The 54,041-nt window shown below is 69.3% G+C and carries 62 protein-coding genes (1 of these 62 cut by a window edge); 22 read left to right on the top strand and 40 right to left on the bottom strand.

The window, feature by feature from the left end; genetic code table 11:
* Positions 1-157 precede the first annotated feature (157 nt).
* The 12 genes from ABD708_RS04885 to ABD708_RS04830 form a co-directional block, all read right to left on the bottom strand.
* On the bottom strand, positions 158-358 hold the full coding sequence (locus ABD708_RS04885) for a hypothetical protein (protein ID WP_344752158.1): 201 nt from the start codon (positions 356-358) through the stop codon (positions 158-160).
* 254 nt (positions 359-612) lie between these two features.
* Entirely contained in the window at positions 613-810 is a 198-nt protein-coding gene (locus tag ABD708_RS04880) for a hypothetical protein (RefSeq protein WP_344752157.1), read from the bottom strand.
* A 481-nt stretch (positions 811-1,291) separates the two neighbouring features.
* Positions 1,292-2,317, bottom strand: coding sequence for a c-type cytochrome biogenesis protein CcsB (ccsB, locus tag ABD708_RS04875; protein ID WP_344752156.1), 1,026 nt, complete (start codon positions 2,315-2,317; stop codon positions 1,292-1,294).
* A gap of 9 nt (positions 2,318-2,326) precedes the next feature.
* The gene (resB, locus tag ABD708_RS04870) at positions 2,327-4,036 is read right to left on the bottom strand and encodes a cytochrome c biogenesis protein ResB (protein ID WP_344752155.1); all 1,710 of its coding nucleotides are present in this window, start codon (positions 4,034-4,036) and stop codon (positions 2,327-2,329) included.
* Between the two features lies 1 nt (position 4,037).
* Entirely contained in the window at positions 4,038-4,796 is a 759-nt protein-coding gene (locus ABD708_RS04865; protein WP_344752154.1) for a cytochrome c biogenesis CcdA family protein, read from the bottom strand.
* Positions 4,793-5,398, bottom strand: coding sequence for a TlpA family protein disulfide reductase (locus ABD708_RS04860; RefSeq protein WP_344752153.1), 606 nt, complete (start codon positions 5,396-5,398; stop codon positions 4,793-4,795). The genes ABD708_RS04865 and ABD708_RS04860 overlap by 4 nt, the downstream gene beginning before the upstream one ends.
* Positions 5,398-6,051: a histidine phosphatase family protein gene (locus ABD708_RS04855; protein ID WP_344752152.1), complete on the bottom strand. Its 654-nt coding sequence runs from the start codon at positions 6,049-6,051 to the stop codon at positions 5,398-5,400. Before ABD708_RS04855 ends, ABD708_RS04860 begins: the two co-directional genes overlap by 1 nt.
* A gap of 187 nt (positions 6,052-6,238) precedes the next feature.
* Entirely contained in the window at positions 6,239-6,772 is a 534-nt protein-coding gene (locus tag ABD708_RS04850; RefSeq protein WP_344752151.1) for a hypothetical protein, read from the bottom strand.
* Between the two features lie 4 nt (positions 6,773-6,776).
* Complete coding sequence (locus ABD708_RS04845; protein ID WP_344752150.1) at positions 6,777-7,475, bottom strand: hypothetical protein; 699 nt, start codon at positions 7,473-7,475, stop codon at positions 6,777-6,779.
* Entirely contained in the window at positions 7,472-8,071 is a 600-nt protein-coding gene (locus tag ABD708_RS04840) for a hypothetical protein (protein ID WP_344752149.1), read from the bottom strand. Before ABD708_RS04840 ends, ABD708_RS04845 begins: the two co-directional genes overlap by 4 nt.
* Entirely contained in the window at positions 8,071-9,510 is a 1,440-nt protein-coding gene (locus ABD708_RS04835) for a hypothetical protein (RefSeq protein ID WP_344752148.1), read from the bottom strand. The genes ABD708_RS04840 and ABD708_RS04835 overlap by 1 nt, the downstream gene beginning before the upstream one ends.
* The gene (locus ABD708_RS04830) at positions 9,510-9,806 is read right to left on the bottom strand and encodes a type VII secretion target (protein ID WP_344752147.1); all 297 of its coding nucleotides are present in this window, start codon (positions 9,804-9,806) and stop codon (positions 9,510-9,512) included. The genes ABD708_RS04835 and ABD708_RS04830 overlap by 1 nt, the downstream gene beginning before the upstream one ends.
* 91 nt (positions 9,807-9,897) lie before the next feature.
* Between ABD708_RS04830 and aspS the strand changes: the two genes are divergently transcribed.
* Positions 9,898-11,247 (top strand): aspartate--tRNA(Asn) ligase, encoded by a 1,350-nt coding sequence (gene aspS / locus ABD708_RS04825; protein ID WP_344752146.1) that lies wholly within the window; start codon positions 9,898-9,900, stop codon positions 11,245-11,247.
* Between the two features lie 329 nt (positions 11,248-11,576).
* Here aspS and ABD708_RS04820 read toward each other — a convergent pair whose 3' ends face one another.
* The 4 genes from ABD708_RS04820 to ABD708_RS04805 form a co-directional block, all read right to left on the bottom strand.
* A complete protein-coding gene (locus ABD708_RS04820; RefSeq protein ID WP_344752145.1) occupies positions 11,577-11,885 on the bottom strand; it encodes a Dabb family protein in 309 nt (102 codons plus the stop codon).
* Positions 11,882-12,145 carry a glutaredoxin family protein gene (locus tag ABD708_RS04815; protein WP_344752144.1) on the bottom strand — a complete coding sequence of 88 codons (264 nt, stop codon included), beginning with the start codon at positions 12,143-12,145 and terminating at the stop codon, positions 11,882-11,884. The genes ABD708_RS04820 and ABD708_RS04815 overlap by 4 nt, the downstream gene beginning before the upstream one ends.
* A gap of 76 nt (positions 12,146-12,221) precedes the next feature.
* Positions 12,222-12,320 (bottom strand): 30S ribosomal protein bS22, encoded by a 99-nt coding sequence (locus ABD708_RS04810; RefSeq protein WP_003792170.1) that lies wholly within the window; start codon positions 12,318-12,320, stop codon positions 12,222-12,224.
* An 89-nt stretch (positions 12,321-12,409) separates the two neighbouring features.
* The gene (locus tag ABD708_RS04805; protein ID WP_344752143.1) at positions 12,410-12,853 is read right to left on the bottom strand and encodes an ArsR/SmtB family transcription factor; all 444 of its coding nucleotides are present in this window, start codon (positions 12,851-12,853) and stop codon (positions 12,410-12,412) included.
* Between the two features lie 61 nt (positions 12,854-12,914).
* Here ABD708_RS04805 and ABD708_RS04800 point away from each other — a divergent pair, with 61 nt between their 5' ends.
* Positions 12,915-14,351 carry a TrkH family potassium uptake protein gene (locus ABD708_RS04800; RefSeq protein WP_425553238.1) on the top strand — a complete coding sequence of 479 codons (1,437 nt, stop codon included), beginning with the start codon at positions 12,915-12,917 and terminating at the stop codon, positions 14,349-14,351.
* Complete coding sequence (locus ABD708_RS04795; protein WP_344752141.1) at positions 14,344-15,015, top strand: potassium channel family protein; 672 nt, start codon at positions 14,344-14,346, stop codon at positions 15,013-15,015. The genes ABD708_RS04800 and ABD708_RS04795 overlap by 8 nt, the downstream gene beginning before the upstream one ends.
* Positions 15,016-15,150: 135 nt before the next feature.
* On the opposite strand, the gene proC is transcribed toward ABD708_RS04795, so the two are convergent.
* Positions 15,151-16,002, bottom strand: a complete 852-nt coding sequence (gene proC / locus ABD708_RS04790; RefSeq protein WP_344752140.1) for a pyrroline-5-carboxylate reductase — start codon at positions 16,000-16,002, stop codon at positions 15,151-15,153.
* A 97-nt stretch (positions 16,003-16,099) separates the two neighbouring features.
* Between proC and ABD708_RS04785 the strand changes: the two genes are divergently transcribed.
* Positions 16,100-17,080, top strand: a complete 981-nt coding sequence (locus tag ABD708_RS04785; protein ID WP_344752139.1) for a cation diffusion facilitator family transporter — start codon at positions 16,100-16,102, stop codon at positions 17,078-17,080.
* 1 nt (position 17,081) lies between these two features.
* Here the strand turns inward: ABD708_RS04785 and tadA are convergent, their stop codons facing one another.
* Positions 17,082-17,573, bottom strand: a complete 492-nt coding sequence (tadA, locus tag ABD708_RS04780) for a tRNA adenosine(34) deaminase TadA (protein ID WP_344752138.1) — start codon at positions 17,571-17,573, stop codon at positions 17,082-17,084.
* A 41-nt stretch (positions 17,574-17,614) separates the two neighbouring features.
* On the opposite strand from tadA, the gene upp reads away from it, so the two are divergent.
* The 3 genes from upp (at position 17,615) to ABD708_RS04765 (ending at position 20,061) form a co-directional block, all read left to right on the top strand.
* Positions 17,615-18,250, top strand: a complete 636-nt coding sequence (upp, locus tag ABD708_RS04775) for a uracil phosphoribosyltransferase (RefSeq protein ID WP_344752137.1) — start codon at positions 17,615-17,617, stop codon at positions 18,248-18,250.
* A 308-nt stretch (positions 18,251-18,558) separates the two neighbouring features.
* A complete protein-coding gene (locus tag ABD708_RS04770; RefSeq protein ID WP_344752136.1) occupies positions 18,559-19,236 on the top strand; it encodes a winged helix-turn-helix domain-containing protein in 678 nt (225 codons plus the stop codon).
* Between the two features lie 171 nt (positions 19,237-19,407).
* A complete protein-coding gene (locus ABD708_RS04765) occupies positions 19,408-20,061 on the top strand; it encodes an NAD(P)-dependent oxidoreductase (RefSeq protein WP_344752135.1) in 654 nt (217 codons plus the stop codon).
* 43 nt (positions 20,062-20,104) lie between these two features.
* Here the strand turns inward: ABD708_RS04765 and ABD708_RS04760 are convergent, their stop codons facing one another.
* The gene (locus ABD708_RS04760) at positions 20,105-21,544 is read right to left on the bottom strand and encodes an MFS transporter (protein ID WP_344752134.1); all 1,440 of its coding nucleotides are present in this window, start codon (positions 21,542-21,544) and stop codon (positions 20,105-20,107) included.
* A 52-nt stretch (positions 21,545-21,596) separates the two neighbouring features.
* On the opposite strand from ABD708_RS04760, the gene soxR reads away from it, so the two are divergent.
* Positions 21,597-22,061 carry a redox-sensitive transcriptional activator SoxR gene (gene soxR / locus ABD708_RS04755; RefSeq protein ID WP_344752133.1) on the top strand — a complete coding sequence of 155 codons (465 nt, stop codon included), beginning with the start codon at positions 21,597-21,599 and terminating at the stop codon, positions 22,059-22,061.
* Between the two features lie 44 nt (positions 22,062-22,105).
* Here soxR and ABD708_RS04750 read toward each other — a convergent pair whose 3' ends face one another.
* Entirely contained in the window at positions 22,106-22,753 is a 648-nt protein-coding gene (locus tag ABD708_RS04750) for a class I SAM-dependent methyltransferase (protein ID WP_344752132.1), read from the bottom strand.
* A 66-nt stretch (positions 22,754-22,819) separates the two neighbouring features.
* On the opposite strand from ABD708_RS04750, the gene ABD708_RS04745 reads away from it, so the two are divergent.
* A complete protein-coding gene (locus ABD708_RS04745; RefSeq protein WP_344752131.1) occupies positions 22,820-23,422 on the top strand; it encodes a helix-turn-helix domain-containing protein in 603 nt (200 codons plus the stop codon).
* A 189-nt stretch (positions 23,423-23,611) separates the two neighbouring features.
* Positions 23,612-24,055, top strand: a complete 444-nt coding sequence (locus tag ABD708_RS04740) for a MarR family winged helix-turn-helix transcriptional regulator (protein WP_344752130.1) — start codon at positions 23,612-23,614, stop codon at positions 24,053-24,055.
* Positions 24,056-24,250: 195 nt separating this feature from the next.
* Here ABD708_RS04740 and ABD708_RS04735 read toward each other — a convergent pair whose 3' ends face one another.
* Genes ABD708_RS04735 through ABD708_RS04725 form a run of 3 tightly spaced genes read right to left on the bottom strand, consistent with a single transcriptional unit; the run spans position 24,251 to position 27,157 of the window.
* Positions 24,251-25,243, bottom strand: coding sequence for a sensor histidine kinase (locus ABD708_RS04735; protein ID WP_344752129.1), 993 nt, complete (start codon positions 25,241-25,243; stop codon positions 24,251-24,253).
* On the bottom strand, positions 25,240-25,905 hold the full coding sequence (locus tag ABD708_RS04730) for a response regulator transcription factor (RefSeq protein ID WP_344752128.1): 666 nt from the start codon (positions 25,903-25,905) through the stop codon (positions 25,240-25,242). Before ABD708_RS04730 ends, ABD708_RS04735 begins: the two co-directional genes overlap by 4 nt.
* Before the next feature lie 49 nt (positions 25,906-25,954).
* Positions 25,955-27,157: a MarP family serine protease gene (locus ABD708_RS04725; RefSeq protein ID WP_344752127.1), complete on the bottom strand. Its 1,203-nt coding sequence runs from the start codon at positions 27,155-27,157 to the stop codon at positions 25,955-25,957.
* Positions 27,158-27,207: 50 nt separating this feature from the next.
* On the opposite strand from ABD708_RS04725, the gene ABD708_RS04720 reads away from it, so the two are divergent.
* The gene (locus ABD708_RS04720; RefSeq protein ID WP_344752126.1) at positions 27,208-28,068 is read left to right on the top strand and encodes an LLM class F420-dependent oxidoreductase; all 861 of its coding nucleotides are present in this window, start codon (positions 27,208-27,210) and stop codon (positions 28,066-28,068) included.
* 200 nt (positions 28,069-28,268) lie between these two features.
* Here ABD708_RS04720 and ABD708_RS04715 read toward each other — a convergent pair whose 3' ends face one another.
* Positions 28,269-29,366, bottom strand: a complete 1,098-nt coding sequence (locus ABD708_RS04715; RefSeq protein WP_344752125.1) for a VIT1/CCC1 transporter family protein — start codon at positions 29,364-29,366, stop codon at positions 28,269-28,271.
* Between the two features lie 142 nt (positions 29,367-29,508).
* Here ABD708_RS04715 and ABD708_RS04710 point away from each other — a divergent pair, with 142 nt between their 5' ends.
* From ABD708_RS04710 to ABD708_RS04680, 7 genes are all read left to right on the top strand, one after another.
* Positions 29,509-30,240, top strand: coding sequence for an NUDIX hydrolase (locus ABD708_RS04710; protein WP_344752180.1), 732 nt, complete (start codon positions 29,509-29,511; stop codon positions 30,238-30,240).
* 28 nt (positions 30,241-30,268) lie between these two features.
* Positions 30,269-31,582, top strand: a complete 1,314-nt coding sequence (nadA, locus tag ABD708_RS04705) for a quinolinate synthase NadA (RefSeq protein ID WP_344752124.1) — start codon at positions 30,269-30,271, stop codon at positions 31,580-31,582.
* A 107-nt stretch (positions 31,583-31,689) separates the two neighbouring features.
* The gene (locus tag ABD708_RS04700) at positions 31,690-33,318 is read left to right on the top strand and encodes an L-aspartate oxidase (RefSeq protein ID WP_344752123.1); all 1,629 of its coding nucleotides are present in this window, start codon (positions 31,690-31,692) and stop codon (positions 33,316-33,318) included.
* The gene (gene nadC / locus ABD708_RS04695) at positions 33,312-34,163 is read left to right on the top strand and encodes a carboxylating nicotinate-nucleotide diphosphorylase (protein WP_344752122.1); all 852 of its coding nucleotides are present in this window, start codon (positions 33,312-33,314) and stop codon (positions 34,161-34,163) included. Before ABD708_RS04700 ends, nadC begins: the two co-directional genes overlap by 7 nt.
* Positions 34,164-34,197: 34 nt before the next feature.
* Positions 34,198-35,424 (top strand): cysteine desulfurase family protein, encoded by a 1,227-nt coding sequence (locus ABD708_RS04690; protein WP_344752121.1) that lies wholly within the window; start codon positions 34,198-34,200, stop codon positions 35,422-35,424.
* A gap of 101 nt (positions 35,425-35,525) precedes the next feature.
* Positions 35,526-37,412 (top strand): glycosyltransferase family 2 protein, encoded by a 1,887-nt coding sequence (locus ABD708_RS04685; RefSeq protein WP_344752120.1) that lies wholly within the window; start codon positions 35,526-35,528, stop codon positions 37,410-37,412.
* Positions 37,413-37,499: 87 nt separating this feature from the next.
* Positions 37,500-38,564 carry a hypothetical protein gene (locus ABD708_RS04680; protein WP_344752119.1) on the top strand — a complete coding sequence of 355 codons (1,065 nt, stop codon included), beginning with the start codon at positions 37,500-37,502 and terminating at the stop codon, positions 38,562-38,564.
* Positions 38,565-38,845: 281 nt separating this feature from the next.
* On the opposite strand, the gene ABD708_RS04675 is transcribed toward ABD708_RS04680, so the two are convergent.
* From ABD708_RS04675 to ABD708_RS04655, 5 genes are all read right to left on the bottom strand, one after another.
* Complete coding sequence (locus ABD708_RS04675; protein ID WP_344752118.1) at positions 38,846-40,279, bottom strand: MFS transporter; 1,434 nt, start codon at positions 40,277-40,279, stop codon at positions 38,846-38,848.
* A complete protein-coding gene (locus tag ABD708_RS04670) occupies positions 40,276-41,238 on the bottom strand; it encodes an alpha/beta fold hydrolase (protein ID WP_344752117.1) in 963 nt (320 codons plus the stop codon). Before ABD708_RS04670 ends, ABD708_RS04675 begins: the two co-directional genes overlap by 4 nt.
* A 161-nt stretch (positions 41,239-41,399) precedes the next feature.
* Complete coding sequence (locus ABD708_RS04665) at positions 41,400-42,761, bottom strand: M20/M25/M40 family metallo-hydrolase (RefSeq protein WP_344752116.1); 1,362 nt, start codon at positions 42,759-42,761, stop codon at positions 41,400-41,402.
* An 11-nt stretch (positions 42,762-42,772) separates the two neighbouring features.
* Entirely contained in the window at positions 42,773-43,903 is a 1,131-nt protein-coding gene (locus ABD708_RS04660; protein ID WP_344752115.1) for a glutamate--cysteine ligase, read from the bottom strand.
* Between the two features lie 114 nt (positions 43,904-44,017).
* A complete protein-coding gene (locus ABD708_RS04655) occupies positions 44,018-44,377 on the bottom strand; it encodes an RbsD/FucU family protein (protein ID WP_344752114.1) in 360 nt (119 codons plus the stop codon).
* 919 nt (positions 44,378-45,296) lie between these two features.
* Here ABD708_RS04655 and ABD708_RS04650 point away from each other — a divergent pair.
* The 4 genes from ABD708_RS04650 to ABD708_RS04635 all read left to right on the top strand — a co-directional run bounded on the left by ABD708_RS04650 (position 45,297) and on the right by ABD708_RS04635 (position 47,285).
* A complete protein-coding gene (locus ABD708_RS04650; protein WP_344752113.1) occupies positions 45,297-45,656 on the top strand; it encodes a hypothetical protein in 360 nt (119 codons plus the stop codon).
* A 226-nt stretch (positions 45,657-45,882) separates the two neighbouring features.
* Positions 45,883-46,743: a tyrosine-type recombinase/integrase gene (locus tag ABD708_RS04645; RefSeq protein WP_344752112.1), complete on the top strand. Its 861-nt coding sequence runs from the start codon at positions 45,883-45,885 to the stop codon at positions 46,741-46,743.
* Positions 46,740-46,994, top strand: a complete 255-nt coding sequence (locus ABD708_RS04640; RefSeq protein ID WP_344752111.1) for a hypothetical protein — start codon at positions 46,740-46,742, stop codon at positions 46,992-46,994. Before ABD708_RS04645 ends, ABD708_RS04640 begins: the two co-directional genes overlap by 4 nt.
* Before the next feature lie 75 nt (positions 46,995-47,069).
* Entirely contained in the window at positions 47,070-47,285 is a 216-nt protein-coding gene (locus ABD708_RS04635; RefSeq protein WP_344752110.1) for a hypothetical protein, read from the top strand.
* Here ABD708_RS04635 and ABD708_RS04630 read toward each other — a convergent pair.
* From ABD708_RS04630 to ABD708_RS04580, 11 genes are all read right to left on the bottom strand, one after another.
* Positions 47,282-47,533: a hypothetical protein gene (locus tag ABD708_RS04630; RefSeq protein WP_344752109.1), complete on the bottom strand. Its 252-nt coding sequence runs from the start codon at positions 47,531-47,533 to the stop codon at positions 47,282-47,284. The genes ABD708_RS04635 and ABD708_RS04630 overlap by 4 nt on opposite strands.
* On the bottom strand, positions 47,530-47,841 hold the full coding sequence (locus ABD708_RS04625) for a hypothetical protein (RefSeq protein ID WP_344752108.1): 312 nt from the start codon (positions 47,839-47,841) through the stop codon (positions 47,530-47,532). The genes ABD708_RS04630 and ABD708_RS04625 overlap by 4 nt, the downstream gene beginning before the upstream one ends.
* A complete protein-coding gene (locus tag ABD708_RS04620; RefSeq protein WP_344752107.1) occupies positions 47,838-48,533 on the bottom strand; it encodes a M15 family metallopeptidase in 696 nt (231 codons plus the stop codon). Before ABD708_RS04620 ends, ABD708_RS04625 begins: the two co-directional genes overlap by 4 nt.
* Positions 48,530-50,263, bottom strand: a complete 1,734-nt coding sequence (locus tag ABD708_RS04615) for a hypothetical protein (RefSeq protein ID WP_344752106.1) — start codon at positions 50,261-50,263, stop codon at positions 48,530-48,532. The genes ABD708_RS04620 and ABD708_RS04615 overlap by 4 nt, the downstream gene beginning before the upstream one ends.
* Entirely contained in the window at positions 50,260-50,616 is a 357-nt protein-coding gene (locus ABD708_RS04610; protein ID WP_344752105.1) for a hypothetical protein, read from the bottom strand. The genes ABD708_RS04615 and ABD708_RS04610 overlap by 4 nt, the downstream gene beginning before the upstream one ends.
* Positions 50,613-51,833, bottom strand: a complete 1,221-nt coding sequence (locus tag ABD708_RS04605) for a hypothetical protein (protein WP_344752104.1) — start codon at positions 51,831-51,833, stop codon at positions 50,613-50,615. The genes ABD708_RS04610 and ABD708_RS04605 overlap by 4 nt, the downstream gene beginning before the upstream one ends.
* On the bottom strand, positions 51,826-52,296 hold the full coding sequence (locus ABD708_RS04600; RefSeq protein ID WP_344752103.1) for a hypothetical protein: 471 nt from the start codon (positions 52,294-52,296) through the stop codon (positions 51,826-51,828). Before ABD708_RS04600 ends, ABD708_RS04605 begins: the two co-directional genes overlap by 8 nt.
* Positions 52,297-52,361: 65 nt before the next feature.
* A complete protein-coding gene (locus tag ABD708_RS04595) occupies positions 52,362-52,802 on the bottom strand; it encodes a hypothetical protein (protein ID WP_344752102.1) in 441 nt (146 codons plus the stop codon).
* A gap of 9 nt (positions 52,803-52,811) precedes the next feature.
* The gene (locus ABD708_RS04590) at positions 52,812-53,192 is read right to left on the bottom strand and encodes a hypothetical protein (RefSeq protein WP_344752101.1); all 381 of its coding nucleotides are present in this window, start codon (positions 53,190-53,192) and stop codon (positions 52,812-52,814) included.
* The gene (locus tag ABD708_RS04585; RefSeq protein ID WP_344752100.1) at positions 53,192-53,845 is read right to left on the bottom strand and encodes a hypothetical protein; all 654 of its coding nucleotides are present in this window, start codon (positions 53,843-53,845) and stop codon (positions 53,192-53,194) included. The genes ABD708_RS04590 and ABD708_RS04585 overlap by 1 nt, the downstream gene beginning before the upstream one ends.
* A gap of 36 nt (positions 53,846-53,881) precedes the next feature.
* Positions 53,882-54,041 carry the 3' portion of a hypothetical protein gene (locus ABD708_RS04580; RefSeq protein ID WP_344752099.1) on the bottom strand. The gene runs 1,490 nt beyond the window's last position, so the window shows 160 of its 1,650 coding nt (coding positions 1,491-1,650); the start codon falls outside the window, past its right edge — the gene reads right to left on this strand; the stop codon is at positions 53,882-53,884.

The raw sequence follows: 54,041 nt of genomic DNA, 5'->3' as shown, positions 1-54,041 counted from the left end.
GTCAGATGGGCATTAGCGTGAGTCACGAAGACCTCCGTGAAGCGATGAGAGTGTGGTAACCCACATCGTTCCGGAGGTCTTCGCTACCTCAGCCCACGTTCACAACGTGCCGAGGAACTACACCTAGCCGGGCTCGCGTAGTTCAGACCACGAGGTCTCAGAGGCGTCCGTAGTCGCGCAGGGCCGTGATCGAATCGCCTTCGAGCAGGAGGCCGCGTCGTGCCGAGCGGAATGCGGCGACGATTTCTCGTGCATCTGCAGACGACATCCCCATCAGGGCACGTTCAGGCACTGAATCGTCGATCTGCTCGCCGGCCACAGCGGTCCTCCCGTCGGTCTCCGAATCGAACGAATTCATTTGAACACCGTCAATCCTCCACAGCGACCACGATGTCGTACAGACCGTAGTGACGCACCCCTTCTCTTCGGCGATTCGGTCGGGCTCTACCGGCGCAAGGCCGGGTGAGCGGTGGGGACGCTCCGGAGCCCGCAGCCACGGCTCCGGGCGCTCTCGGCAGAAGCCGATCGGGCGCGCACCAGTTCGGCGCGCTATCCTAAAGACGCAAGCCCGGAAGCCGTCCCTCTAGGACGTTTGGCCGGGCTTGCGTGTTTCTACACCGCGTGGTCGAGGACGATCATCGGTCGAACTCGAGCTTCCCATGCTGCGCCGCGCTGCAGGCACCACGCGATCGCATCGCTGGCCCAGAGCAGTGGCTCGTCGGCTGCATGCAAGTGGGTGACCTCCAAACCCCTCGACTCACTGGCCGCGACTGCCAGGTCGAGTTGTCGGTACGGCTCGTCGGTTTCCATGACAACTCGTTGAGCTCTTGTTCGCAATGCGATCTGCAAGAGGAATCCCAGACTTTCCGCGCGAGCCCGTCGAGGATCCCGAGACCTGGAATGGATCGCGACTGCGAGGACGTGATGTTCACGTAGTGCTGATACGACGTCAACGCGGCGCGCATTCGTGAGCTTCTTGAAGTGAAGGCGTCGCTCACCAGAGCGCACTCTGCCTCGCAATGACCTCCGAGTCGTCGCTAGGTTCGCCGCCTCAATCCAGACGCCGACCAGAGTGAAGCCGTTGGCTTTGGTCTCATCGATGAAGACGTGCGCACCAATCGGCAACTCCCTATGGCTGGCTACCTCCATTCGGCAAGGCAATCAGAATCCCGCGACGGGTGCCGGCGATAGTCCACAAGTATTGGGTGGCTTGGCACGCCGACCGATTCTGTTCTCGCACCGACGTGCCGCGAAGCCGACGTCAGCCTCGCCCCGCGACAGCCGAACGACGCTAGCTCGTCAGCCCCGAGTACGAGTGCAGGCCGTGGAAGAACACGTTCACGATGCCGAAGTTGAACATCACCGCAGCGAAACCGACGATCGACAGCCACGCCGAGCGCGAGCCGCGCCAGCCGCGCGTCGCCCGCGCGTGGATGTATCCGGCGTAGATCACCCAGATGATGAAGGTCCACACCTCTTTGGTGTCCCAGCCCCAGTAGCGGCCCCAGGCCTTCTCGGCCCAGATGGCGCCGGCGATGAGCGTGAACGTCCAGCAGATGAAGCCGATGATGTTGACGCGGTAGCTGAGGTTCTCGAGCGTGAGCGCGTTCGGCAGCGTCTTGAGGAACGGCGCCACCGGCGGCAGCGACAGCGCCTCACGGCGCTCGCGCCAGTTCTGCGCCAGCTGCGCAGCGGACAGGGCGAAGCCGAGTGCGAAGAACGCGGTGCCGAGGATCGCCACCATGATGTGGATGACCAGCCAGTACGACTGCAGCGCAGGCGGCAGCGGCACGACCGGCACGTAGTAGCGCACCTGGGCGATCATCAGCAGCACGCAGACGAGGCCCATGATGAAGGTGCCGATCCAGCGGATGTCCCAGCGCAGGTTCGCGAGCAGGAAGATGCCGACGATGACGAGCGTGCCCGTCAGCGAGAACTCCCACATGTTGGCCCACGGCACGCGCTGAGCAGCGATGCCGCGGGTCACATCAGAGAGCAGGTGGATGCCCCAGGCGACGGTCGTCACGGTCATCGCCGCCCGCAGCATCCGGGAGGTCTTCGGCGCCTCCGGCGCACCAGCCGACGCCGCGGTGGCGGTCCGCGTCAGCGTGGCTGTCCGCCCGCCGCCAGCGCCACCGGCGGCCGACGAGGCGGCGGCTTCGGCCCGGCGTTCCACCGCACTGCGCACCTCGGCGGGCGCGGCGCCCTGCGAGCTGCGCTTCGCCAGGTCGAGCACGAACAGCGCCGTCGCGACGACGTACATTCCCATGACCACGTAGATCGCGATCTCGGAGATGGTGGAGAGGGTCTCGGTCACGTCAGTACGCTACGCCTTCGAGTTGTTGAGTTCGCCGACAGATTCGGCCGGGACCAGCACGGCGGAGTGAGCGGATGCCAGCGCCGCGACCGCCTCGTCGAGACGCGGGTCCTCACCGCGGGCGAGGCCCGCGTACTCCAGCGTCACGGCACCTGAGGCATCCGTCTTCGCCTTCACCCACATGCGCCGCCGCGGCACGAACAGCGAGGTGAGCAGCCCGCCGAGGATCAGGATCGCGAACACGAGCACCCACCCCTGCGTCGGGTCGTGGTGGATGTCGAGCGACGCGAAGCGCTGCACCCCGTCGAAGGTGACAGAGCCCATGCCGCCCGGCAGCTTCACGGTCTGGCCGACGCCGAGATCGAGCGCCGCCGTCTTCGACGCGGGGCCGGCGATCTGGGTGAGCCCCTTCGGGTCGAGCGCGTAGACCGACTGGGGAACGCCCTTGTCGAGCCCGAGGTTGCCCTTGTAGATCGTGAGGCTAATGCGCGGGTTGTCGAGGTCGGGGAACGTCGAGGCGGGCATCTGCCCCTTCGGCGTCGAGGCCGGCGCGGTCGGGAGCAGCAGCGCCATGATGCCGAGCTGGTCCGACAGCCCGTCGGTGACCTTGATGACACCCTGCGAGGTCATGTTCGAATCGGTGAACGTCGGGAACGGCACGGTCTGCGTCGACACGACCTTGCCCGACGGGTCGCGGAAGGTCAGCGTCGGCGCGTAGCCGTTGCCGAGCAGGTAGACACTCGTGCCGTCGATGCGCAGCGGGTGGTTCACCTTGATGTGAGTCTTGAAGGTGCTGCCGTCCTTGCGGGTGGCGGTGACGCTCGCGTCATAGTCGAGCGGCAGGCCGCGCGAGTCGGCGGACTCGGCCTCGTCGTACTTCACCTCGAGCTTGTTGAGCTGCACCGAGTAGGGCGGCAGCTTGTCGCCGTCGACGAAGCGGCCCGGGTTGAACGAGTCGAGGTTGACGCTGGTGTCGACGAAGGTCTGGCCGACGGTGACGACGCGCTGCGCCGTCCAGCCGAAGCCGCCGCCGATGCCGACGACCACGAGCACGCCGAGCAGCGCGATGTGGAAGACGAGGTTGCCGGTCTCGCGCAGGTAGCCCCGCTCGGCCGACACCGAGGTCTCGCGCGGCCCGTCGAAGACGACGGTGCGGTAACCCTGCGACTTCAGCAGCTTCTGGGCGGAGGCGATGGCAGCCCCGGCATCCGTGCCCTCAGGCGCTGCCGCGCTGCGGAAGCCGGCCATACGCGTGAGCCGGAACGGCGTCTTGGGCGGCTTCGACATCATCGCCTCGGCGTGATGCTTCACGCGCGGGATGATGCAGCCGACGAGCGACACGAACAGCAGCAGGTAGATCGCCGAGAACCACACCGACGAATAGGTGTCAAACACCTGCAGCTTGTCGAGGATCGGGTAGAGCGTCGGGTGGTCGAGCTTGTACTGTGTGACGCCGTTCGGGTCGCTCAGGTGCTGCGGCACGAGCGAGCCGGGCACGGCGGCGAGCGCGAGCAGCAGCAGCAGGAACAGCGCGGTGCGCATGCTGGTGAGCTGGCGCCAGAACCAGCGCGCCCAGCCGATCGGCCCCAGTTTGACGGAGCCGACGGATGCCCCGCCGCCGCCCTCTTCGAGGGTGTCGATGTGGTCGCTCGGCAGCAGGTCGCCCTCGGCGGTGCGGTCGAATTGCGAGGTGCGCGTGGGCTGCGATTCGGATTCCACCTCAGACTGCGGTCTCAAAAGAGGGGATCACCCCCTGCAGCTGCAGCATCCAGTCGTTCCAGAGGCCGACGACCATGAGCACGCCGATGACGATCAGCAGCGCGCCGCCGATGATGTTGACGATGCGAATATGCCGCTTGAGGAATGTGACTGCCGAGGAGGCCCAGCCGAGGCCGAGCGCGATCAAGAGGAACGGGATTCCGAGGCCGAGGGCGTAGCAGAGCGCGAGGAACGCCCCCTGCCAGGGCGAGCCGCCGGAGAATCCGATGTTGTCGATCGCGGCGATGGTCGGGCCGGTGCAGGGGCTCCAGCCGATCGCGAAGGCGATGCCGAGCAGGGGCGCCCCGGTGAGGCCCGAGCGCGACCGCCACGCGGGCTTGACGATGTTCTGCAGGAACGAGAATTGGCCGATGAACACGAGCCCGAGCAGGATCACGATGACGCCGCCGATGCGGGTGATCAGCTCGCGATACGCGTTGAGCCACAGCCCGAGCGTTCCGAAGATGAAGCCGCCGACGACGAAGACCGCGGCGAAGCCGAGAATGAAGAGCAGCACGCCGAGGGCGAGTCGGCGCTGGCCGCGGCGATCGCCGGGCGCCGCAGTCGAGCGGCCGTCGGTGAAGCCGCCGATGTAGGCGAGGTAGCCGGGCACGAGGGGCAGGATGCACGGCGACGCGAACGAGACGAGCCCCGCCAGCAGCGCGATCGGCACCGCGACCGCCAGCTGCCCGCTGCTCACGAGCTCGCCGAACGGGTTCACGATGAAGCCTCGGCCAGAACGGAATCGATCAGCGTCTCCACCGTCGACGGCTGGGCGGTGACCGGCCCTTCGATGCGCGCCGCGACCCGGCCTTTCCGGTCGAGGATCACCGTGGTCGGCGTCGAGTTCGGCCGGTAGACGCCGCTGAACGCAAGCTGCGCCTTGCCCCTGTCCGCGTCGAGGATCGAGGGGTAGGTGACCCCGAAGGTCTTGTCGAACGACACGGCGCTCGGCTGGTCGTCGCGGGTGTTGATGCCGATGAAGTCGACGCCCTGCGGCTCGTACTTCGCGGCGATCTTCTGCAGCTCCTTCGCCTCGAGCCGGCAGGGCGGGCACTGCGCGTACCAGAAGTTCACGACGATCACGTCGCCGCGGTGGGCGGACGACGAGAAGGTGCTGCCCTCCGTCGTCTTCCCCGAGAACGTCACCGGATCCTTGCGGTCGGCCGGCTTGACCTCGGTCACGCCGGTCCCCGAGATGTAGCCCTTGTTGTCGCCGTTCTGATATTGCGACTGCAGGGCCGTCGCGGTGCAGCCCGACAGCACGGTCGCGGCGACGACCGCGGAGAGAACGGATGCCAGCACTCGGCGCCTCGCGGACATCACACCGCCCCGACGTCGACGGCGCTGCCCGACAGCTCGCCGGCAGGGTCGCTGTAGCCGACCTCGTGGATGACCCCGCCCGCGTTCTGCTCGAAGCTCGTGATGCTCGACAGGGCGCAGCGCCGCTGCCGCGGGTCGTGCCACAGCCGCTCACCGGCGAGCGACAGGTGCGTCACCCAGATCGGCAGCTGGTGGCTCACCATGATCACGTCGCCGGGCTCGCTCTCGGAGAGGGGAGGCAGCGCGAAGGCATCCGTCATCGCCGCGGTCATGCGCGCGACGATCGAGCGGTATGCCTCGCCCCACGACGGCCGCATGGGGTTCACGAGCCACGGCCAGTTGACGGGGTTCTTCACCGCCTTCTCCATCACGCTGCCCTCGAAGTGGTTGCGCGGCTCGATGATGCGCGGCTCGGTGCGGATGTCGAGCTCGAAGCGCGCAGAAATGGGAGCGGCGGATTCCTGTGCCCGGATGAGCGGTGAGGCGATCAGCGCCGCGACGGGCCGGCCGCGGGCGGCCAGGTCGTCGGCCGCGGTCTGCGCCATGCGGCGGCCGAGCTGCGACAGGTGGAACTCGGGAAGTCGGCCGTAGAGCACATGGTCGGGGTTGTACACCTCGCCATGGCGCACGAGATGCACCTGCCGATTAGCCACGGCGCAAGTCTACGGAGGCCGTTCCCTTGAATCCCCTGGGTCCGGTGCTGAGCGGCGACGGCCCGGTGGGCCGTTGCGCGCCGGACCCCGAGCGAGCTGTGCTCGCGAGGCGCGCTGAACGGCGACGACCCAGTGGGCCGTTGCGCGCCGGACCCCGAGCGAGCTGCGCTCGCGAGGCTCGTAACTCCTAGGCCCGCCCGCCCGCCGACCAGAAGTCGACGAAGTCCCCCAGCTGACGGAAGAACCCGGACTTCTGCTCAGTCAGCGCCGCGCGGCCGAACAGCACATCGAGCTCCTCCGCGGGCGCGGGGGCGCCCGACGGCGTCGCGTGCAGCTCGTGGTGCAGCCCCGGAGTGCGCAGCACCCAGCTGCCGTCCGCGCGCTGCTCCCGCGGCGGCGCGCCGACGGGTGTCGGCTCATCGACGGCGGCGTAGCTGAAGTCGATCACGCTGGGATCGCCGTAGGGTGGCTGGTACAGGACGGCCCGGGTCACGCCCTCCGGAATCGTCGTGCCGATGCGCTCGACCGCCGCTGTCGCCACCGCGCGGTGCGGCGCGACATCGGGATCGAGCTTCTCCCACCCGGCGACCTCGCGCTCGGCCCATTCGCGCCCGCGCGGACCGCTGCCCAAGCCCACGGCCAGCTCCTTCGACATGTTGACGTTGACCCAGTTGCGGACCGCCAGCGGCAGGACGATCTTCACGCGGTAATTCGCAGCCACGCGGTCAGCTTAGGGATTCCACAGGCGTGGATGCCTCAGGCCGCACCTCGGATTCCACGAGAAGCTCGGGGCGCCATGTCATCGCCTGGGCCATCGCGTCGTTCAATGCGGCGAAGGCGTCGACGAGCGGGTCGAGCTCGGGGTCGTACGGACCGGAGATGGTCGACGTCATCGTGAAGGTCGCGCCGTGCCCGCCCGGGATCTGCCAGTAGTAGCTGATCGTGCGCAGCGGCCCGACACCGGGGCCGTCTTCCCCGTCCGGCGATGCCGCCGCCTCTGGCCGATCGGGCACCTCGACCTGGCGCAGGGCTCGCCCGGCATCCGTATCGACCAGCTCGCCACCGAGCTCGACGCCCAGGCCCTTCAGGATGTCCTCGTCGCTGAGCCCCGGCGGGACCTTCTCGTCGGGCTCGCCGATCGCGGTCACCGCGGCGATCGACAGCGGCTCGCCCCAGTAGTTGCCGAGCGGGAAGATCACCTCGAGAGCACCGGAGTCCGCGAACTCGAGCACCGCGTCGAGGACCACCTGACGCAGGCGCCGCATCTCGCGACCGTACTTGTCGCGCGGCAGTCCTCTGTACTGCTCCGTGATCAGCGCGTCGACGGCTGCCTCCGTGCCTTCACCGAGCGGAATGACCTGCCACAGCGGCGGAAGGATGAACTGCGAGACGAAGCCGTCCTTGATGGAGTTCTTCTCGCTCATCGCTCTTCGCTTCCCTGCTCGCCGGCGACTGCGATCGACCGCATCAGACGGTCGACGACCGGCACGGCCCGTTCGAACTGCACGAAGTTGTAGAGATTGAGCAGCCCGACGACGTCGACGCCGTGGCCGCGCAGCACCCAGCGCGCCGTCCCGCCGATGTCATGGTTGTCGCCACCCGTGTCCTGATAGACGACGCCGCGCGCGCCCTCCACGAAGTTGGGCGACTCGAACTCCTCGACGTTCGGCGTGCGCACGGCGCCGTCGATGCCGTCACCCGCGAGCGACGCCACCGAGATGCTCTCCTCGGAGTCCCAGCAGATGACGCTCACGTAATAGAGGTACCCCAGCGGGTCGGCGAGGTTGATCAGGCGCAGTTCGTTCTCGTCCGTCGAGGTGGCGATGCTGAGCAGCGCCTCACGCAGGCGCACGCGATCGTTCGCCGTCCAGTCGTTCTCGGTGGCGGCATCGACCACGGCGTCCGCCCACTGCCCGAGGTCGGCGTAGTTGCCGCGCGGCAGCGCGTCCGGCACGGGCACCCAGATGTTCCAGTCGGCGTCGAAGACCAGCCGCGCACGCGACGTCTCGAGGTCCGTCATCAGAAAGCCGCCTGCATCACGAACATGTTGGGGTGGCTCGCGATGAACTTCCCGAGATCCTTGCCGTAGTTGCCGAGGTCCTTGCCGACGTTGTTGACGAGGTCGGCATGGTGGTCGTACTGCTTGTACGCCTTGGCCGCATAGCCCTCGATCTTGGCGACGTTGTTCATGACCGTGACGGCCTTGGGCACGGCGCCGTCGGCGTTGAGCACGGCCAGGTTCTTGAAGTTCTCGATGCCCTTCGCGCCCATGATCTTGTAGACCCCGGCGAAAGCGTTCTCCTCGGAGAGAGCGGTCTTGCCGAAGTTCCCCGCCACCTTGCCGAGGCCGGGGACCTTCCCGGCAAACTTCGGGATCTTGGCGACGCCGAACTCGAGCAGGTCCTTCCCGACGCTCTTCGAGAACAGACCCTTCGCGGCGGACTTCAGCGCATCGCCGCCGGTCATCCTCAGGTCGTTCGCGATGCTGGCGAAGCGCGCACCCTCCTGCGTGCCCACCTGCCCGACCTGGGCGACCTCGCGGGCACCGGCGGCCGCACCCTTCATGACGCTGCCGGCAACCGCGCCGACGCCCAGCGTGAGCACCGTGAAGCAGTCGATGCCGAAGTCGAGCCACGACATCTCGCCCGTGAGCGCGAGACCCAGACCGACGAGCGCCGTCGCCGCGGCGAACCCGAGCGCGAACGGCGCGAGCACCGGGAAGAACATCGAGGCGATCGACAGCGCGGTCGTGATGATCGAGAGGATCTTATGGAGCGCTTTGAAGAACGCCGCGTGCTTCTTGATGAAGTCCCCGACGGCGTGGACGACGTGGCCGACCGCGTTCTTCAGCTTGTCCCAGCGGCTGTCCTTGAGCCCGTCGTCGTTGATCGCGTGGGCGATCTGGTCGTGCGCCGTCTGAGCGGCGGTGTTGAGGTTGCGGACGGCGTTCAGGTACCGCTCCCGCGCGTCGTTCATCGCCTGCTGGTGACCGTCCGCCGCGTTCTGCAGTCGCGTCGACTTGTCCTGCGCGTCCTGCTTCGTCGCGTCGTCGTCGCCCGCGGCCTTGGCCTCGTCGTCCGCCGCACTCGCCTTCGCGTTCGCCGCGTCGCGCGCGCCCTTCGCGTCGTAGAAGTCCTTCATGGCGGCCTTGGCCTCGTGTTGCGCCCTCTCGAGCTGGCCGGCGTACGCCGTCAGCGCCGTCCCCGCCGCGTCATAGCGGGTGTGCAGCTTCTCGACCTTGTCGCCGACATCGCCGGCGACGTCGACGAGCTTGTCGACCGCCTGGCTGACGTGGTTGCCGTTGTCCTTCGCCATGCGGCGAATGCTGTCTGCGGCGTTCAGCACCTGCTGGGCCATGTGGGAGTACTTGTTCCCCGCCGCGCGCACCGTGCCGGGCTCGCCCGGCAGCTCCTGCGGCTCGAGCAGCTCCTCGAACTTCGCGAACCAGCCGCCGGCCATCAGTGCTTCCCCTTCGCTGTCACAGCGTCGCCGAGCTTCTGATCGGTCTGCTCGAAGCCGTCGGCGACCGAGTCGGCCGCGCTCGCGACCTTGTCCACATCGCCCTGGATCTTCCCCCTGTGGATCGACCAGTTGTGCGCGAAGTCGTGGATGACATCACCGAGGCTGTCGGACCCGACCGCCGAGCGCAGCGCATCCGCATAATCGTCTGCGTGATCGAGCTGGTCCTTGATGACACGCATCGCATGCGCAAGCTGTCGCACATTGTGCGTGTCGACTTTGAGTTGATCGCTCACTGGCCCCCCTGGTGACTCGAAACAGACAGTAGCGGTCGGCCTCGGTCCAGAGGAATGGTGAGGACTCCCCACCCCGGTACGATTGACCCCCGTGACGCAACGCACCCTCATCAAGGACCTTTCCGCTCTTCCCGACGGTCCCGTCACCGTCGCCGGCTGGGTCGAGACCGTGCGCGATCAGAAGAAGGTGCAGTTCGTCGTGCTGCGCGACGAGTCCGGCGCACTGCAACTCGTGAACCCCGCGACGCGGGAGATCGACGAGACGGATGCCTCGGCCGAGGCATCCGTAGCACTCGCGCTCACCGAGTCGATCTCGGGTCTGTCCCTCGGCACCTTCATCGAGGTCACCGGGGAGCTCAAGCACGACGAGCGTGTCAAGCTCGGCGGTCTCGAGGTGAAGGTCGGCACCCTCGCTGTCGCAGGCACCAGCGTGCCCGAGGCGCCGATCGCCGCCGACTCGAGCCTCGACAAGCGCCTCGACTACCGCTGGCTCGACCTGCGCCAGCCGAAGAACGCGCTCATCTTCCGCATCTCGACCACGCTCGAACACGCGTGGCGCACCTGGTGGGTCGAGAACGGATTCGTCGAGATCCACACCCCAAAGCTGATGGAATCCCCGTCCGAGTCGCGCGCCGAGCTGTTCCAGCTCGACTACTTCGACCTCGGCACCGCGTACCTCGCGCAGAGCCCGCAGCACTTCAAGCAGATGGCGCAGGCCGCCGGCTTCGGCAAGGTCTTCGAGATCTCGCCCGTCTTCCGCGCCGACCCCTCGTTCACCTCGCGGCACGCGACCGAGTTCATGTCGGTCGACGCCGAGATCTCGTGGATCGACTCGCATGAAGACGTCATGGCGATGCAGGAGCAGCTGCTCGTCGCCGGCTTCGCCGCGGTGAAGGCAAAGCACGGGGATGAGATCCGCGAGCTGTTCGGCATCGAGGTCGAGGTTCCATCGATTCCGTTCCCGCGCATCCCGCTCGCCGAGGTGCACACGATCCTCAAGGAGGCGCGCGGCTACACCGTGCCCCGCGAGGACGGCGACCTCGACCCAGAGGGCGAGCGCCAGATCAGCGCCTATGTGAAGGGCGAGTTCGGCCACGACTTCGTGTTCGTCACGGACTACCCCGCGAACATCCGCCCGTACTACCACATGCGCAACCCTGAGACTGGGCTGACCAAGTCGTACGACCTGATCTACAACGGCACCGAGATCACGACGGGCGCGCAGCGCGAGCACCGCATCGACGAGCTGCTCGCCAACGCGCAGGACAAGGGCCTCGACCCCGCCGGCATCGGCGAGTACCTCGAGTTCTTCAAGTACGGAATCCCACCGCACGGCGGCTTCGGCATGGGCCTTGCCCGCGTGCTGATGCTGCTGCTCGGCGAGAGTTCCATCCGCGAGACGACCTTGCTGTTCCGCGGCCCGACCCGCCTCGCGCCGTAGCTGCCCGGCGTCGCCCCCGAGCTGCCCCGAGGGGTGCGTTCCGGTCCCCTCAGCGCAATCGAGGCGACCCGAACTGCACCCTCGGGTGAGTTCAGCGAACGCTGCGGACAGCGAGCTGATGGCGGAGTACTGCCAGGACCCCGAGATCGCACGTTTCGTACCGATCCCCCAGCCCTAAACCCAGGAAAGCGCTCGATTCTTCGTCGAGAGCCTCGTACCCGACTGCTGGGAAACGAGCGCAGCGATACAGCTGCCTCGAGACGCGCGAAAACGGGCTTCTGACCGACCAGAAGCCCATCGCGGCGCGTCTCGACGCGGGCGCAACCCGCTCAGACCACGCCGTCGACCGCGAGGCGCGACTCGGGGTTGACGACCGTGCGGATCCAGGCGGCGGCGTCCTGGTGCACGGGGTGCACCTGGTACTCCTCGAGCCCGGCGGCGTCCGCGAAGTCGGCGACGACGGCGACCGAGTTCGTGGCGCGCTCGTCGACCTCGTCGATGATCACGGCGATCGACTGGATCGACGGCACCACGCCCTCGAGCGCGAGCAGCCGCGAGCGCACCCCCTCGGCATCCGCTCGACGCTGCGCCGCGTCGTCCGACTTGAGGGTCCACGCGACGATGTGGCGCAGGGTCATGCGAGCTCCTTGAGGGCTTTCTCGAAGCGCGCCGCATCGACGCGCCAGTAGGTGTGCATCTTCCCGTCGATGAGCACGACGGGGATCTCCTCACCGTAGCGAGTCTGCAGTGCTGGGTCGGCGAGGATGTCGAGTTCATCGACGGCGACATCGAGGTGATCGGATGCCTGAACCCGACCGACCACGTCATCGACGATGTCCCGTGCGTCGTCGCACAGGTGGCAGCCGGGCTTCGTGTAGAGCGTGACGGTGTGGGGCACGAGTTCAGCCTAGGCATCCGTTAACAGAAGAAGCGCCAGGGCGAATGCCCTGACGCTCATGCTGGCAGGTCGAGACCTACTTCTTGTTGCGACGCTGGTGGCGCGTCTTGCGAAGAAGCTTGCGGTGCTTCTTCTTCGCCATGCGCTTGCGGCGCTTCTTGATGACAGAACCCACGGAAACCTCACAAAGATCGGGGATGCCGCACGTCGAGCGCGACACAAACAGCCATCTTACCAGCCGCTCCCGCGGCCTCCGAACGGCCCCTACCGCTTGACGCGCGACGCCAGTGCGGCCGCCCGAGCGGCGGCTCCCGCAGCGACCTTGCCGACCGAGGCGGCGAACTCCTTCTGCGAGTCGGAGAGCCCGGTCGCCCCGAAGCCGACCGACGACGCGGCGCCGACGGCCGCGGCATCCGCCACATCCGGCTCGTCGACCGTGCCGAGGAACGGCAGCAGCCATTCGTCGACCTCTTCGAGGGGCGAGGAGTCGAGGTGGTAGTAGCGGTGCTGCCCCTCTTCGCGCACCGAGACCAGCCCGGCGTCGCGCAACACCTTCAGGTGCTTCGAGACGGTCGGCTGCGAGAGCTCGAGCGCCTGCACGATCTGCGACACCGCGACCTCGCCGCTTCCCGACGCCTGGGATTCGAGCAGCACCTGCAGAATCTCCCGCCTGGTCGAGTCGGCAACGATGTCAAAGATGTCGGCCATAGGGGCAAGAGTAGCCAGTTGCGGGCGGCCACGGCAGGATGGGGCGCGTGGAGATCGGGGGATGTCGGTGACCGCTCTCACGGCGAGGGGAGGCCGGCGCGGCATCCGCGAGTCCTTCTCCGACTTCGCCGCGGCCAGCCCGAGCCGCTTCGCGCTGCTCGTCTTCGCCGCCCTCGTGCTCGTGTGGACCGGGCTGCTCGCGCTCCCCGCCTCGAGCGCCGCCGGCACCGCGACCGGCTTCGCCGACGCGCTCTTCACCGCCGTCTCGGTCGTCTGCGTCACGGGCCTGTCGACCGTGGACATGACGACGCACTGGTCGGGCTTCGGCGAGGTCGTCATCTACGTCGGCGTGCAGATCGGCGGCATCGGCGTGCTCACCCTCGCGAGTACGCTCGGGCTCATCATCAGCCGCCACCTGGGCCTGCGCGCCCGGCTGATCGCGGCGGGCGACACCAATCCGCTGCGCGCCCATCGGGGGCCGGTCGCCGAGGGCCAGGCGGTGCGCCTCGGTGACGTCGCCGGGCTGCTGCGCGCGATCGCGATCAGCGTGGTGGTGATCGAGGCGGCCTGCGCCGCGATCCTCTTCCCGCTGCTGCTGCGGCACGGGTTCAGCGTCGGCGAGGCCGCGCGCGATGCCGTCTATTACTCGGCGATGGCGTTCACGAACACCGGATTCTCCCCCAACAACAACGGCCTGTTCCCCTTCGCGCACGACTACGCGTTCCTCACGACGATCGCGGTGACGGTCATGCTGGGAGCGATCGGATTCCCCGTCATCTATGCCCTCGCCCGCGTCATCCGGCGGCCGGCGCAGCGCCGCCGCATCGTCTCGCTGCACGTCAAGCTCACGGTGGTCACCTACCTCCTGCTGTTCGTCATCGGCGGCGGCGCGTACTGGCTGCTCGAGCACGGCAATGCGCAGACCTTCGGCAGGCTGGGCGCGGGCGACGGCGTCTTCCAGAGCTTCTTCCTCTCGGCGATGGCCCGCTCGGGCGGGTTCTCGACCTTCGACGTGTCCCAGCTGCACAACTCGAGCCTGCTCGTGACCGACATGCTGATGTTCATCGGCGGCGGCTCGGCGTCCACCGGCGGCGGCATCAAGGTGACCACGCTCGCCGTGCTCTTCCTCGCGGCCGTCGCCGAGGCGAAGGGCGTCCAGAGCATGGAGGCGTTCCGACGCCGCATCCCGGGCGATGTGCTGCGCGTGGCCGTGTCGGTCGTGCTGTGGGGGGCGACGATCGTCGCTCTGGCATCCGTCAGCGTCCTCGCGATCACGCGGGACTCGCTCGACCACGTGCTCTTCGACGTGATCAGCGCATTCGCGACCTGCGGGCTGTCCACGGGTCTGACCATGGGCGCCCCTGACCCGGCCGTCTACATCCTCGCCGCCACCATGTTCTTCGGGCGCATCGGCACGATCACGCTCGCCGCCGCCCTCGCACAGAGCCAGCAACGCCGGCTCTTCGCCTTCCCGGAAGAGAGGCCCATCGTTGGCTAGTCCCCTTCGTCACGACACCCCCGTGCTGCTCGTCGGGCTCGGTCGCTTCGGCTCGGCCGCCGCCGCAGAGCTCGACCGCCTCGGCCGCGAGGTCCTCGCGGTCGACGAGGACGCCGCGCTCGTGCAGGAATGGGCGGATCAGGTCACGCACACCGTGCAGGCGGATGCCACGCAACTCGACGCCCTGCGCCAGCTCGGCGCGGAAGAGTTCCAGATCGCCATCGTCGCGGTGGGGTCGCAGATCGAGGCATCCGTTCTCATCACCGCGAATCTCGTCGAGCTCGGCATCGCGCAGATCTGGGCGAAGGCGGTCTCGCGCTCGCACGGGCGGATCCTCGAGCGCATCGGCGCGAACCACGTGATCTATCCGGAGGCCGAGGCGGGCGAGCGCATCGCACGGCTCGTGAGCGGGCGGCTGCTCGACTTCATCCAGTTCGACGACGACTTCGTGCTGGTGAAGATGCACGCGCCCCGCGCGATCTGGGGCAAGACGCTCACCGAGTCGGGCGTGCGCACCGTGCATAAGGTCACGGTCGTCGGCATCAAGCGGCCGGGGAGCCCGTTCACGTATGCCACGGAGGAGACCGTCGCGCACGAGGGCGACGTGATCGTCGTCTCGGGCCGTGACGCCGACGTGCAGAAGTTCGCCGCGCTGGACGACTGAGTTCATTGTCGCGCCGGACGCGATCGCCGCGTCGCTATGGCTGGGTCCGCCAGGCACGCTCACTTGCGCCACTGCGATCCGCCTTGCGCGCCTCGGATCCGAGTAGCGCAAAGCGGAAGCTAGTAGCGCACGCGGTCAATTGCCCGCGGCGAGCTCTTTTGCGCGGGCGAGGGCGGCGTCGGTCGCCGCGTCGAAGAGCGCCGACAGGCCTGCGCCCTGCAGCACCTCGATCGCCTTCTCGGTCGTGCCCTTCGGGCTCGTGACGCGGCGGCGCAGCTCGGCGGGGTCCTCCCCCGTCGCGGCCAGCAGCTCGGACGCCCCGAGGAAGGTCTGCTCGACCAGCAGCTTCGCCTGCTCCGGGGTGAACCCCTTGGCGACCGCGGTCTTCACGAACTCCTCGATCAGCAGGAACACGTACGCGGGGCCAGAGCCCGAGATGGTCGACAGCGCGTCGAGCTGCGACTCCGGCACCTCGACGACCGCGCCGACCGTCTCGAACAGCTCGCGCACGAGCGCGACGTCGGCGGCGGTCGCGCGCGACCCGGCGCTCACCCCCGTCACACCGCGTCCGACCTGGGCGGGCGTGTTCGGCATGGTGCGGACGACGACGACGGATGCCGGCACCACGGCCTCCATCGTCGCGACGGTCACGCCCGCCGCGACGCTCACGACGATCGCCCCCGGCTCGAGCCCGTCGGCGACCTCGGCGAGCACCTCGGGCACGAGGTGCGGCTTGACGGCCAGCACGACGAGCTTCGCCCCGCGGACGGCCTCGCGGTTGGCATCCGCCCTCTCCTCGGTCGCGTACGCCGTGATGCCCGCCTGCCCTGCGAAGCTCGCCGCCTTCTGCGCCGTGCGAGACGTGACGCGGATGCCGCCGGTGACGCTCACCGCGGGCGAGAGCAGCCCGTTCAGGATCGCCCCGGCCATCGAGCCCGCCCCGAGGAAGGCGATGGTGGGCAGAGTCGTGGGCCGGGCATCCGTCATGCCCCCACCCTATTTGCGCCCCGCGCCGACGTCTGCGCCCGCGGGCGCGGCCGCAGACGTCGGCCGCGGGCGCACAAGCGCCTCATAGGATTGCCGCATGACAGATGCCCCCGCCGAGCACGCCCCCGCGTCGCACGGCGAATCGCACGGCGGCGCCGCGATCTACGCCGCACTCGGCGCGAACGTCGGCATCGCGATCGTGAAGTTCCTCGCGTTCCTGTTCTCGGGCTCGAGCTCGCTGCTCGCGGAATCCGTGCACTCCCTCGCCGACTCGGGCAACCAGCTGCTGCTGCTCATCGGCGGTCGCCGCGCCAAGCGCAGCGCCGACCGCGAGCACCCCTTCGGCTACGGCCGCGAGCGCTATGTGTACGCCTTCGTCGTCGCGATCATCCTGTTCTCGGTCGGCGGCGTGTTCTCGATCTACGAGGGCGTGCACAAGCTGCAGGAGGCGGACCACTACGTGCGCCCGCACCTGTGGTGGCTGCCGCTGGCGGTGCTCCTCATCTCGATCGTGCTCGAGGGCTTCTCGCTGCGCACCGGCCTCGCCGAGTCGCGCCCGCACAAGGGCTCGGGCACGTGGGTGCAGTTCATCCGGCGGGCGAAGAACCCCGAGCTGCCGGCGGTGCTGCTCGAGGACATCGCGGCGCTCACGGGCCTCGTGCTCGCCCTGATCGGCGTCGGGCTCGCGCTGATCACGGGCAACGGATTCTTCGACGCCGCCGGCTCGATCGCCATCGGCGTGCTGCTCGTCTGCGTCGCCATCGTGCTCGGCATGGAGGTCAAGAGCCTGCTCGTCGGCGAGGGAGCCACCGAGGCCGATCTGCAGGCGATCGAGGCGGCGATTCTGGCGGGGCCCGAGACCGACCGCATCATCCACCTGCGCACCCTCTATCTCGGACCCGACGAGCTGCTCGTCGCAGCCAAGATCGCGATGCCCGGTGAGCGGACGGTGACGGATGCCGCAGCCGCGACCGACCTCGTCGAAGAGCGCATCCGCTCCGCGGTCCCGCTCGCACGCCTGATCTACCTCGAGCCAGACGTCTTCCGCACCGAGGCTCTTCCTCCGGCGGTCGAGTAGCTCAGCGGGGGAGGCTGCGTCTGTCTTCGAAACGCCTGTCTTCGAAAAAGGCACTGAGCAGCGCCGCGGATTCCTCGGCCCGCACCCCCGCATAGACCTCGGCGCTCTGCGGCAGCCGGCGGTCGCGCAGCAGGTCGTACACGGAGCCGGCCGCGCCGGCCTTCTCGTCCCATGCGCCGAACACGACCGTCGGCACCCGGGCCGACAGGATCGCCCCGGCGCACATCGCGCACGGCTCCAAGGTGACGACGAGCGTGGCATCCGTCAGCTGCCAATCGCCGGTGGCGACGGATGCCTGGCGCAGCGCCTCGACCTCCGCGTGCGCCGTCGGGTCCTGGCGTGCCTCGCGTGCGTTCCTGCCCCGCCCGAGCACCGTGCCGTCGGCCCCGAGCACGACCGCCCCGACCGGCACGTCGCCCGTGTCGAGCGCGGCGCGCGCCTCGGCGAGCGCGAGCTCCATCCACGCGTCGTACTGCGGCGGAACGGCGAGCATCGGCGGCCTTTCGGCAGGGGACTTTTCGATAGCCTGAGCCTATGCGAGTGCACGTTGCAGACCACCCGCTCATCACCCACAAGCTGACGGTGCTGCGCGATCGGGAGACCCCCAGCCCGCAGTTCCGCTCGCTGGTCGCTGAGCTCATCACCCTGCTGAGCTATGAGGCGACCCGGGAAGTCCGCGTCGAGCCGATCACGGTGCAGACGCCGGTGGCCCCGTACAACGGGCTCGCGCTCTCGAAGCCCGTTCCCCTCGTCGTGCCGATTCTGCGCGCGGGCCTCGGCATGCTCGACGGCATGATGGCCGTGCTGCCGAACGCCGAGGTCGGCTTCCTCGGCATGGCGCGTAACGAGGAGACGCTCGAGCCGACGACCTATGCCGAGCGCCTGCCCGAGGACCTCTCCGGCCGGCAGTGCTTCGTGCTCGACCCCATGCTCGCGACCGGCGGCTCGCTCGGCGCGGCGCTGGAGTTCCTCTTCAAGCGCGGGGCGTCCGACGTCACGGCGATCTGCATCCTCGGCGCGCCAGAGGGCCTCGCGAGGCTCGAGAAGGAGACCGAGGGGCGCGATGTGCGTCTCGTCCTGGGCGCGCTCGACGAGCGGCTCAATGAGGTCGGCTACATCGTGCCGGGCCTCGGAGACGCGGGCGATCGCCTCTACGGCCTGGCCGAATAAGGCATCCGCTTCAACCCATTCATAAATGTCATGTTTGACATAACGTGGCGTTTTCTGTTTTGCTTTGTGACATGACTGACACCGTGAGCCTTCGTTCCGCCCTTGAGGTGAGCGAGACCACCGGCATGATGATGGCCGGTCGCGGCGTCATGATGTGTCGAATGTGTGCGTAACCCGCAGATCTTCGCCACCGGTGCCTGACGGCACCCCGTCTGCCTCATCGACGAGGCGCACCCCCCCTCTGGGCCGTTCACTCGCGCGAATCCGCGCCGGCCCGTCGCGACATCATCACAAAGGTTCTGATTCCGATGACTTTCACCCTTCCTGAGTCCGCTCTGACGTCTTCCACCACGTCCGCTCCCGCGGCACGCATCGCCCCCGCCGGCACGGCCCGTGGCTTCGCCCTCTACGTCGGCTTCGACGAGGCCAAGGCCGCCGCCGCCGGCACCGACCTCGGCACCATCGTCGCCGCCCTCAAGAAGGTGCTCGGCGAGGTCGCCCCCGGCGCCGAGTCGTTCGCCTCTGTCGCCCTCGCCCCTGAGGGCGCGGGCGGCCGTGATGTCGACGTGGTGCGCCTCGCGCTGCGCGACCCGGCCGCCGTCGCGAAGCAGCGCCCGGCCGGCAGCCGCACCGACGACAACGCCGACAAGACCGGCGTCACGATCGACGTCACCCGCCGCCACCTGCTGCTCGACGGCGACCGCGTCTCGCTCACCTTCAAGGAGTTCGAGCTGCTGCAGTACCTCGTGCTGCGCGAGGGGCGCACCATCGAGCGCACCGAGCTCATCACCTCGCTGTGGTCGAACGCCACCGACGAGGAGATCCCGAACGAGCGCACCATCGACGTGCACGTGCGCCGGCTGCGCGCGAAGCTCGGCCGCTACGAGGACATCGTGCGCACCGTGCGCGGCGTCGGCTACCGCTTCGACCGGCACGCCGACGTCGTGATCCGGCAGTCGCACGCGCCGAGCCCCGACCGCTTCTGAACCCGGCGCCGCGAACGCGCCCTCGAACGACCCGGTGGTCGCGTTCGGCCCCCTGCGTGGTCGCATATGGTCCGCTTTCCACACGGAAGCGGGCCATATGCGACCGAGGCACAACGACGTAACACGGAAGTCGAGAGGAATAGACGTGCCGCTTCGGCGGCTGATGCTGACATGACATCTATCGCGATCATCGGTGGCACCGGGTACTCGGGCGGCAACATCGCCGCGGAGGCGGTGAAGCGCGGCATCCGCGTCACTGCGGTTTCACGGCATGCACCGGATGCCCCGATCGACGGTGTCACCTACGTGCAGGGCGACATCACCGATCGCTCGTTCACCGACCGGCTCGCGGCGGACCACGACGTCGTGGTCGTGGCAATCCACGCGGTCGACGGCTCGAACCAGCCGGTACTCCCGGCGCTGGTCCCGGGGCTCGCCGAGGGCGCGGTCGCAGGCGGCGCGCGCCTCGCCTTCGTCGGCGGCGCGGGCTCGACGCACGAGGGTGTCGGCGGGCCCCGTCTCGTCGACCTCCCCGAGTTCGTCGAGGCCTACAAGCCCGAGGCGCTCGCACACGCCAGCGTGCTCGACTGGCTGCGCAGCGACGCGACTCCGGCCGGCCTGCAGTGGTTCTACGTGAGCCCGGCCGAGACCTACGGCGGCTACAACCCCGGCACCGCGATCGGCGGATACCGCACGAGCGCCGACACGGTGCTGCGGGATGCCGAAGGGAAGTCCGAGATCTCGGGCGCCGACTTCGCGCTCGCGTTCGTCGACGAGATCGAGAACCGCACCCACGTGAACCAGCGCTTCGTCGTCGGCTACTGAGCACAGGTCTGGGCCGCGCCCGTCGCCGACGGCGGGGTGCGGCTCACGCCCCTGCGCGACGCGCACCGCTGAGGCTTCCGACACGCGCCGAGGCACCGAGGGCGATCAGCGCGAGGACGGTGCAGAGAGCGAAGCACGCCGCGAACGGGATCGAGCCGCCGGCGCCCTGCAGCGCGGCGAACACCAGCCCGGCGAAGGCGACGGCGGCAGACCCGCCGACGGCATCCGCGATCGCCTGCGCCGAGCTGTTGAAGCCCTGATCGGCAGGCGTCGAGTAGCCGATCATCAGCACCGTGAGCCGGGGCAGGGCCAAGCCCATACCCAGGCCCGCGAAGAGGTACAGGCCGAACAGCCACCAGGCGGGCAGGCCGAGCGCGGCGACAGCCGTCGTCCCCGCCACACCGAGGACGATGGATGCCGCCCCCAGCACGGCCCAGCCGCGCTCGCTCGCGCGCGGTCCGAGCCGCCCCTGCGCCCAGGAGCCCGCCGACCAGGCGACGGCACTGCCGCTCAGCGCGAGCCCGGCGATCGCCGGACTGAGCCCGTAGCGGTCGATCAGCAGGTAGGGCACGTAGACCTCGCTCGCGAGCTCGGCCCCGGTGAGGAGCATGCGGGCGAGCAGCACCGCCGGCAGGCCCATGGCGAGGCGGAAGGTGCCGACCGGCATCAGCGGGCGCAGCGCCGCGACGAGCACCGCCGCCGCCACGGCGAGGACGATCCAGCGCAGGGTCGTGCCGAACTGGGTCGCGCTGCCGAGCACGAGCAGCGCGAGGGCGGCCGCGAGAGCCGCCGCGATGCGCGCGGGGCGCAGCGGTGCGGCATCCGCAGCCGGCGCAGCGCCCGTGTCGACGAGCACGCGGCGGATCATCAGCAGCCCCACGAGCGCCACCACGATCACGCCGAGGAAAACCCACCGCCAGCCGAAGGCCTGCGTCACGACGCCCGCGACGAAGGGTCCGGCGAGCGACGGCAGCACCCATGAGGTCGAGAAGCCGACGAACACCAGGGGGTGCAGGCGCGGCGGGTACCAGCGCGCGACCGCGACGTAGAGCGCGACCGTCAGCGCGCCGCCTCCGAAGCCCTGCACGAGCCGCCCGGCGACCAGCACGGGCATCGTCGGCGCGAGGCCCGCGATCGCGAGCCCGAGCACGAAGAGCACGACGGCGACCAAGAGCGGCCTCACCGGCCCGCGCCGGTCGCACCAGGCGCCGGCGGTCACCATTCCGACCACGCTGACAGCGGTCGAGCCCGCGAAGGCGAGCGTGTAGAGCGAGTCGCCGTGCAGCTCACGGGCGATCACCGGCATCACCGTGGTGACCGCCATGGCCTCGAAGGCCACGAACAGCACGAGCGCGCACATGCCGATGGTGATCCAGCGGAAGTGCGGGCCGAGCACGCCGTCGGCGCCGGCCTCGTCCTCTGCGGGTCGCAGTTCGGCCGTCAGGCAGGAGGCGTCAGTGTCGGCATCCGTCTCATTGGTCATGATCCGACGCTAGGACCTCAACTAACGTTGAGGTCAAGTGAAGGGGGTACGGATGCCTCAACTGGCGGGCGGCGCGCATCGGGTGCTGACCGTGGGCGAGCTGGCGGAACGCAGTGGCGTCGCCGTCTCGGCCCTGCACTTCTACGAGCGCAAGGAGCTCATTACCAGCGAGCGCAGCCCGGGGAACCAGCGCCGATACCGGCGCGACGCGCTGCGCAGGGTCGCGTTCATCCGGGTGTCACAGCGCGTGGGCATCCCGCTCGCCGACATCAAGGCAGCCCTCGACTCGCTGCCAGAGGGCCGGACACCGACGAAGCGCGACTGGGCGCGGCTCTCCGCGGTGTGGCGCGACGAGCTCGACGCGCGCATCGCCGCGCTCGAGCACCTGCGGCGCGACCTGACCGGATGCATCGGCTGCGGCTGCCTCAGCCTGCGCAGCTGCACCCTACAGAACCCCGGCGATGCCCTCGGCGACACGGGCGACGGAACGGGCGCGCGGCGCTGGGACGGCGACTGAAGTGGCCGGGGGACGCGCGCCTGAGGGCGCCGGTGCGATGCTGCTCAGGCTCGGCGGGCAAGCACGACGACATCCTCGAGAACCACCTGTCGCCCATCAGGCATGGTCGCCTGCCGCGCCCGCTTCTCGGCGATCAGAACCGACCACAGCTCGGGGTCGAGGTCGAGCTGAGCGACTTGCTCATCGGGACTGAGGAAGCGCTGGTCATGTCCGTCGGAGATGTCCGACGCGGGCGGAGGGTCCGCATGCGCCGTGATGAGCAGATGACCGCCATGCGCGACGCGCTCTGCCGCCTGCCTGAGGATGTCGGCCCGAGCCAGCTCGACGGGCGAATGGAAGAAGCTCGCGGTGACGAGGTCGTAGGCGCCCTCAGGGACTTCGGTGAGGTCGCCGGCGATGAAGCGCGCTCGTTCCGGCTCCAGCCCCTCCGCCTGCGCGGTCGCCGCCGCCCGGTCGATCGCCGTGCGAGAGATGTCCATCCCGGTCGCGGTCCAGCCATGCTGCGCGAGCCAGATGACATCGGCGCCCTCGCCGCAGCCGAGATCGAGTGCGCGACCGGGCAGAAGCGATGCGGCGACATCGGCGAGCACCTGGTTGACCTTCCCCGACCAGATCCTCTCGGAAGAGCTGTAGCGGTGCTCCCAGAAATCCGCGGGGGTCTGCCCGGACCGGTCCCCGTCGTGCGCGTGCATGCCTTCAGCGTGTCCGGCATAATGCGTCAAAGGCAAACTGGTTTGCAAAATTGGCAAAGGGGAATCGTGCGGGAGGAACTGCAGCAGGTGGGCGCGCGACTGCGTGCAGCTCGCCAGGCCAGAGGGCTGACGCTGGAGGACCTTGCCGGCGCCGCCGGAATGTCGGTCAGCACGCTGTCCCGTCTGGAGTCAGGCAAGCGACAGGCGAGTCTCGAGCTACTGCTGCCGCTGACGCGGCGCCTCGACCTGCGGATCGACGATCTGCTGGCCCCGCAGGCCGTGGACCCGCGGATACGGCGACCCGTGATCCAGCGCGAGGGACTCGTCATCGCACCGCTTGCACCGGAGCACTCGCCGATCTCGACCTACAAGATCACCTACCCCGCGTCGGGCGAGTTGCCTGCGCCTCGTACCCACGACGGCTACGAATGGCTGTACGTCCTGCACGGCAGACTCCGCCTCAGACTGGGTGAGCAGAATCTGGTGCTCACCCGCGGCGAAGCCGCCGAGTTCGACACGCGTATCCCCCACGCGATGAGCGCCGCAGGCAACCGCCCGGCGCAGATCATCAGCATCTTCAACGAGGCCGGGGCCCGTATCCACACCCACACGACTGTCGAGGGAGCGCCGTCCGAACCCTCACTTGATCGTCCTGCGCAGCAGCCCTAATGGAACTCGCAGAAAAAATCACGGATTGGTAACTAGACAGCGTTACCGTCCCGTTATATCTTCATAGAGCGTTAGTTGTTTGCTGTGGCAGCCAGCGCGGAATGTGATTGCAGGACACTCTTGGTGCAAGGGAGAGGCCCGAGGCTAACAAGCCTCGGGCCTCTACTTTTCCGCCCCTAGAGTGAAGGGGTGAGTGACGAAGCGCGCTCGGTCGCCGCATGGGAAGCGCTGTTCCGGGCACAGGTCGCCATCATGCGCCTCCTCGGCGCCGACTTCCCCAACGAGGACATCTCGTTCAACGAATACGACGTGCTGTTCACCCTGAGCAGGGCACGCGGGCGCAGCCTGCGCCTCCGCGAGCTCAACAAGTCGATCCTGCTCACCCAGCCCAGCGTCAGCCGGCTGGTCGACCGCCTCGCGGCCCGCGGGCTGGTCGAGAAGCTTCCGGATCAGCGCGATGCGCGCGGCACCGTGATCAGGCTGACGGATGCCGGCTACGACGTCTTCTACCGGGTGGCGCACGTACACGGCGGCTCGATCGACCGCATCGTCGGCACCGCGCTCGATGCCGACGAGCTCGCGACACTCACGGCGCTGTGCATCAAGCTGCGCGCGAACCTGCCGACCGGCTGAGCGAGCGCGGCACGGCGGTCAGCGCTCGTCATCCTCATCGACGTGCGCGACGAGCAGCAGCAGCGCGAAGACGGCGATCATCGCCGCGAGCGCGACCGCGGCGATGCAGATCATCGCGATGAGCAGTACAGGCATGGGATTCCTCACAAAGCGTTTCCCCTACGCTCGCGCGCGCCGTCTCAGAAACGGCACAAGCTACGCGCGCGGCAGCTCGAGCACGAAGGTCGTCCCATCGGGCCCCGTGTGGTCGACACGCACCGTGCCGCCGTTGCGAGCCGCGACGTCGCGGACGAGCGCGAGGCCGATGCCGAATCCGCGGCGGCGCGGCAGCCCTTCGGCATCCCCCGGGTCCGAATGCGCGAAGCGCTCGAAAACGCGCTCAGGTGCGATGCCGCGGATGCCTGGGCCGTGGTCGGTGACCGTGAGCGCCACGGCGCCGCCAGCCGCCTCACGAAGCCCGACCTCGACACGGCCGCCGTCGGGAGTGTGGGCCAGCGCATTGTCCACGAGGGCGGTGACGCACCGCCGGAAGCTCACGCTCGGCATCGCGACCGGCAACGATTCGGGCGCGCGCAGCTCGATGGCGACACAACGGTCGGCGGCGAGCAGGCGAAGCGCCTCGACGACGGTGGCGGCGTCGGCCGCGGCATCCGTCACCTTCTCCCCCTCGTTCGGCTCATCGCCGGCCGCAGCGAGCAACTCGCCGACGATGCCGATGAGCGCCGCCGTGTCGTCGCGCAGCTCGGCGACCGTGCCGGCGTTCGGGTCGCCGGCACCGAGGCGCCGCTGCAGCAGCTGCAGGCGCGCGTCGAGCACCGCGAGCGGGGTGCGCAGCTCGTGCGACGCGTCGGCGACGAAGGCGCGCTGCAGCGCCAGCGCGCGCCCCAGCGGCTCCACCGCGCGGCGCGCGATGAGCCAGCTGATCACGGCGGCGAACAGGATCGCCCCGACGCCGATCACCGCGAGCGCGACCAGCACACCGCCCGCGTCGATGTAGATCTTGTCCTCGCCGGGCGCCTGCTTCTCGGCGAGTTCGCTCGGCTGCGACTGCCAGATCACGAAGATCACGGCGAGGATGACGATGAACACGACCAGCGCGACCGTGGCGATCGAGATCTGACGGGTGACGGATGCCGCGGCGCGGCGCACCGCCAAGGCATCCGTGTCCCGCGTGCGGCGTGCCGTCACAGCGTCCCCAGGCGGTAGCCGCGGCCGCGCACCGTCACCACCACGGTCTCCTCGGTCTTGCGGCGCAGGTAGTGCACGTAGGTGTCGACGGTGCCCGGCAGGTCGGTCGGCGTGAACACCGCTTGCAGGATCTGCGCGCGGCTGAAGGTGCGCTGCGGGCTCTCGGCGAGCAACGTGAGCAGCTCGGTCTCCTTCGGGGTGAGCGCGACGGGGCCGATGTAGGGCGACTCGATGATGCGGTCCTCTGGGAAGAAGTCCCAGGTGCCGACCGTGAGCGACGCCTCGTTCGATGTGTAGCTGCGGCGCAGCGCCCGCAGCCGGGCGAGCAGCTCGGCGAACTCGAACGGCTTCACGAGGTAGTCGTTCGCCCCCGCGTCGAGCCCCTCGACACGGTCGTCGACCGTGCCGAGCGCGGTGAGCATGATGACGGGGGTGCCGATATGCGCACGACGGATGCCCTGCACGAGGCTCACTCCGTCGAGGCCGGGCAGCCGGCGGTCGACGACCATGACGTCGAACTCGTCGGCGAGGGCGGTCTTGAGGGCCTCGGCGCCGTCGGCGCGATGCGTCACGTCGTAGCTCTCGCCGAGGTACTCGAGCATGATCGGGGCGAGTCGCTCGTCGTCTTCGACGAGCAGCAATCGGGGCTTCCGCTCGGTCATGCCTTCATGATCCGCGGATTCCCGCCAAGAAGCAGTAAAGAATCGCGGATCAGCCCGCTGTGCACGCCCCCGTCGAGACCGGCTGCGTCAGCGTCGGCGCCTTCGCGAGCATCGGCCGCACCTGGGCCATCGTCAGGGCGTAGCCGGTCTCGGCATCCGTCGTCGACATCGCGAACACGACGCCGGCCACGTGGCCCTTGGCGTCGAGCAGGGGGCCGCCGGAGTCGCCCGGCCGCACCACGGCGCGCAGCGAGTACACCTGGCGGGTGACCGTCTTGTCGTCGTAGATGTCCTTGCCCATCGCGTTCACGGTCGCGCGCACGCGTCCCGGTGACACGGTGTAGGCGCCGCCGCCCGGGTAGCCGGCCGCGAACACCGCCGCCCCGTCCGCCTGCTGGGCGCCGTTCTGCGCGAGCGGCTTCGCGTCGAGGCCCGGCACGTCGAGGATCGCGAGGTCGGTCTCGGGGTCGTAGCCGACCACGCTCGCGCGGAGCCGCTCGGTCTTGCCGTCGACGAGCACGGCAGTCGTGCTCGAGCCCGCCACGACGTGGGCGTTGGTGACAACGCGCTCGGATGCCACGACCCAGCCGCTGCCCGAGGAATCCGTGCCGCACGTGGGCTCGTCGGCGACGACCTCGACGATCGACGGCGACGCCGCGCCGACCGCGGCCGGCACCGAGCTCGGCGGGGCGGCGACGCCCGGGATCTGCTCGTGCCCCGGCTCGAACACCTTCGGCAGGCCGGCCGCGGCGATGGTGTCGTCGACCTTGCTGAACACGCGGCTGGCCGGGACAGGTGCGATGTCGTCGAGCGCCGCGACGATGCGCGACGCGTCGACCAGCTGCGTCGCCGGGCGGAATCCGGTGCTGGTGATGAAGCCCGCAGCGAGCCACACGACGACGGCCCAGGCGAGCGCGCCGAACACGGCGCCGAGCACCGCGTCGAGTCCGCCGGCGACGGGGATCGGCCGCACGGCCTTGCGCACGAGGTTGCCGATGGTGATGACGATGATGGCGCACACGGCGGCGATGGCGAGCACGGCGGCCAGCACGATGAGGTTGCGCTGCCACGGCTGCACCGCCGTGAGGGTGTTCACCGCCTCGATCAGCGCGGGGGTGAGCTGCAGCGCGATCCAGAAGCCGATGAGCCAGCCGATGAGGGCGGCGAGGCCGGTGATCACCCCGCGGCGCGCGTAGCGGATCACCGTGAGGACGCCCGCCGCGGCGAGCACCAGATCGACGATCAGCTGCATGGGCTCAACTCTTCCATCCGCGCCTGTGCATCCGGCGTAGCGTGACGAGCATGGACCTCGGATTCCACCTTGCGCAACTGACCTTCGGCTCAGGGCCGGCCGAGCTCGGCCCCACCGTAGCCCGCATCGCCCGCGACGCGGAGGACGGCGGCATCGCCCGCCTCACCGTCATGGACCACTTCTGGCAGATCGGCGCCTACGGCCCGCCCGAGCGGGACATGCTCGAGGCATACACCTTCCTCGGATTCCTCGCCGCGAACACCTCGAAGGTGCTGCTGCACACCATGGTCACCGGCGTCGTCTACCGCGAGCCGGGCGTGCTCGCGAAGGCCGTCTCGACGCTCGACGTGCTGTCGGGCGGGCGCGCAGGGCTCGGCATCGGCGCGGCGTGGAACGAGGAGGAATCGCGCGGCCTCGGCATCCCGTTCCCGCCCATCGCCGAGCGCTTCGAGCGTCTCGAGGAGGCGCTGCAGATCGTCCTGCAGATGTGGAGCGACTCCGACGAGCCGTATCACGGCCGGCACTACCAGCTCGGCCGCACCCTGTCGGTGCCGGCGACGCTCTCGCGGCCGCGGCCGTACCTCATCATCGGCGGCGTCGGCGAGCGCAAGACCCTGCGCCTGGTCGCGCAGTATGCGGATGCCTGCAACTGGTTCGCGCACGCCGACTTCCCCCACCTGATCGACGTGCTCAAGGGGCACTGCGACACCGTCGGGCGCGATTTCGACACGATCGAGAAGACCGCGCAGGGGCGCATCGATGAGAACACGACGCGCGATTCGCTGCTCGCCGAGCTCGAGCGGCTGCGCGGCTTCGGCGTGCGCGCAACCTACTTCTCAAGCCCGCTCTCCGACCCGTTCCGGGCGATCGAGCTGCTCACCTCGGTCACGGGCGAGGTCAAAGACTGGTGACGGATGCCTGGCGCGGTGTCGCCAAGCAAAGGACGGGCCCCGTTCCGATGGAACGGGGCCCTCTCTCCCCACAAACCGCGCCCAGTGCCCGTCGACCCTCAAGAGTCCCCTTATGCCGGGATGGTTGCGTGCACGTCTATTACAACGACGGAGTCGAGCATTCCGCATCCCGTTGACACGCCGGATGCTGGACGCTAGGTCTAGCCCGCCGTGGTGCCGAAGAGCAGACCGAGCAGGTAGGTGACCGCGGCCGCCCCGTAGCCGATGGCCAGCTGCCGCACCGCGCGCCACAGCGGCGACGAGCCGGAGAGCAGTCCGACGACCGCCCCTGTGCCGAGCAGGGCGAGGCCCACGAGCCCCGCCGAGACGGCGACGGCGCCGAGACCGCTCATGCCGAACAGGTAGGGGATGACGGGCACGATCGCGCCGGAGGCGAAGAAGCAGAAACTCGAGAGCGCGGCGCCCATTCCGGTGCCGACGGCCTCGTGCTCATCCGTGGGCGAACCGCCCTCCGGCGACAGCGCGGCGGAATTCGTATGCATGCCCCAGATCAGCCGCGCCGCACTCGTGCGCGCCTGCCGCTCGGTCATGCCGCGGCTGCGGAAGACCAGCGCGAGCTCGTTCTGGTTGACATTGAGCTTCTCGATGGCGTCGCCGACCTCGGGGTTCGGGGTCGAGGCGGAGAGCAGCTCGCGCTGCGAATGCACCGAGACGAACTCGCCCGCGCCCATCGAGAGCGCGCCGGCGAGCAGGCCGGCGATGCCGGTGAGCAGGATGACGTGGGTCGAGACGCCGCTCGCCCCGACGCCGAGCACGAGCGAGAGGTTGCTGACGAGACCGTCGTTGGCGCCGAACACCGCGGCCCGGAAGGTGCCGGAGATCCGGTTACGGCCCCGCTCGGCGAGCGCCCGCACGACCTCCTCGTGGATCTGCTCGTCGGCGGCCATCTCGGAGGTGGCGTCCGGGTCGTCGGCATAGGGCGAGCGCGACTCTGCGCGCTGCACGAGCGCGAGCACGAACACCGAGCCGAGGCGCCGGGCGAGCCAGCCGTAGACGCGGCTGCGGAGACCTGGGCGCAGCGGCTTGCCGACGCGGGGGCCGAGCAGGTCGAGCCAGTGCTGCTCGTGACGCGACTCGGCGTCGGCGAGCGCGGTGAGGATATCGCGCTCCTCGCCCTCGCGGCGGCTGGCGAGATCGCGGTAGACGGATGCCTCTGCCCGCTCGTCCGCAAGGTAGCGCCGCCAGCGGCGCAGCGTGCGCTCGTCGGGCGTCTCTGGGCGGGATTCGAGGGTGCTCATCGGGTGACAAGCATTCCATGCGCAAGCGGCGGCGCGACAGGTGCGCGCACAGGGTTCAGCGCAGTCATACTTCATTAAGGTAATTTCGACATTAACTGCTATACGAGGTTATGGTGTGCATGACTTGAAGGAGGAGCGGCGAATGACGGATGCCTCGCTCGCGGTCTCGACCGTGATCTTCGCGCTGCGCTCCTCCGGCCGGTTCGGCGAGGACGCCGGCGAGCGAAGGCTGTGGCTGCCCCTCGTGCGGCGCATCCGCGAGCCCTTCGACGGGAAATGGGCGCTGCCCGGCGGCCCGCTCGGCGCGGGCGAGGGCCTCGCCGAGGCGGCCACCTCGACGCTCGCTCGCACGACTGGGCTCAGCCCCCGCTACCTCGAGCAGCTCTACGCCTTCGGCGACCCCGGCCGCTCGGGCGAAAACGCAGGCTCTGCCGATGGCGCCGCCTGCGGCGGCCGAGTCGTCTCGGTCGTCTACTGGGCGCTCGTCGGCGACGAGGAGGCGCGGGCGGCGCGCGTCGGCCAGAACGTGCGCTGGTTCCCCGCCGACGAGCTGCCCCCGCTCGCCTTCGACCACGAGCTCATCGTCGAGTACGCGCTGTGGCGCCTCAGGAACAAGGTCGAGTACAGCCGCATCGCCAGCGCGTTCCTCGGGGGTTCGTTCACCCTCGCGCAGCTGCGCGAGGTCTACGAGGCGGTGCTCGGGCGCGCGCTCGATCCCGCGAACTTCCGCCGTCAGATCGAGGCGAGCGGGGTGCTGGAGGACACCGGCGAGGTGCTCACCGGGGTGCGGCACCGACCGCCTCGGCTGTACCGCTACAACGAGGCCGTCGACCTCGCCGACCAGGGGCCGCTGGGGCGGCTCGCTCAGAAGTGAACCGAGAGAACACGGGAAGAAGCAACTGATGACTCTGCTCGACGACCGCGCTGCGGCATCCGTCACCCGCACCATCGCGGGCATCTCGAACGGCGCGCTCGCGGGCGAGACCTGCGCGCCCGAGCTCGCCGACGGGCCGTGGGCGTTCGACCTGGGGATGCCGGGGTACGGGCCCGGCGCGTCGCAGGGCGATGTGCTGCCGGGCGGCTCCCCCGTGCAGGGCGAGCTGCCGGAGCGGTATCGACGCGCGTCTGCCGAGGAGCTCTCGGAGTGGATCGCCGCGGCGAAGGCATCCCTCGGCTCCCGCGTCGCCGTGATGGGGCACTTCTACCAGCGCGACGAGGTGGTGCAGTACGCGGACTTCGTGGGCGACTCGTTCCAGTTGGCACGGGCGGCGCGGTCGCTTCCGGATGCCGAAGCCATCGTCTTCTGCGGCGTGCACTTCATGGCCGAGACGGCGGACATCCTGACCGGGCCTGAGCAGGCGGTGATCCTGCCGAACCTCGCGGCCGGGTGCTCGATGGCCGACATGGCCGACATCGACTCGGTGGAGCAGGCGTGGGCCGAGCTCACCGCCCGGTTCGGGGATGCGCCCGACGAGTCGGGGCGGGTGCCCGTGATCCCCGTGACGTACATGAACTCGTCGGCGGCGCTCAAGGCGTTCTGCGGCGAGCACGGGGGCATCGTGTGCACCTCGTCGAACGCGGCGACCGTGCTCGAGTGGGCGTTCGAGCGCGGGCAGCGGGTGCTGTTCTTCCCCGACCAGCACCTCGGGCGCAACACCGCGAAGGCGATGGGGGTGCCGCTTTCGGCGATGCCGCTGTGGAACCCGGCGCGGGTGCGCGGCGGGTTGACGGATGCCGAGCTGGATGCCTCGCGGGTGATCCTGTGGAACGGATTCTGCTCGGTGCACAAGCGCTTCACGGTGGCGCAGATCGAGGCCGCGCGGGCGGCACACCCCGACGTGCGCGTTCTGGTTCACCCGGAGTGCCCGATGGAGGTCGTCGACGCGGCAGACGGCGCCGGGTCGACCGACTACATCGTGAAGGCGATCGCCGCCGCGCCCGCCGGGTCGGTCTTCGCGATCGGCACCGAGATCAACCTCGTGCAGCGGCTCGCGGCGGACTACCCGCAGCACGAGATCTTCTGCCTCGACTCGGTGATCTGCCCGTGCTCGACGATGTACCGCATTCACCCCGGCTACCTCGCGTGGGTGCTCGAGGAGCTCGTCGCGGGGCGCGTGGTGAACCAGATCTCGGTGTCGGAGCGGGTGGCCGCCGGGGCGCGGGTGGCGCTCGAGCGCATGCTCGCGGCGCGGCCCGACACGACGATGGCGGCATGAGCGTTGGCTAGCGGAAGGGATTCGGTCAGCGCTCCGGTGTGTCGGGTGCCTGGCACGGCGTGTTGCGCGGAATCCCTTCCGCGCGAGTTGGTCAGGGGCGGCGAGCGATGCGCGTGATCGTCGTCGGGTCCGGGCTCGGCGGTCTACTGACCGCAATTGAGGCATCGGATGCCGGCGCCGAGGTGCTGCTCGCGACGAAGGGCGCCCTCGCCGAGGCGAACACCACGCACGCGCAGGGCGGGGTCGCCGCGGCGCTGTGGTCCGACGACTCGGTCGCGGCCCACGTCGCCGACACGCTCGCCGCCGGGGCGGGGCTGTGCGACCGCTCGGCTGTGGAGGTGCTCTGCGCCGAGGGGCCCGACCGGGTGCGCGAATTGATCGCGCTCGGGGTGAGGTTCGACCGGGACCATGGCGGCGCGGGTGCCGGGCTCGCGCGCGGGCTCGAGGCCGCGCACTCCGCGCCGCGCATCGTGCATGCCGGGGGCGACGCGACCGGGGCCGAGATCGAGCGGGCGCTCATCGGCGCGGTGTCGGAGCGCGGAGGACTTGTGCGCCAGGGGAGGACCTCTTCCGGGGAATCGTCCTCAGGTGCTGCACATGTCCTTCGGAACTCGAGGCGGGTGACCGTGCGCGAGCACACCGCTCTGGCCGAGCTCGTCGTCGACGACGGCCGGGTCGTCGGGGTCGAGCTCGCCGACGGCACGATCGAGTTCGCCGACGCGGTGGTGCTCGCCACGGGCGGCGCGGGCCAGCTCTATGCGCACACCACGAACCCCGCCGTCGCGACCGGCGACGGGGTCGCCGCCGCCTGGCGCGCGGGCGCCGAGCTCGCCGACACCGAGTTCTACCAGTTCCATCCGACGGCGCTGGCCGCCCCCGGCTCGTTTCTGATCTCCGAGGCCGTGCGGGGCGAGGGCGCCGTGCTGCGCAACGCCCGCGGCGAGCGCTTCATGCTCGACATCCACCCCGACGCTGAGCTCGCCCCGCGCGACGTCGTCGCCCGCGGGATCGCGGTGGAAATGGCTGCTCAGGGTGGCCGGCCGGTCGTGCTCGACGCGACCGCGCTCGGGGCATCCGTTCTCGCGCGCCGCTTCCCCACGATCGATGCCGCCACCCGCGCGGCTGGGTTCGACTGGGCACGCGAGCCGATTCCGGTCACGCCGGCCGCGCACTACTGGATGGGCGGGATCGCGACGGGGCCGTCCGGCCGCACGAGCCTGCCCGGCCTCTGGGCCGTCGGCGAGTGCGCGTCGACAGGGGTGCACGGCGCGAACCGACTGGCGTCGAACTCGCTGCTCGAGGCGGCGGTCTTCGCGCATCGCGCGGCGCGCGATCTCCTCGCGGCATCCGCACCCGATGGTCGAGTAGCGCGAAGCGCGTATCGAGACCCTTCCTCGCCCGGGAGGGGTCTCGATACGCCGCCTCCGGCGGCTACTCGACCACCGGGAACGGAGGCAGAGGGGTTCTCGCGCGGCGCGCTGCAGGAGCTCATGTGGGAGTTCGCCGGGGTGCAGCGCTCGGGCGAGGGGCTCGCGCATGCGGCATCCGTTCTCTCCACCTGGAACGCGACCGACCTTGAGGACCGCAACCTGCTCGACCTCGCCCGCGTCGTCGTCGACGCGGCGCTCGCGCGCGAGGAGTCGCGCGGCGCGCACTACCGCACTGACTTCCCCAGCCCGCGCCCCGAGCTCGCGCGTCGACGCCTCACCTCCCGAGAAGGAGCCCCCGCATGCTGACCACCCGAATCATCGACACCGCCGTCGCCGCGGCTCTCGCCGAGGACGCGCCGTGGGGCGATGCGACGAGCGAGGCGGTGATCCCGCAGGCGGCGACCGCGACGGCGCAGCTCGTCGCCCGCGAGTCGGGCGTGTTCAGCGGGGGCGAGGTGTTCGCGGCGGCGATGCGGCTGACCGACCCCGCTATCGCGACGACGCTGCACCTCGGCGACGGGGAGTTCTTCTCGGCGGGCAAGGTGCTCGCCGAGGTGAGCGGTCCGGCGCGATCGGTGCTCACGGCCGAGCGCGTGGCCCTGAACTTCGCGCAGCGCATGAGCGGCATCGCGACGCTCACGGCGCGCTACGTGAACGCCGTCACCGGCACGCGGGCGCGCATCGTCGACACGCGGAAGACCACCCCGGGGCTGCGGCCGTTCGAGCGGCACGCCGTCGTGAACGGCGGCGGCCACAACCACCGCTACTCGCTGAGCGACGCGGTGCTCGTGAAGGACAACCACCTCGCCGTGCTCACCGCCGGCGGCCTGTCGGTGACGCAGGCGCTGCGCGAGGTGCGCGCCCGCATCGGCCACACCGTGCACCTCGAGGTCGAGGTCGACCGCGTCGACCAAATCGAGGCAGTGCTCGCCGCGGGGGTCGACACGATCATGCTCGACAACTTCAGCCTCGACGAGCTGCGCGAGGGCGCCGCACTTGTCCACGACCGGGCGAACATCGAGGCCTCAGGCGGCGTCAACCTCGACACCGTGCGGGGCATCGCCGAGACCGGCGTCGACCTGATCTCGGTCGGCGCGCTCACCCACTCGACGCGCGCGCTCGACCTCGGGCTCGACGTGGTGCTGTCGTGAGGTCTGCGGCGGGGCCGGGCACGGCGGGGCATCCGTGATCCTGCTCGACGCGGCCGCGACGACGCCCGTGCGGCGCGCGGCGCTCGAGGCCGCGTGGCCGTACCTCACCGGCACGTTCGGCAACCCGTCGAGCGTGCACGAGCCGGGACTCGCGGCGGCCCGCGGCCTGGCCGCGGCGCGCGAGGGGGTCGCCGCGTTCCTCGGGTGCCGTCCCGCCGAGGTGGTGTTCACGAGCGGAGGCACCGAAGGTGCGAACCTCTGCGTCAAGGGGCTCGCGCTCGGCGCCGTGCTCGAATCGGGTCGCGGCCGCCACGTCGTGACGACGCGCATCGAGCACGAGGCGGTGCTCGAGTCGGTCGCCTACCTCGAGCGGGTGCACGGCTTCGCGGTCTCGTATGTCGAGACGGATGCCACCGGCGTGGTGTCGCCCGACGCGCTGCGCGCTGCCCTGCGGTCGGACACCGCGCTCGTCACGATCGGCTGGGCCAACAACGAGGTCGGCACTGTGCAAGACGTGGCGGTGCTGGCATCCGTCGCCCATGAATCCGGGGCGCTGTTCCATACGGATGCCGTGCAGGCCGTCGCCGCGCTGGCCGTCGATGTGCGCGCGCTCGGGGTCGACGCGCTGTCGTTCTCGGGGCACAAGCTCGGGGCGCCGAAGGGGTCTGGGGCCGTGTTCGTGCGGGCCGGCGCGCCGCTCGAGCCGCTGCTGCACGGCGGCGGGCAGGAGCGCGGGCGCCGCTCGGGCACCGAGAACGTGGCGTGGGCGGTGGCGCTCGCCAGTGCGGCGGCTGAGCTCGCGCGCGACCTCGGGTCGTCACAAATGCACGCGTCCGCCGGCGAGTCCCGCCCATTTGCGACGACCGGGCCCGGCGACGAGCGCAGGTCGTCACAAGAGCACGCTTTCGAGCACGAATTCCGGGACTTTGTGACGACCGGGCTCGAGAGCATTCCGGGTGCACGGCTCACCGGCCACCCCACGCGGCGGCTTCCCCGCCACGCGTCGTTCGTGATCCCCGGGGTGAACGGCGAGACCGTGCTGCTCGAGCTCGAGCGGCGCGGGGTGATCGCCTCGGCGGGCTCGGCCTGCGCGGCCGGCCGCACCGAGCCCTCGCACGTGCTGCTCGCCCTCGGGTACACGCCCGACGAGGCGACGACGGCGCTCAGATTCACCTGGACCGCCGATGTCACCGCGGAGCAGCTGGAACAGGCATCCGTCGCCCTCATCGAATCCGTCGCGGCGGCTCGAGGTCCGGAATAAAGTGACCCCCAAGGTGAGCGCGTGGCAGCGGGACTCATGGGGAGCGTCATGGCCGACGAGGCGTGGGAGGGGGGTACGGCTTCAAGGCTCCTCGACGCTTCGTGCCCGACGCGCGCGAAGACCTGAGCAGCCTCGTCGCCGACGGCATCATCACCCAGCAGCAGCTCGATGAGGCGGTCGCTCTGGCCGAGGCGTCGAACGCGGCCCCCGCAGCCGCGCTGCTCTACCACGATCTCGTGACCGAGGCGCAGGTGGCGACCGCGCGCGCGAAGGCCTGGGGCATCGGCACCGTCGACCTCGCCCACGAGCGCTTCGACCGCGAGCTGGTCCGGCGCAAATCCGGCCAGGGGTACATCGCGCGCGGCTGGCTGCCGATCCGGCGCGACGCAGACGGCGCGGTCATCGTCGCGACCTTCTTCCCCCCGAGCCCCGAGCTCGCCGACGAGGTCGAGGGCGAACTCGAGAGCGAGGTGCGCTTCGTCGCGACGGGCCGTTGGGCGCTGCGCAGCGCGGTGCTCGACCTCTTCGCCGACCGCTTCGCCGCCCACGCCCGCGACGCGCTCGGCGCCCGCGAACCGCTGCTCTCCGCCCGCATGGTGCTGAGCCGGGGGCAGAAGATCGGCGGGGTCGTCCTGCTCGTCGCCTACATCGTGTGCCTCGTCCTGTGGCCGCTCAACACGCTCGTCTGGACGGTCGCCGTCGGCAGCATCGCCTTCCTGCTGGCGACCACGTTCAAGTACGTGGTCGCGCTGCACGGCTCGCGCTACGACGTCGTCGAGCAGATCACGCAGGCGGAGGTCGACGCGATCGACATCGACGAGCTGCCGATGTACACGGTGCTCGTTCCGGTCTTCCGCGAGGCGAACGTCGTGGCCCAGTTGATCGCGAACCTCGGCGAGCTCGACTACCCGAGGCACAAGCTCGAGATCCTCGTGCTGGTCGAAGAAGAGGATCACGAGACGCGGGATGCCGTCACGGCGGCCGACCCGCCGTTCAACTTCCGCATCCTCAGCATTCCGAAGGGCACCCCGCAGACGAAGCCGCGCGCGTGCAACGTCGGCTTGGCGGTCGCGACCGGCGAGCTGCTGGTGATCTACGACGCCGAGGACATCCCAGAGCCCGACCAGCTAAAGAAGGCCTACCTCGCCTTCCAGCGCGGCGACGAGGACCTCGTGTGCGTGCAGGCCGCGCTGGCCTACTTCAACGACACCGAGAACCCGCTGACGCGCATGTTCACGCTCGAGTACGGCTTCTGGTTCTACTACATGCTCTCGGGGCTGGATGCCGCGCGGCTGCCGATCCCGCTGGGCGGCACGTCGAATCACTTCAAAGTCGCCGCCCTGCGCGAGCTCGGCGGCTGGGACCCCTACAACGTCACGGAGGACGCCGACCTCGGCATCCGTGCCTCTGCCCTCGGCTATCGCGTCGGCATCATCAACTCGACCACGATGGAGGAGGCGAACAATGCGATCCCGAGCTTCATCCGGCAGCGCAGCCGCTGGATCAAGGGGTACCTGCAGACCTCGATCGTGCACGCCAGGCAGCCCCGCAGGCTCGTGCGCGAGATCGGCTGGGTGAGCTTCCTGAGCTTCGTGCTGCTGGTCGCCGGCACGCCGATCACGTTCCTCGGGGTCATCCCGTCGTTCGTGATCACCTTCGTCTCGATCTGGCTGACGCACGAGAACCCCGCAGACCTCGTGCCGGCCTGGGTGATGTGGGTCATGCTGTTCAACTTCACGGTCGGCAACGCCGTGATGATCTACGTCAACATGATGGGCCCGTTCAAGCGCGGGAGGTACTACCTCGTGCCGTGGGCGATCCTGAACCCGCTGTACTGGGTGCTGCACTCGATCGCGGCCTACAAGGCGGTCTGGCAGCTCATCACCCGCCCGCACTACTGGGAGAAGACCGAGCACGGCCTCACCACGTACGCCCGGCCGGTCGAGGGGGAGGCGACGGATGCCGAGCGCCGAGCTGCGACAGCCTGAGCAGGTCGCGCGCCGCACCCCGACCGGCACGGTCGCCTGCGCACGCGGGTCGCCCCGTTCCCCCTGAACGCCGGGCTGCGTTGGCTCGTGCGCCTCGGCTTCGCACTGCCGTTCCTCGTGATCGCGGTGCTCGCGGCGCAGGGGAAGGCGGAGCCGACGAGCGACAACGACCTCGTCTACCAGCACGTCCTCGGGATCGACTGGAGCCGGGCCGACGTCGAGTGGGTGCGCGACCTCTACCCGCCGCTCGGCATGATCTTCGCGACCGGGGTCATGCGGCTCGTTCCGCTCGGCACCCTCGGCCTCGGCCTGCTCGGCGCCCTCATCGCCGGCTACCTGGGGCAGCGGACGCTCGAGAGCATGCGCCAGCGCGTGTTCCCCCCGACGGCGATCGCGCTGTTCTGCGTCGCGCTCTTCGCGAACCCCTTCACCGTCTACCTGATCGAGCGCAGCACGCTGCTGTTCATCACGATCGCCTTCTTCGCGCTCGGTGCGGACAACATGACGCGCTTCATCGCGTTCAGATCGACGCGCGACGGATTCCGCGCCGGCCTGTTCTTCATGCTCGCCGCGCTGACGGATTCCGTCGGCGTCATCCTGGTCGCGACCGCGGCCGTCTCGTCGCTGTTCCTGCGGCCGGGCGAGAGGCGCGAGCGTGGCCGGCGCCGGGCCGACCTGCTCGTCATCGCGTTTCCGACGGCCTGCACCCTCGTGCTGTGGTACTTCCTGCAGTGGGCGTTCGGCGCCGTGCCCTACCGGCTGTTCGGCATCGGCGTGCAGCCGGGCGAGCTCGCCGACGACGTGGAGTATTTCTTCCGCTACGGCTGGCTCATCCTCACGCCCGTCGCGTGCCTCTGCGTGGTCGCCCTGCTCGCGCGGCGGCCGTCGATCGCGCTGATGACCGTCGCCCTCGCCGCGGTGTACGTGCTCGCGCTGTTCGTCGGCCTCGGCCACGACCCGTCGGCCGCGGGCTTCGCCGTGCTGGTGCTGCTGCTGCTCATCGTCTACACGCCCGAGATCAGACCCCGCATCGTCGACCTCGCGCTGCCGTTCCTTGCGGCGCTGCAGATCGTCGTCATGTGGCTCGCGAGCATCGACGACTACTACCTCGTGGCGTGGTTCGACGCGGTGCGGCGGGCGTTCGGGGGCTGAGGTCGGGCGCTGCGCACCCGAGGAGTGCGTTCGGGTCGCTGCGGTCGCGCTGAGGGAACCCGAACTGCGCCTTCGGGGCAGTTCGACCTCGGTCGACCTCACCTCTCTCAACGAGGAGCTGCTGGCTCAGGCATCCGTTCTCACCGCAGCTGCCGCCCGCGCGACGACAGTAGATGTGCCTTCGCGCGCCGAGTTCGGGCTTCTACTGTCGCCACGAGGTCTGAGGTGAGCTGAACGGCATCTACTGTCGCCGCGCGGGACGGCCTAGGGGCCGAGCTCACTCAGAGCGTCGGGGTGGTCGCCGACTCGGCAGCGGCCGCCGCGGTTGCGGCATCCGTGTGCTCCTCGATCACCTGGATGATCTCGCGGTCGTCGTAGAACGCGAACAGCACCAGGGCCAGCGCGATGAAGACGCCCGAGACGAGTGCCGTGGTCTGCACTCCGGTCACCGTCGCCTTGCCGTCCGTGGAACCGAGCGAGATCAGCCAGGGCACCACGATCAGCACGACCGTCGAACTCAGCGAGGTGATGAAGCTGCGCGAGGCGAAGAACATGCCGGCGCGGTTGAGCCCCGTCTTGATGGTGTCGAACTGCGTGAGGTCGGCGAAGGCGGCCGGCGGAATGATGTTCGTGATCGAGATCGGCACCCCGATGAGAATGCCGATCAGCACGGCGAACAATGGGCCCGGAACCCCGGAGAGCGCGAAGCGATAGAGGTAGATCGCGAAGTAGATCACCACGTAGGCGATGCACGCGGCGACCATCAGCGGCCGCTTCCCGACCCGGCGCGCAAGCCAGTTCACGAGCGGGTAGGCCGAGACCCCGATGATGATCGCGATCACCGGCACGATCGTCGCGAACAGCTGCGGCTGCCCGACGAGCATCGTGATGTAGTACAGCAGCGTCGCGTTGAACAGCGAGAAGGCGACCTGCATCACGAAGGTCGCGCTCACCAGCACGCGGAAGTTGCGGTAGCGGAAGGTGGCGGCGAACGACGCGAGCAGCGGAGGGTGGGATGCCGCACCCGCGGCCGCCGGCGCGACGAACCTCCGCTCGTCGATCGTGAAGGCGGGAACGACCGCGGCGAGGAATCCGATCACCCCGAACAGCGCGAACGCGAACCGCCAGGCCGCCAGCTCGCTGAACCCCGCCCCGACCAGCACCGACTGCAGCGTCGGCGTGACGAACACGATCGCGCTGCCGATCACGAAGAACAGCGTGTTGATCGTGTAGAACCACACGCGGCGGCGCACCTCGGTGACGAGCTCCGCGACGAGCGCGAAATACGGCACGAGGAAGAAGGTGCCCGAGACGTAGTAGAGCGAGAGGAACACCGCGACCCACACCGTGTTCCAGCCGCTCGCGTGATCGAGCGGGGTGAAGACGACGAGCGCGGTCGTGATCGCCCAGGGCAGCGCGGCCCAGCGCAGCATGGTCGTGCGGCGGCCGCCGCGGGCGCGCACGCGGTCGCTCCAGCTCGCGACGACGGGGTTGAGGAACGCGTCGAGCCCGCTGCCGATACCGCGCACGAGCGCGAAGGTGAGCGCCGCGGCCGGCAGCAGGATCGGCAGCGAGCTGCCCGCCTGCGGCACGAAGACGACCAGCACGTAGCTCGTGATGAGCCCGGTGAGCACCGCCTGGGCGAAGTCGCCGAGGCCGAAGCGGACGAGGACGCGGGTGGGGGCGCGCTCGGGCAGGGGCGCTGCAGTGGTCATGGGGTCTCCGTTTCGGCGAGCGCGGCGCGCAGCTCGCGCATGAACTTCTCGGGCTCGGTCGATGAGGGCCCGTGGCCGGATTCCTCGAACCAGACCAACCTGACCGACGGCGCGCGCAGCACGGCGGCGTACTCCTCGACCAGCTCGGAGGGCGTCGTCCAGTCGTGCCGCCCCTGCAGGAAAGTGACGGGCACGGCGAGCTCGGCGGCGTCCTGCGTGAAGTCGTAGTGGGTGACGGCCGGCCAGAGCTCGGCGAGCGAGCGGGTCGCCCCGCGGGCGTAGCCCCAGCGGTCGCGCCACGAGTACTCGGGATTCGTCAGGATCCCCCCGGCGAGCGACTGCACCCACCCGCCGCTCGCGGGCGGCTTCAGCGGGTTGTGCCGCCCCGCGATCTGCCGCTGCGTGATCAGCCCCCGCACCACCGGGCGGTACTGGGCATCGACCGGCGGCCCGATGCGGCGCAGAGCGCGCACGCCCCGCTCGTCGCCGGCCGCGATCGCCGCCTCGAGCGCGTGGCGGTAGCCGATCGCCTCGTTGCGGATGCCGTCGACCGCCTGCCCGCTGCCGACGTAGGCCGCGTACAACTCGGGGTGACGCTGGACGAGACGGATGCCCAGCTCGGTGCCCCACGAGAAGCCGAGCACGTTCACCCTCGGCAGTGAATAACGATCTCTGACCAGGGTTGTCAGGCTCGCGGCATCCGTCACCAATTGATCGAGCGTGAGCCGTCCCTGCGTGCGCGGCCGGTAGCTGCCGCCGACGCCGCGCTGGTCCCACAGAATCAGGAAGAAGTCCTGCGCAAGCTCACGCAGCCGACCCGTGAACGCATGCCGGTTGGGCACGCCGGGGCCGCCATGCAGCACGATCAGTCCGGGCAGCCCGGCGCGCTCGGCGAGCAGGTGGATGCGCTGCTTCGTGCCGTTCAGTTCGACGGTGAACTTCCGGTCGACGAGGGTCATGCGCTGATGATGGCGCACAGATGCCCGGCGCAACGAATCCGATCGTCATTCACCGTCCACTGAGCGCGCCGCCGCGGGGGCACCGGCGGTTGCGTCGCCGCGTTCGGGCCGAAAACCGCGCGGTTGGGCCCGAAACCGGCGACGCAACGCCGTGGCGTGCATCACCCCAGCACCCGGCGCACCACGCGCTCGATCGCGTGCACCGCGAGGCCGACGGATTCCACGTCGATGCGCTCGTCGACACTGTGCACGAGGTGCCGGAAGTCGGCGTGCCGCCAGCGCGGCGAGAACATGCCGAAGCCGTAGGCGGGGATGCCGCGGGTGCGGAAGTACCGGCTGTCGGCGGCTCCCGGCGCGATCACCGGCACGGCGCGCGCCCCGGGATACGCCGCTGCGACGGCCTCGTCGAGCGCCGCGTACAGCGGGGTGTCGAGCGGCGAGCGGCTGGCTGGGTTCTGACCCCCGAGCGGCTCGATCACGGTGCGCTCGGCGAGCGGACCCAGCGCCGCGCGCAGCTGGGCGTCGACGTCGACGCCGCTCACGCCGGGGAGGGTGCGGATGTCGAGGTCGACGTGCGCGTTCTGCGCGACGACGTTCAGCTTGTCGCCGCCCCGCACGAGGTCGGGCGAGAAGGTCGTGTGCGTGACGGCGTGGGCGAGGCCCGCGATCGGCCCGAGCTGCGGCAGCGCGGCGTCGATCAGCGCAGGGTCGGTGAGCGCCGCGCGCACCTCGTCCGGCACGTCGAGCGCAGCGACGTACTGCGGCCAGAGGTCGTCGAGCTGTGCATGTCCGGCGTGCTGGGCGATGCGGGTGACGGCGGCCGCCGCCGTGACGATCGCGTTGTCGGCGCCGAACGGGGTCGAGGCGTGGCGCGGATGCCCGGCGAAGCGCAGCCGGCGCCCGGCCATGCCTTTCTCCCCCACGGTCACCGTGACGCCCCGCACCACGCCCCTGACCGCGAGCGGAATGCCGCCCGTCTCGCTCAGCACGCCGTCGACGTCGACGAGCTCGGGCCGGTTCGCGACGATCCACTCGGCGCCCAGGTGTCCACCGGACTCCTCGTCGGCGACCGCCGCGAAGACGAGCCGCCCCGGCATCCGCTCGTTCGCCGTCGCGAATCTGCGCATCACGACCGCATACGCCGCCGTGAGATGCAGCATGTCCAGGGCGCCGCGGCCCCACACCCAGGCGCCGCCCTCGCGCTCGACGAGCTCGCCGCCGAAGGGATCGTGGGCCCAGCCACGGCCGGCCGGAACGACATCGGTGTGGCCGAGCAGCAGCAGACTCGGCGCCGCGGGGTCGGTACCGGGCAGCTCGGCGACCAGCGAGACGCGGCCCGGGTGCGGCTCGACGGGCTCGACGCTCAACCCCGAGCCCGCGAAGAACCGCTGCAGCGTCGCGGCACTGCGCTCCTCACCGCCGGAATCGGCGGAACCGTCGGTCACGCACGCATTGCGGATGAGCTCGCGCAGCAGCTCGACGGTCTGGGTCGTCAGATCGGGCTCAGTCGTGAGGTCAGTCATCCTCTGCGACGTTACCGCGGCACGAGCGGACGCTCGGCGTCGAACTCGGCGATCAGGTGCCGGACGACGGCGCCCAGGTCGCCTTCCGTGCCCAGCGCGAGCTGCAGCTGGCGCTGGTACCCGGCGCCCAGATCGAGGATCGTGTGGATGCCGGCGAGCTCGGCCCGGCATCCCAGGTCGTCCGCGATGGGCTCAAGAACCGGAAGCAGCTCGCGCAGATGATCGCGCACCGCCTGCTCGCTGCCGTCTCGCCCCGTGATCACCCGGGCGTCCATGCCGTAACGGGCCGCGCGCCACTTGTTCTCGCGGTGGAACCAGGGCTGCAGCTGCTCGAACTCCGCACCGTCGTCGAGCTGCCGCGAGCACCACTCGACGAGGCACTGCGCGAACGCGGCGATGGCGGCGAACTCGAAGAGGTTGCTCGTCGCGTCGCAGGCTCGCAGCTCGACAGTGCCCCAGCGCGGGGCGGGGCGGATGTCCCAGCGCACCTCCGTGACCTCGCCGATCACGTCCGTGCCGACGAGGTCGTCGACGTAGCCCTCGAACGCCTTCCAGTCGGGCAGCTGCCACGGCAGGCCGGCGGTCGGCAGCTGCTGGAACACCAGCGCTCGGTTCGAGGCGTACCCGGTCTGCTCCCCCGCCCAGAACGGGCTCGAGGCGCTGAGCGCCTGCAGGTGCGGCAGGAACTTCGTCAGCTCGCCGATGATCGGGATCACCTTGTCGCCGTCTTCGACGCCCACGTGCATGTGCACACCCCAGATCATGAGGTTCCGGCCCCACCACTGGGCGCGGTCGATGAGCGTGCGGTAGCGGCTCTTCTCGGTGATGTTCTGATCCTGCCATTTGGCGAAGGGATGACTGCCCGACGAGAGCAGACGCGCGCCGTGCTTCTCGGCCTCGTGCCGCACCAGGTCGACGCGTCCGCGGATGTCGTCGATCGCGTCGGCGACGCGCTGCCGCGGGTCGCTCGTGATCTCGACCGTGTTCGTCAGCAGCTCTGCGGTGATCTTCTCGCCGCCGTCGAGCACCTGCAGGATCCCGGGCGCCGCGGGCACGAGCTCGCCGCTGTCAGGGTCGGCGAGCATGAGCTCCCACTCGAGGCCGACGCTGGAACGTGGGGACTGTGCGAACGGAATCTCCATCCGGTGAGTGTCGCAGGGATCCGCTCGCGGCGGCAGTGCTTGCGCGAGCGGGCGGGTACGGGGTACTCCACTCCGGCGCTCTCCCCGGGCATCATGGGCAGCGTCGTGCCAGGGTCAGGCGGTGACGAGGTCTCCTTTGCGAAGCAGGAAGGAGCCCGGCTCGCCTGCGATGTCGGCACGCACGGTGGCGGCGGCGTCCGCGGCGAGGTGCCGGAACTCCCGCTCGCCGAGTGTGGACATCGGCACCCGGCGAAGCTCGGCGTCAGCTGCGATTCCAGAGATCGCGAACACCATGTCTGGCAGCTCTTCCCGGCCATCGAGGTCGTCGAGAAAGACGATCGGGGCGCCAGCCGCGTCCAGAGGGAACACACTGAGGACGGCTGCCGCCACCCCCTCGATGGAGGTGGCCGCGAGGTCGATGACGGTGTGGCCTTCGTTCGGCACCATGATGGGCCCGGTGCCGGAGGTCAGCACAAGCCATTCGCCAGGTTGCATCTCATCGAGGGTGACAAGAAGGTCGCCGCTCAGAACAGGGTCGAGGTTTTTGAGCACAGTAGAACGTCTCTTTTCACAAGTACTTAACGAGTACTCCTCAACCCCGAACCCAAGCTACCTGCGCCCGACCGCGCTCGCGGCCCCCAGTGCGAGGGTGGCTCGCAGCGCTGACGCTGCGTCACCTGGCCAACGCGTCCTCTCGATTCGGCGAGGACCGCCCGGCGAGGTAGTTGCTAAGGCAATGTTTCTTGAGCGGGTCCTGAGGCCGCCTTGCGCGCCGCTTAGGGTAGACCGGTCATTCTAGGAGTAACGGGCACCCGAGCCCGTGACCTCAACCCCCCATTGACCGCGGCCCGCGACTTCTGCCCGAACAGAACGCGGGCCGCGGTGAGTTAACGCGACAACGGCCCCGAACGCGCACAGTGCGGGCGCAACCCGATGCACCCGCACTGTGACTTAAACCTTCAACCCAGAGGTAAGACTACGCCGCGTCGTGCGTTCACGCAGCCCGAGCGTGGTGTGCTCGTCCGCGCTCGCCCTGCCACACACCCAGCCACAACTCAGGACTACTCGCCCCCACGTGCCACGACAGGAGCGGCGCAGCCCCGGCTCTCTCGTGAGTGCCTCAAAACACAGATGTCCCGCGACATATGAGGCATACGTCGCGGGACAACACACTGGTGCGCCTGAAGGGACTCGTACCTCCCAACCTTCTGGTTGGGAGGTACGAGTCCCTTCAGCCTAGCTGAGGCCGCAAATCACGCCCTCGATCTGATCCTCTGGGATGCCGAGCTGTCGGCCTGCTCATGGTGCGGCTCATCCAAGCACTCATCGCGTATCTGCCCGATCCTGCGCGGCCGCTACGAGGCGACCGGATCACTCGAACGGGAGTCTGACGATGCCTGAGCTGATCTCCGAGACGCGGCCGGTCGCTCGCGTGGATCACTACTGCCTGGTGTGCGGATGCATCGCAGTGCGCGCCGGAGAGCAATACCTGCGGCGCGTCTACGCCTTCGACGGGAGCGCGTACGCGTGGATCTCGTGCGCCGAGTGCGACGCGATCTACAGCCTCGTTGCGTCATGGGCCTATGACGACGGTGAGGGCATCGGTTCCGATAAGTACCACGAGTGGGCATACGAGTACGCGTGGGACTCGGATCACGGCGAGGCGGCTCGTGCATTCCTCCGACGTTCGGATAGCGAGATTCCCGAAGGCCCCGATCACGCCCAACCACTCGGACGGGAGTCTGAGCGATGACGCATCCAGCCATTCACCTCGTGCCCGACGGCGACGATTTCGAGGCGTGGTGCGACCGCTGCGGGGCGTGGGCCTGCGGGCATCTGATCAGTGACTGCATGGATGCGCTCATTGACGTGCCGTGCCGCGCGGCCGCGTAGGCAGAACCGTCGTTCTGTCCCCCTAAAGGTCGATCCCCGAAATCGGACTGCCCGCCTTCCTCCCCACACCCCAAGGTGGTTGTCAAATGCACAGCAACTCCATACCCATCACTCAACCCTGGTCTCTGGCGATCGAGGGATTCATCACCCACCTGAAAGCCTCGGGCGCACCGGCGACAACGCTGCGCGCCCGGCGCGAGCAACTCCAGCATCTCGCCCGGCGTGCGCCCGCCGATCCGTGGTCGCTGACCGCTGACGAGCTGCTCGCCTACTTCGCAGACCAGACGTGGCAGACGGAGACGCGACGTGGCCGGCGCTCGTGCTTCTCCATGTTCTGGAAGTGGGGCAAGCGGGTGCACGGTGCCAAGAACATCGCGAAGCATCTGCCGAAAGTGAAGCCGGCCGCGCCGAGCCCGATGCCCGTGCCGCCGCCCGTGTACGAGGCGGCGATGCGACGCGCGGATCAGCGCACGAAGCTGATCCTGCGCATGGCGCATGACGCCGGGATGCGGCGCGGCGAGATCGCCGTGTCCGCGTCGTGGGACCTGGTCCAAGACTTCGTGGGCTGGTCGCTGGTCGTGCACGGCAAGGGCGGCAAGACACGCATGGTGCCGCTCACACCTCGACTCGCCTTCGAGCTGCTCGCGTTGGGCGAAGGCTACTTCTTCGAGGGTGCGATCGACGGGCACCTGTCGCCGCGCCGCATCTCGGAGCTTGCCGCCGACGTGCTCGACGCCCCGTGGACGATCCACAAGCTGCGCCACAGGTTCGCCACCGACCTCCTCGACGCCGTGGGCGGCGACCTGCTCACCGTCCAGGAAGCATGCGGGTGGGCGAAAGCCGACACCGCGCGCCACTACATCCCGGTCCCGCTCGACAAGATACGCCAGGGCATCTATCGGGCGCGCGAGGTCGAGCCGCTGCGCGCCGTGGAGGCCACGGCATGATCGAGACCACCGAATACCTCGCGATGATGCGGCGCATGCTGCGCGCTGCAGGCCGACGCGTAGCAGATGCCGACGAGATCGAGCTAGCCGAGCTCGTGGCGCTGCGGGCCGAGCTCGAGCAGGCGATAGCGTCGGCAGTCGCCGGGCAGCACAAGCGCGGCGTCTCCTGGCGCGGCATCGCCGCCGGGCTCGGAATGACTAGGCAGAGCGCGCACGAGCGATACTCGCGCAAGCTGTCAGGTGCAGCCTGACAGTGAATTGGACGACGCGGGTGAGCGTTAATGACGAGCCGTCGACCGCCGCGCGGCGCCCTTAGGATGACGGGCGTGAATCGCACTCGCATCATCGCCTTGGGCGTCATCGCGCTGCTCATCGTCGCGGCCGCGGTCGTCATTCCCGTCAGTATCCACGTGCGTCACAAGCATCAGCTGGACGCCCTCTACAAGGACTGCGTGGTGCTCGTTGAAGCTCGTCACAAGGGCGACATCGACGCGGTCGTCGCGGGCGCTCACGCCTGCCACGACCGCGCCTATGGAAACTAGCTGCCGCTGATGTGCGCGGCTGCGGTGGCGGCGACGAGTGTGCCGACGCCGGCCGCTGCGGCTGCGAGCCACGCGTGCGGGTCGGTGAGGTCGCGCTGTGCCGCGAGGGTGAGCAGCGTCGTGCCGACTGGGGCCGCGATCAGGTAGATGCGGGTGCGGCTGGCGCGTTTGAGCGTGATCGGCTCGGCGGTCGGCTGCGGAAGTGCGGCCGCACTTCCCGGATCGGTGGCGGGTGCGGTGTTGGTCACTTGCGTTCCTTTCGTTGGGTGTCGTCGATGTCGTTGACGCGGCTTGTCAGCTGGCTGAGGTCGACGCGCAGCTGCCGGACGTCTTGGCGCATGCCGCCGACGTCGCGGCGGGTCTCGCGAAGTTCGCGCACGAGCTCGGTGTGTTTGTCGTCCATGTCGGCGCGCAGGGGTCGCTCGTGGTCGTTGGTGATCTCGAAGCCGACCTCGTCGGTGCGGCGTCGGAGGCGCTTGTAGCCGAGGACGCCGAGGACGCCGAGCACGATGTTGCTCAGCGCGCCGATGATGGCGATGTCGACCTGGTCGCTCACTTGCTGGGCTGGGTGTGCGCGGCCTTGACGACGTCGAAGGCTCGCTGCGAAGCGGGGCCGTTGCCGAAGTCGTAGGTGATGGTGGCGCCGGCGGTCTGCAGCTGCGCCCACTCTTCGGCAGTGCAGAGGTGCGCGTATCCGGGGCCCATGGCCCAGATGGCCAGTCCGTGCCGGTAGTACTTCATGAGGTCGTCCTCTCGGTTCTGTGATGCGGTGGTCGTGGGGTGTGGGAGTGTTGCGAGCTCGCGGACGCAGACCCAGTGCCACAGCTCGTTCACGGCGGCGCCTTCGGCGTTGTCGAAGCCAAAGAGCGCAGCGGACTCGGTGAGCGCCTTCCAGAGGTCGGCATCCTCGTAGAACGGGGCGTTGATGTCGACGGCGAGGGCGAGGCCGTGGTTGGAGTAGCCGGGCGTTGCGGCGGTGCCGAGGCCGTGCGTGTGCGCGTTCGCTGCGGCCCAGAGCTGGTTGGCGTGGTCGCGGTAGCAGGAGGACACCTGGTAGATGTCTGCGGTCGCGGCGAGCCGCTTGCCGGTCTCCGCGTAGAGGTAGTCCGACCATGCATCGAACTGCGTAGCGGCGTACTCCACGAGGTAGTGGTTCGCGGGGGCGTTCCGTACCGGCTCGAGCACGGCGGTGGGGACGTAGCCGTTGCCGTAGGTCTTCCCGGCGATGACGATCGAGGTTGCGTTCATGCTGCACTCCTGTGGGCGTTGCGGATGGTGAGTCTCATCTCGTCTTGGCCGAGGTCGAAGACGACGGCGTTGATGACAGCGCCGGCCTGGTAGCCGGGGATCGTGACGGGCAGGTAGGCGTTCGCGGCGAGGTCGGTCGTCGCGGTGACCTCGACGGGCGTGCCGAGCTGCTGGATGCGCGAGAGGAGGAACGCGGCGGCACCCGATCCGGGGTAGGGCCGGTCGTAGTCGACGACGGCGATCGGGAAGACGGTGCGCGGCTCGAGGCCGGGCGGTTGCGATTCGGTCTCGATGAAGGTTCTGCCGGCTTTGTCGGTCCACTTGTAGCGGGCGATCGCGCCGCGCGCGAAGCTGCCTGCGTCGGTCTGGTCGACGGTGCGCTGCGGGCCGGGGCTGAGGATGCCGGTGAGCGCGAGCGTGGGACCGCTGGTGTAGGTGGCCGGGTCGACGAGCTTCCAGGTGCGGGTCTCGTCGCAGATCAGGCGCAGGGCGGCGGCGTCGGTGAGCGGCTCGAGGAAGTCCTTCCAGGTCTCCCCCCGCTGCTGGATCAACGATTGCGGGTCGAGGGGATCAAGCGGGATGCGCCGCGACGTCGAAGCGCCCACGGTGCCCGTCCACTGATAGGTGTAATTGGCGTCCTGGGCCTTGTCGCCGGCGATGAACGGCGGGTTGGTCTCGAGCCACTCGAACTCATCGACGGCGTAGACGCTGATCTCGTCGATGTTGAGCACCTCGTTGGCAGCTGCGCCAGTCACCTTCACGAACGCATTGAAGAAATCGGCGATGCCGCCCGTGTTCGTCGCTCGATCCCACTGCGAGGTCAGGACCGAGAGGTGCGTCCAGGTGTTCGCCGCGACCGAGAACGCCTGCCACGAACCGGTTACGGCGACGCCATTGACATCCCGGTACTGGATGAGCAGGCTCACGGTCCGCGCGGCCGGCGTCCGGACCCACACACTGAACCACACGTACGGGATGCCATACGGATCGGATGCGTAGATATTCGACCCGCGAGGCGCCGACGCCAGGGTGTGCGTAGTGGTGGGCGTGCCCTTCGTGGTCAAGGGCACGGACGCCGTCAGGTCTCCGGCCGATCCGGAGCTGTTCTTCGCCGTGACCCATTTACCGCTGGCCCCGGTGTGATCAGTCCCCGTCACGGAGGCGAACGTGATGCCCGGCGCGACCCATGAGCCGACGTTCGCGGCCTGCGGGTCGACGCAGAGGTTCTCGAGCTCGTAGCGGGGCGTCATGTTCGCGTCCGCGGTTCCGGCCGCGAGGGCGGGCGTGCCGGGCATGTTGCTGAGCGCCCAGTTGATGATGCTGCGCAGCTGCGGGCCGTGCCCGGCGAGCCCCGTGGTCGCGTCGCCCGCGTCGAGGTAGTCACGCACGCTGACGAGGCCAGGCAGGGCGTCGTCGGAGGCGAGCGTGAGCGTCATCCGCCCGGTCAGGTCCGGGTCGGTCGCCGCGGTCAGCAGCAGATCGAAAGTCCGCGTCTTCCCCTGCACAGTGCCGGTAAGAGCCACACGGTGCAGGACCGCCGCGCCAGCAAATCCCGTGTCGTCGACCTTCAGGTGCGCGAGCGTGGCCGCCTCCGACGGCGCGGTGATCACGAGCGTCGCCTGCACGGTCGGGATCGTCGACTCGCTGATCGTGATCGACGAACCGTCGAGCTCCACCTTCAGCGGGTAGGCGGCATCCGCGATCGCGGACCACGCGGCGCTGCGGCTCACGAGGGCACCTCGACGAACGTCACCGTCACGGTGAACCGGCTGCGGGTCTCCGTGTCGAGCTCGTACGCGGTCGGCTTGCCAACGAAGCTCATCGCGTAGCTCGGCCGGTCAGTGTCAGCGAAGGCCTTCACACCCGGCGCAGCCATCTTCGCCTCGAAGCCGGCTGCAGCCGTCTCATCCGCGAAGAACGCCTGAAACGTGCCCCGGCGCGGCCCTGCAGGCCGCTCGGTGACCTCGAGCGTGCCGTCCGAGAGCTGATGCTCGATGTCCAGCACGTCACGGCTCCAAGACCACACGAGCTGCAGATCGGGCGTGACCGTCGAGGCGTCAGGGAAGGTGAATGTGGAGGTCACTTGATCTTCCGTCCGTTCGCGACGAAGACGCCGTCCATCTTTACTGTGGTGCTGCCGCTGGCGAGGCGGGCGAGGTTGGCCTTGACGTTCGCGAGCGCGAGGTCGAGGGCCGACGTGTCGGCGGTGATCTTGACGGATTTCGATGAGGGAAGCGCGTTGAGCTTGTTGGCTGCTCCGGTCGACGAGTTTCCGAGGTCGTCAAGGGCCTTCTTGCTGACCTGTGCCTTGGCGCTGGCGTCGTTGAGGTTGTTGCTCACTTGGCTGAGCGCGTCGGCGTCGGCTTGGAGCTTGTCGTGGGTGCGTGCGGCTTGGAGGCCAAAGTCGCCGATCTTGCCGCTGTTGTCGGCGAGGCGCGAGCTGCTGTCGTCGAGCTTCTGGTTGATGCGGCCCTGTACCTCGTCGAGCGCCTCCTGGTCGCCCGCGAGCGCGCGGACCGCTGTCGACAGGTTGACGCTCGCGTCTTTGGAGATCTGCTGCGCCTGCGCGTATTTCTTCTGGTCCTCGATGACGTCGTTCACGGCCTGCTGGAGGAAGTCGGCGCTGAGGAACTTGTTGCCGCTCTCGAGCATGTCCTCGTACATGTCGTTGACCGACTGGAGGTTGGCCTCGTTGGTCTCCTGTTGCTTCTGCTGCCATGCCTGGTAGAACCCGCCGAGCAGGCCGAGGGCGACGCCGCCCGCGCCGACCGCGATGCCGAGCGGGCCGGTGAAGCTCGCCGCGAGGCCGCCGAGCGTGTCTTGCCCGAGCTGGCGGATGTCGTCCATTGAGCCGCTGAAGCTCGAGACGGTCTCGCCGAAGTTCTGCCGGGCCTCGTTCTTGAATTCCTCGGTCGCTTCGGAGGCGACGCCGCCACGGCCGAGCGTGTGCTGGCCGGCGTCGCCGATGTTGCCCAGCGATTTCTTGGCGTCGCGCTCGAGCTGCCTGAAGTCGTCGGATGCGGAATCGGTGGCCCGCTTGGTGTTGCGGGAGAACTTCGTCTGCGCCGAGCCGTCGGCGAGCACCTTGCCGAGCTCGGACTGATCGCGCTTGAAGTCACCGACCTTGGTGCGGGCGTCTGAGAAGGACTGCTCGAGCTGCTTGCCGGCTCTGTCGCCCTCGCGTTGCACCTGCTCGAGTGACTGCTCGACGTTCTCGAGCGGCTTGATGACGCCGGACTGGATGCCGGTGACGAACTCGCGGGTGTCGGAGACGACGGAGACACTGAGTCCCTTAGCCATTGCCGGCTCCTTTCTCGAGCTGCTCGTGGAATGTGCGGATCGCGGTCTGGACGGTGAGTGAGGCGATCCTGGGGACGATTGCGGCGATCGACGGGTAGAACACGAAACCCTTGCTGTTGCGGGCTCTCAGAGGGGCGTGCAGGGCGCGCCGCTGGTAGCTGTAGCTCTTGCCGCGCCGGCTTCGGGCGTTGACCTTCTCGACGCGGTTGCCGGCGACGCCGAACTCGGCGGCGTGGTAGTCGGTCTTGGGGTCGAAGCCGCCCTTGAGCGTCCGTCCCACCTGGGCGGCTTTGAGGGTGACGTTCTGGTTGGAGACGGCGACGCGGGCGGTGCGGGCGAGCGCCGTAGCTTCGAGTCGGGTCGAGGCGTGCTGTGCCATCTCGTCGCGCCAGACCGGGTCGGCCATCGACTTGATCGAACGGCGCAACTGCTTGGCGAGCTCACGGTCGAGGCCTCTGAGCATAAGGATGACGCCTTGCAGCTCTGCGGAGTTGAAGACGCTGATCCTCAGCCCAGAGGCCGGCATAGCTACGCCCCTGCCGGGGTCTTGACGGGCGAGCCGACGACGGGGAACGAGAGCTGCGCAGTGGCCCAGTCGTCGATGTTGCCGCCGACGGGGACGGGTGGCACATAGGCGTCGAACGTCCAGGTGGGCGCGCCGGGGCGCGGCGTGTAGGCGATGTCCTCGATGAGCTCGCCGGCGTGTTCCTCGAGGTAGTTGGCGAAGCTCTCGACGTCGACCCAGTCCTGTCCGATCGTCACGTCAAAGGTATAGGTAGGGCTGGTGACGTCGGTGAACACGGCTTCGGGTGTGCCGCCCTTCCAGGTCTGCGTCGAGCTCGACGGGTTGAGCAGCGCCGAGCTGCAGGCCGGCGCGTAGTCGACGGTGTCGCCCTCGGCGGCGCCGGGGAAGATGACGGCGAACTGCTTGCTGATGTACGGGTGGACGTTCTTCACGGTGTTGGCCACGGGGTGCTCCTAAACGAGTGAGGCGGTGACTTGGATGTTGTTGATCTCCCACGCGAGGTTGGCTCGGTTGGGGTCGATGGTCTTGAGCGCTTCGCCCCAGCTGAGGCCGGCGCGCTCGATGGCACCGATGAGCTCGAGCACTTCGTCGTCGATCGCGTCTTCCTGCGTCTGCGTGGTGGAGGGCGGTGCGTAGATCGAGGCGGTGAACTGGATGGCGACGACGCCGCGGCCGGCGCCTGCAGGCCGCACGATGTTGGTGGCCTGAAGCTTCACGACCGGGGTCGAGAGACGGTCGGTGGACTGCTGGGACGGGGCGAAGCGCCACTTGGCAGGAAGCAGCGGTTTCAGGGTGCGCTGCAGCGTGAGGCGGGCGATCTCGTTGACGGCCATCAGTAGACGTACCCTTCGGGAAGGCCTGCGACGGTCGGGCGGCCGGGGTGCTGAGGGCGTAGCCGCTGCTTGATGGTCCAGTCGAGCGGGAACGCGCGCACAGCGAAGCTGTCGTCGCCGTCGTCGCCGGTCGACGGGTCCACCTTGCTGGCGTTCCAGACGTCGCGGGCGTGGTCGAGCTGCGCCTGCCGGTAGCTGAGAGGCACGGATGCCCCGTCTGGGAGGTCGGGGGCGAAGTCGATGACCTCTTTCTTGGCGACCTGCAGCAGCTCGTAGAGCCGTACGTCGGATACGGGGCCTTGGAGCCAGTCATCCCGTGCGTCATCGACGGTGTACCAGCCGTCGTCGGTGTCGACAGCGAGGCGGACGGCGGGCATGCGCAGCTTGTGGCCGGCGTCGTCGCTGACGGTGATCCGGGCGACGTGCACTCCCGACGCGGCAAAGGGGCTCGCATTCCCCCACGTCACCCGGATCACGGTGATTCCCTCGTCATCGACGATTGTGGCGGTCGGCTGAGCCTCTACAGGGATGCCGGTCGGGTCGATGAGGGAGATGGATGCGACGGTGTAGTCGCTTATGTCGAGCGGGTCGCCGCCGCGGGCAGGCTCAATCACGAGCGGTGCTGCGGGGATGTCTCCCACGTAGTAGCTCACGGTCGAGCCTGCCTTTCAGCGGTGTTGGACGGCTGGTTACGCGTCGGCTGCCCCGATGATGACGAGGGCGGCGGCGTAGTCCGCCATGAACTGCGTGTAGCCGATGACGCCGCGGTCGATGCCGCCGTTGACGATGTCGAGCGCGTTGAGGTTCAGCGGCGATGCGCCGCCGAGCTCGTTGACGTGTGCCGAGTCG

It is taken from the genome of Gryllotalpicola koreensis (genome assembly GCF_039538185.1).
Lineage (GTDB): Bacteria > Actinomycetota > Actinomycetes > Actinomycetales > Microbacteriaceae > Gryllotalpicola > Gryllotalpicola koreensis.
This window is presented reverse-complemented; position numbering and strand designations above follow the sequence as displayed.

Coding starts and splice junctions, on each gene's coding strand:
- ABD708_RS04885 (WP_344752158.1), bottom strand. CDS start 358: ATGAATTCGTTCGATTCGGAGACCGACGGGAGGACCGCTGTGGCCGGC.
- ABD708_RS04880 (WP_344752157.1), bottom strand. CDS start 810: ATGGAAACCGACGAGCCGTACCGACAACTCGACCTGGCAGTCGCGGCC.
- ABD708_RS04860 (WP_344752153.1), bottom strand. CDS start 5,398: ATGTCCGCGAGGCGCCGAGTGCTGGCATCCGTTCTCTCCGCGGTCGTC.
- ABD708_RS04845 (WP_344752150.1), bottom strand. CDS start 7,475: ATGAGCGAGAAGAACTCCATCAAGGACGGCTTCGTCTCGCAGTTCATC.
- ABD708_RS04840 (WP_344752149.1), bottom strand. CDS start 8,071: ATGACGGACCTCGAGACGTCGCGTGCGCGGCTGGTCTTCGACGCCGAC.
- ABD708_RS04835 (WP_344752148.1), bottom strand. CDS start 9,510: ATGGCCGGCGGCTGGTTCGCGAAGTTCGAGGAGCTGCTCGAGCCGCAG.
- ABD708_RS04820 (WP_344752145.1), bottom strand. CDS start 11,885: ATGACCCTGCGCCACATCGTCGCGTGGACCCTCAAGTCGGACGACGCG.
- ABD708_RS04805 (WP_344752143.1), bottom strand. CDS start 12,853: ATGGCCGACATCTTTGACATCGTTGCCGACTCGACCAGGCGGGAGATT.
- ABD708_RS04800 (WP_425553238.1), top strand. CDS start 12,915: ATGTCGGTGACCGCTCTCACGGCGAGGGGAGGCCGGCGCGGCATCCGC.
- proC (WP_344752140.1), bottom strand. CDS start 16,002: ATGACGGATGCCCGGCCCACGACTCTGCCCACCATCGCCTTCCTCGGG.
- ABD708_RS04785 (WP_344752139.1), top strand. CDS start 16,100: ATGACAGATGCCCCCGCCGAGCACGCCCCCGCGTCGCACGGCGAATCG.
- tadA (WP_344752138.1), bottom strand. CDS start 17,573: ATGCTCGCCGTTCCGCCGCAGTACGACGCGTGGATGGAGCTCGCGCTC.
- upp (WP_344752137.1), top strand. CDS start 17,615: ATGCGAGTGCACGTTGCAGACCACCCGCTCATCACCCACAAGCTGACG.
- ABD708_RS04770 (WP_344752136.1), top strand. CDS start 18,559: ATGACTTTCACCCTTCCTGAGTCCGCTCTGACGTCTTCCACCACGTCC.
- ABD708_RS04765 (WP_344752135.1), top strand. CDS start 19,408: ATGACATCTATCGCGATCATCGGTGGCACCGGGTACTCGGGCGGCAAC.
- ABD708_RS04760 (WP_344752134.1), bottom strand. CDS start 21,544: ATGACCAATGAGACGGATGCCGACACTGACGCCTCCTGCCTGACGGCC.
- soxR (WP_344752133.1), top strand. CDS start 21,597: ATGCCTCAACTGGCGGGCGGCGCGCATCGGGTGCTGACCGTGGGCGAG.
- ABD708_RS04750 (WP_344752132.1), bottom strand. CDS start 22,753: ATGCACGCGCACGACGGGGACCGGTCCGGGCAGACCCCCGCGGATTTC.
- ABD708_RS04730 (WP_344752128.1), bottom strand. CDS start 25,905: ATGACCGAGCGGAAGCCCCGATTGCTGCTCGTCGAAGACGACGAGCGA.
- ABD708_RS04725 (WP_344752127.1), bottom strand. CDS start 27,157: ATGCAGCTGATCGTCGATCTGGTGCTCGCCGCGGCGGGCGTCCTCACG.
- ABD708_RS04720 (WP_344752126.1), top strand. CDS start 27,208: ATGGACCTCGGATTCCACCTTGCGCAACTGACCTTCGGCTCAGGGCCG.
- ABD708_RS04715 (WP_344752125.1), bottom strand. CDS start 29,366: ATGAGCACCCTCGAATCCCGCCCAGAGACGCCCGACGAGCGCACGCTG.
- ABD708_RS04710 (WP_344752180.1), top strand. CDS start 29,509: ATGACGGATGCCTCGCTCGCGGTCTCGACCGTGATCTTCGCGCTGCGC.
- nadA (WP_344752124.1), top strand. CDS start 30,269: ATGACTCTGCTCGACGACCGCGCTGCGGCATCCGTCACCCGCACCATC.
- ABD708_RS04700 (WP_344752123.1), top strand. CDS start 31,690: ATGCGCGTGATCGTCGTCGGGTCCGGGCTCGGCGGTCTACTGACCGCA.
- nadC (WP_344752122.1), top strand. CDS start 33,312: ATGCTGACCACCCGAATCATCGACACCGCCGTCGCCGCGGCTCTCGCC.
- ABD708_RS04675 (WP_344752118.1), bottom strand. CDS start 40,279: ATGACCACTGCAGCGCCCCTGCCCGAGCGCGCCCCCACCCGCGTCCTC.
- ABD708_RS04670 (WP_344752117.1), bottom strand. CDS start 41,238: ATGACCCTCGTCGACCGGAAGTTCACCGTCGAACTGAACGGCACGAAG.
- ABD708_RS04665 (WP_344752116.1), bottom strand. CDS start 42,761: ATGACTGACCTCACGACTGAGCCCGATCTGACGACCCAGACCGTCGAG.
- ABD708_RS04660 (WP_344752115.1), bottom strand. CDS start 43,903: ATGGAGATTCCGTTCGCACAGTCCCCACGTTCCAGCGTCGGCCTCGAG.
- ABD708_RS04650 (WP_344752113.1), top strand. CDS start 45,297: ATGCCTGAGCTGATCTCCGAGACGCGGCCGGTCGCTCGCGTGGATCAC.
- ABD708_RS04645 (WP_344752112.1), top strand. CDS start 45,883: ATGCACAGCAACTCCATACCCATCACTCAACCCTGGTCTCTGGCGATC.
- ABD708_RS04640 (WP_344752111.1), top strand. CDS start 46,740: ATGATCGAGACCACCGAATACCTCGCGATGATGCGGCGCATGCTGCGC.
- ABD708_RS04620 (WP_344752107.1), bottom strand. CDS start 48,533: ATGAACGCAACCTCGATCGTCATCGCCGGGAAGACCTACGGCAACGGC.
- ABD708_RS04605 (WP_344752104.1), bottom strand. CDS start 51,833: ATGGCTAAGGGACTCAGTGTCTCCGTCGTCTCCGACACCCGCGAGTTC.
- ABD708_RS04600 (WP_344752103.1), bottom strand. CDS start 52,296: ATGCTCAGAGGCCTCGACCGTGAGCTCGCCAAGCAGTTGCGCCGTTCG.
- ABD708_RS04590 (WP_344752101.1), bottom strand. CDS start 53,192: ATGGCCGTCAACGAGATCGCCCGCCTCACGCTGCAGCGCACCCTGAAA.